This is a genomic window from Vibrio sp. Vb1166 (assembly GCF_033338695.1).
In the GTDB taxonomy this organism is placed as follows: Bacteria; Pseudomonadota; Gammaproteobacteria; order Enterobacterales; family Vibrionaceae; genus Vibrio; species Vibrio alginolyticus.
Window position 1 is genome coordinate 1 of the sequence record NZ_JAWOTE010000031.1, and the last position, 40697, is coordinate 40697.

The following is a 40697-nucleotide window of genomic DNA, read 5'->3' on the forward strand; positions in this document are numbered from 1 at the left end:
AAGAATTTGCTTGGCGACCATAGCGTTTTGGACCCACCTGATTTCCATGCCGAACTCAGAAGTGAAACGAAATAGCGTCGATGGTAGTGTGGGGCTTCCCCATGTGAGAGTAGAACATCGCCAGGCTTTAGTTTTATTTTCACTTTTTCGAAAAGTGAAGACAAAAGCGGACGCTTGCTTATCAAAGCGAGTGATGCCACTGCGGAGTGGTAGTTCAGTTGGTTAGAATACCGGCCTGTCACGCCGGGGGTCGCGGGTTCGAGTCCCGTCCACTCCGCCACTTATATTAAGCCTCAGTCGAAAGACTGAGGCTTTTTTCGTTTTGGTTAACCGACTTACCTTAAACCCACTTTCATATTGAAACCTTGCATCGAGAGGTAGGCTTCCCTCTGGTTATGCTTTCTAAGCCCTGTCATGAGTGAAGTGGAACGCAGTTTTGTGTGGTTCCTGCAGTCTCGAGCGCTAGTTTTGAGCCCCTGTGCTTAACTTACCAAAGCTTCCTTTATTATTACCTGGAAAATTTATTCAATAGGTTATGTTATTTTCGGGGGAGATTTCTCTGCTTTAGATGTTTTGATTTAGCCATAGGCGCTTATTAATATAAACTCAGCGCATTTAAAACTTTCCAAACATGGATTTTGTTTTGTCGACCTATTTAAGCCAGTGTCTTAAAGTATATTCGCTACTTCTTCCCTCTAACCCTCTCCAACCTTCAAAGCCACCACTACGTACGTATAACGTGAGCGGTATAGGTGCTTTCATAGCTGTGTTTGCTGAGTAAGCAGTTCACCTGGTACATTGACTGAGGAAAAGTCTTCTTTCTGTGGACCTTCGTGTAAGTCACGATAGTTTTAATAATTATCTGGTACTTTTTATTCTAAAGGTGTACGCTTCACATCGAATATTTTTTCAACAGTAAATCATGTTATATCTCTTGTTTAAAAGCTTTGTAAGAAGGCTGAACTCCATGCAAAAAACGCGATGAAGTGTTGCTCGGAGTCTTAAATTAATCTTCATCAGGTGTTTTATGTGTGGGTAGCTTCGCTGAAGTTATACGCAGGAGCTTGTACACCTGATAAAAGAGAAGAGATGGCCGGTGATATTTCATCATCGGCCTTTTTGTATCTGTTAAGCAGCTACAAAGCATTACCCAGTATTGAAATAAGGGCCGGTATTGATCACCGGCCCTTTTTTATTTGGTTGAAAACATGAGTATTTTACAAGTTAAAAATTTGTCTTATCAGATAGCTGATAAGACGTTATACAACAACGTGACCTTTCGTATTAACGTGGGAGAGAAAATAGGTATCACCGGAGCGAATGGTGTTGGAAAAAGCACCTTATTGAAACTGCTTTTCGGTGAATTATCTGCAGATAAGGGCTGCATTGAATGGTTACCAAACCTTGAGGTGGGGTATTTAGAACAACATTTTAAGATCGATAATGTGCTGACAGTTCATGAGTATTTAAAGGGCTCTTTTGAGAGTTTATACGCTGCAGAGCAAAAGCTTTGGACTTTGTATCATGCGATGACCGAGTCTCACTCTACATCTCTTTTAAGCCAAGTCGCTCGGCTACAGGCATATTTAGAAGATGAAGACTTCTATGCAATTAATACCAAAATTGAACGAGTTGCTGTAGGTCTTGGTATTTATCAATTTGGCTTAGATACACCGCTTGTCTCGCTAAGTGGCGGTCAAAGACACAAAGTCCTTTTAGGCAGGTTGTTACTTCGCAACCCCGATGTGTTAATTCTTGATGAGCCGACAAACTATCTTGATGCTCCGCACATTGAATGGCTAGTCGCGTTTCTCAATGATTACACTGGCACTGTTTTACTGGTTTCTCATGACATTGACTTCCTTAATCAAGTAGCGACCAGTATTTGTGATATTGATTATCAAACGGTCCGAAAATACAGCGGCACTTATGTCAAAGCAATGCAGCAAAAGCATCACGACGGTGCTTTGTTAGAAAAGCAATATAAGGCTCAGCAAAATGAAATTCGAAAGTTAGAGCAATTTATTGCCAAAAATGGCGCTGGAGTTAACGCGAGTCTTGCTAAAGGGCGTAAGAAAAAACTGGATAAAATCGAACGTATTCAACTGAATAATGTAGAGAAAGTATCGATGTTTGACTTTGCTTACCAGCCCATTGGGCAACCGAATGTGATTGACGCAAAAGCGTTGATGATCGGTTATCAGCAGCCTCTGCTTCCAGTATTTGATATCACGTTAGCGCGCGGGGAAAAGTTGGTTGTTGCTGGCTTTAACGGCGTAGGTAAGTCGACCTTACTTAAAACCCTGATGGGGGAGATCGAGCCACTCTCTGGTGAGGTGGTATTGGCAAAAGGTGCAATGATTGGTTATTTTTCTCAAGATTTGTCTTGGCGCCATCCTCAGAACACGCCTGAACAGGAGCTGTGCTCTTGTGCGCCAACAATCTCAAGCAAAGAGTCACGCAAGCTATTAGCTCGCTTTGGGATCACGGGGGATAAGACGCAGCGCCACTTAGATACATTGAGCGGTGGTGAGCAAACTCGGGTGAAACTGTGTTGTTTATCGGTTCAGAAATGCAATGTTTTGCTGTTGGACGAACCAACAACACATTTGGATAGCAGCAGCAAAAATGCGCTTAAAGAGGCTCTCCAGCGCTTTTCCGGTAGCGTGATTGTGGTATCTCATGAGAAGGCATTTTTGCAATCTTGGCCTGATAGAGTTTTAGATATTTCGTTGCTCACTTGTGCTGAATCGAAAACAGAACAGGAGGTGGAGCTATGATGCAGTCCATGATCCTATTTCTCGTTGCTTTTCTTGTTGGTGCTGATGAGTTGATGCTTGGATCTATTCTTGAACCTATCGGAAATGATTTAAGTGTTCAACCGAGTCAGGTGACCTTATTTATTACGGCATATAGTTTAGCCATAGCAATTTTCGCTCCTTACTTGGGCCGTTTATCAGACCGAGTTGGGCGTATTCGAATCATGGTGCCTGCTTGCTTTGTATTTGGGGTTGCGTCTATTACGACGGGCATAGTTCATGATTTTGAACTTGCTATTGCAACTCGAGTGATCACTGGTATTGCAAGTGCAGGCATGTTGCCAATTGCATTCGCGTTAGCGGGAGACGCGAAGGGTAATAGAGCGATGCGTCAAATTGTGATGGTTCAGGCGGGATTAACGCTAGGTATGATAACCAGCCCGGCGATCGGAGCATTGTTGACCCAGCTTTTATCATGGCGTGCCGCTTTTATTATTTTGGGCGTTGCGGCTCTTCTTGTCAGTGCCATGATCGTAGTGTTCATGAACAACAAGCATAATGAGTCCAAGAAGTCAGATACTCTGCCACCTATCGCAGACGTCATTCATCTTCCAGGCGCGTTGAGAGCGATTCTAGCGATGTGTTTAGGCCTAGGGGGAGGTATTGGTGTATTTAACCTGATAGGCCTTCATATTCGAGATACCAGCGATTTGGCGCTCGGTTGGGTGGGCGCTATTTATGCAGCTCTAGGGATCGTGAGTGTGGTTGGAAATATGTGCGTGGCGAGAGCTTATCGCTGGCTTGGTAGCTCTCGAGCCGTTATGCGAGTGGCCTTAATGGTGTGCATACCTTGCAGTGCATGGGTGTTCTCAAATGAGATGAGTACGGTGACCGCTTATCTTCCAGCTCTAGTGCTCTGGTCTCTCGCTGGAGGGGTTGGTTCTCCGGCATTACAAGCACATATCGCAAGCTTATCTGATGAATATCGAGGTGTGTTAATGTCTTTTGGAATGAGTATGATGCACTTTGGTGTCGCGATTTGGTCTGCCTTGGCGGGCTTCGCGTATTCTATAGGCAATGAATGGGTCGCTTTCGTGGCTTTGCTATTGTTTGGCTCAGCAGTAGTTATCTTAAAGCCAGTTGGTAATACTGAACAAAGTGAGCGTTATTCGTAGTGTTTTAGTAGATAAAGAAAAGCCGTTACCTAAAAAGGTAACGGCTTGTTCCAAATACTTTTTGAAAAACGGTCTTAGTTCATGCCGTATTTCTTAAGTTTCTTGCGAAGAGTACCGCGGTTGATACCCATCATAGTTGCTGCGCGAGTTTGGTTACCGCGAGTGTACTGCATGATAGTATCTAGTAGTGGCTGTTCAACTTCAGCTAGAACTAATTCGTATAGTTCTGTTACTTCCTGGCCGTTTAGTTGAGCAAGGTAGTTTTTAAGAGACGCTTTAACAGAGTCACGTAAAGGCTTCTGAGTAATCTGGTCTTGTGACGTTACTGTAGTTACTGTTAATGCTTCTGAAGTCAGATTTTGTTCGAACATATTCGGTCTAGCTCTTCTCTTAATTATGATGCAACGTTATCAAAATAACCTTCTAACGCCTCAATTTGCAGCGGAGCTGCGTCGATAGCGTTGAAGGTACGGCGAAACTCACTTGCCTGTTCATGCTCTTTCAGGTACCACCCAACGTGCTTGCGCGCGATACGTGGACCTAAGAACTCCCCATAAAACTCATGCAGAGCATTTACATGACCAAGCATAATGGTTTTCACTTCCTCAGTTGGAAGTTCCTCCATTGTGGTGCCGTTTTCCAAATAGTGATGGATTTCCTGGAAAATCCAAGGACGACCCTGGGCAGGGCGTCCAATCATTAAAGCGTCTGCACCGGTGTACTCCAGTACAAATTTGGCTTTCTCCGGGCTATCGATATCACCGTTCGCGATAACCGGAATTGAAATCGCCTCTTTTACCGCTTTAATGCTGTCATATTCGGCCTCACCTTTGTACATACATGCTTTCGTTCTGCCATGCAGAGCAAGAGCTTGTATGCCGCAGTTTTCGGCTAATTTAGCGATCTGGACACAGTTCTTGTTGTCTGTATCCCAGCCAGTTCGAGTCTTTAACGTTACAGGAACGTCCACTGCATTCACGACCGCTTTCAAAATCTCTTCGATAATGTTTGGGTATTGAAGCAGAGCAGAGCCCGCTAGCTTCTTATTCACTTTTTTTGCCGGGCAGCCCATGTTGATGTCGATGATTTGTGCACCGTTCTCAACACTGAATTGAGCTGCGTCCGCCATAAGCTGTGGATCGGAACCCGCAATCTGTACAGAGCGAATGCCCGATTCGCCCTCGTGTACCATGCGCTGTTTCGACTTTGACGTTCCCCATAGTTTTGGGTTAGCAGACATCATTTCACTGACGGCCATTCCCGCACCATAGCGAAGACACAACTCGCGAAACGGTCTATCCGTTACACCAGCCATAGGGGCTACGATTAGATTGTTCTTAAGTTGATAGTTTCCGATTTTCAAAACGTCATCACAGTTCTGTACCAGCAAGGGCGCGCATTTTACGCATTTTTTCACTGCGTGAAAAGACTAATATTTGAGCATTTACAAATTGTTTTTGTAAATTGTATGAATTTCAAACAATTAGCTCTGAAAACCTTGTCTAGCCTTGCTTACGACCAGAGATGCGACACCATTCACTTTGCTCAACAATCGGGTCAATGTGAAGCTCGTCACGGTAATAGTTCGCAACATCTTCAGCTTGAGTGTCTAATACGCCGGACATAGCGAGGTCGCCATTTGGCTTAACTAGTCCTTTGATGATAGGTGCAAGTTCACGTAAAGGTCCCGCAAGGATGTTGGCCACAACGACGTCAGCGACGAGACCTTCTGGTTGATTTTGCGGTAAGTAAACTTCTAGTTTGTCTGCAACGCCATTACGCTCAGCATTGTCTTTTGAAGCAAGCAGGGCTTGAGGATCAATGTCGATCCCTATCACTTTTTCAGCGCCCAGTTTGATCGCTGCGATCGCAAGAATACCTGAGCCACAACCGAAGTCGATAACGGTCTTACCGCTTAAGTCCATGCTTTCTAGCCACTCAAGACAAAGTGCTGTTGTAGGGTGAGTACCCGTACCGAATGCAAGGCCTGGATCCAACATAACATTAACAGCGTCAGGATCTGGAATGTCGCGCCAGCTTGGGCAAATCCATAGGCGTTCACCAAATTTCATTGGGTGGAAGTTTTCCATCCATTCGCGTTCCCAGTCTTTATCTTCAAGCTGTTCTACTTTGTAAGCAAAATTGTCAGCCAGCATATTGCTCGCTTTAATTTGGTCGATGATGAAGTTAGTGTCTGCTTCTGCATCATACAGTGCCAGAATATCAGTATCGCCCCATAAGCGAGTTTCGCCAGGTAGAGGTTCGAATACAGGTGTATCCTGCGCGTCTAAGAATGTAACAGACAGCGCGCCAGTCTCTTCCATTAGCATATCGCCGATTTGCTCAGCGTTTTCATTGGTCGCGTTGAGTTTGATTTGAATCCAAGGCATTGGTTTTTGCTCTTAAAGTGAATGAAGTGGCGCAGAGTTTACCAGAACTCTACGATTTGTTTGAGTATATACCCAAATAAGCCGATTTATATGTTGAGCCCTTTGCGTACATATAAAACAAAAATGCCCACGGGAGTGGGCATTTTTTAAGACGTTTGCTTAGGCTTATTGTAAGCCAAGCTTCTTCTCTAGGTAGTGGATGTTTGCACCACCGTGTTGGAAGTTTTCGTCATTCATAATGGAGAATTGCAGTGGCACGTTAGTTTTGATGCCTTCGATGATCATCTCACCCAGTGCGTTTTTCATACGTGCAATCGCTACATCACGGTTCTCACCGTAAGTGATCAGTTTACCAATCATTGAATCGTAATGAGGTGGTACTGTGTAGCCTGTGTAGATATGAGATTCCCAACGTACACCCATACCGCCAGGAGCGTGGAAACGCTCGATCTTACCCGGAGATGGTAGGAAGCGCTCAGGGTCTTCTGCGTTGATACGACACTCAATCGCATGGCCACGGATCTTAATATCATCTTGAGTGAATGACAGAGGCTGACCCGCTGCAACACGAAGCTGTTCTTTGATTAGGTCGATGCCAGTAACCATCTCTGTTACTGGGTGCTCTACTTGAATACGAGTGTTCATTTCGATGAAGTAGAACTCACCGTTCTCGTATAGGAATTCAAACGTACCTGCGCCGCGGTAACCGATCTCGATACATGCACGAGTACAGCGTTCACCGATGTACTTACGCATTTCTTCTGTGATACCAGGTGCTGGAGCTTCTTCCACTACTTTTTGGTGACGACGTTGCATTGAACAGTCACGCTCACCAAGGTGGATTGCGCCGCCTTGACCGTCAGCAATAACCTGAACTTCAACGTGACGAGGGTTTTCTAGGAATTTCTCCATGTAAACCATGTCATTGTTGAACGCCGCTTTTGCTTCAGCACGTGTCATTGCAATAGCTTGGATAAGGTCTTTCTCTGCGCGAACAACACGCATACCACGACCGCCGCCGCCGCCAGATGCTTTGATGATTACTGGGTAACCAATGCGCTTAGCAAATGCTTTGTTTTTCTCTTCGTCATTGTCTAGAGGGCCGTCAGAACCCGGTACACAAGGAACGCCTGCTTTCTTCATTGCATTGATAGCAGATACTTTATCGCCCATTAGGCGGATAGTGTCTGCCTTTGGACCAACGAAGATGAAACCACTGCGCTCAACTTGCTCTGCGAAGTCTGCGTTCTCAGACAGGAAGCCGTAACCTGGGTGGATAGCCACAGCACCAGTCACTTCTGCTGCAGAAATGATGCGTGGAATGTTTAGGTAGCTGTCGATACCACGAGCAGGGCCGATACATACGGTTTCGTCTGCGAGTAGTACGTGCTTAAGATCGCGGTCCGCTGTTGAGTGAACAGCGACGGTCTTAATACCTAATTCTTTACAAGCGCGAAGAATACGAAGTGCAATTTCACCTCGGTTCGCGATGACTACTTTGTCTAGCATAAGGCAAGCCCCGCTTATTCGATTACAACAAGAGGTTGGTCGAATTCAACTGGTTGGCCGTCTTCAGCTAGGATTGCTGTAACAACGCCAGATTTGTCCGCTTCGATTTGGTTCATCATTTTCATTGCTTCAACAATACATAGAGTATCGCCAGCATTTACTTTCTGACCCACTTCTACGAATGCTTTAGAGTCTGGGCTTGGAGAGCGGTAGAAAGTACCAACCATTGGAGAAAGAACTTGGTGACCTGCAGGTGTTGCTGCTGGAGCTTCTGCTGCTGGCGCTTCCGCTACTGGTGCCGCTGCTACTGGAGCAGGTGCCGCCGCTGGAGCTGCTGCGTAGTGAATTGGTGCTTGAGGGGCTGCAGTGCCATGACGGCTGATGCGCACTGACTCTTCACCTTCAGAGATCTCTAGCTCAGCAATGCCAGACTCTTCAACTAACTCAATTAGCTTCTTGATTTTACGAATATCCATCTTTTCTTTCTCTTTTATCTTGTGATTAAGACAACCCTCGTAGGGTTGCAGAGTGTTAGGGTTACTTTGCCTGTAGCTTATTGATCGCTGCAGACAGAGCAAATTCATAACCTTGTGCGCCTAAACCGCAAATCACACCCTCTGCTTTATCTGACAGGTAAGAGTGATGACGGAATGGTTCACGTGCGTGCACATTTGATAAGTGCACCTCAATAAATGGGATGGCGACGCCAAGTAATGCATCTCGCAGCGCCACACTAGTATGAGTGAAAGCCGCTGGATTGATGATGATGAAGTCAATCTTGCCATAGGCAGCGTGAATGGCTTCAATCAGTTCGTACTCACGATTTGATTGTAGGTGTTCCAGTTCTACCCCAGCGTTATGGGCTTGCTCTGTAAGAGTATCCACAACTTGAGCTAAGGTACTGTGACCATAGTGTGTCGGTTCGCGCAGACCCAATAGATTAAGATTTGGTCCGTTTAGAACAAGAATCCGTGACTTTGCAGACATTGTGTTGCTATCTTCCCTTATCGTGAGTGGAACGTTTATATTCCCAAATATACGATAGTTCAGCACGATTTTTTTGTTAAAACCGAGCAAATTTTAAAAAATCGACCAAGATTATAGCTAATTCATAGCAATTAGCAGCAATTTACTGGTCTAATCTCCTAATAGCCACTCTCGTTTCTGTAACCAAGTTAACAAAAACAACATAATTGCCATATTTTTTGTGTGGCCAATTTGTGCACTAAAGCAAAAAACCGCCATGAGTGATGGCGGTTTTTAAAGTGCTTTTAAAACAGTTGGTTGAATTTATGCCAATTCTGCTTTCTCTGCGATAAGTTTATCTACAACGCTCGGATCGGCAAGCGTTGATGTGTCTCCGAGGTTGCTAGTATCACCCGTTGCAATTTTACGCAGGATTCGACGCATGATCTTACCAGAACGAGTCTTCGGTAAGGAATCCGTCCAGTGCAGTACATCTGGTGTTGCAATTGGACCAATTTCTTTACGCACCCAATCTTTCACTTCTTTGTGTAGCTCTGCTGACGGGAATTCACCATCGTTCAAGGTAATGTAAGCGTAGATAGCTTGGCCTTTGATATCATGCGGAATGCCCACAATAGCGGCCTCAGCAATTTTATGATGTGCGACAAGAGCCGATTCTATTTCAGCGGTACCCATGCGGTGACCCGACACGTTTAGTACGTCATCAACACGGCCCGTGATCCAGTAGTAACCGTCTTCGTCACGACGAGCCCCATCACTAGTAAAGTACATTCCCTTAAAGGTTGAGAAGTAGGTCTGTTCAAAGCGCTCGTGGTCGCCATAAACAGTACGCATCTGACCTGGCCATGAATCAAGGATCACCAAGTTACCTTCTGCTGCGGTTTCTTCAATGATGTTGCCCATGTTATCAACCAGTGCAGGTTGGACTCCGAAGAATGGTCGAGTTGCTGAGCCTGGTTTTAAATCTGTTGCGCCTGGTAGTGGTGCAATTAAGATACCGCCGGTCTCTGTTTGCCACCAAGTATCAACGATAGGCGAGCTCTCGTTACCAATCGTTTTGTAGTACCACTCCCACGCTTCAGGGTTGATAGGCTCACCTACTGAACCCATCACACGTAAGCTTGAACGAGATGTCCCTGCTACCGCTTCGTTACCTTTTGCCATTAGTGCACGAATAGCGGTTGGCGCAGTGTAGAGAATGTTCACTTGGTGCTTATCAACCACTTCACTCATACGAGCCGTGCTTGGGTAGTTTGGAACACCTTCAAACAGAATGGTTTTGGCCCCGTTCGCTAGTGGACCATAAATTAGGTAAGTATGGCCTGTAATCCAGCCCACATCCGCGGTACACCAGAAGGTTTCTCCTGGTTGATAATCGAAGACATATTTAAAGGTCATTGCCGCGTAGACGAGGTAACCGCCTGTAGTATGTAGTACGCCTTTAGGTTTACCTGTCGAGCCAGATGTGTAGAGGATGAACAGCGGGTCTTCGGCTTTCATCTCTTCTGGTGGGCAAACGTCAGAAACGTTGGCTGTTGCTTCGTGCCACCAAACATCACGGTGTTCATGCCATTCAACATCACCACCTGTACGTTTAAGCACGACGACTTTATTGATGGTTTTTACGTCTGGGTTGGTTAGTGCTTCATCCACGTTCTTTTTCAGTGGAACAGCGCGTCCGCCACGTACGCCTTCGTCTGCGGTGATCACGACTTTAGCGTCAGAGTCGATGATACGGCCGGATAGCGCTTCTGGTGAGAAACCGCCAAATACTACGGTGTGAACCGCACCAATACGGGTACAAGCGAGCATAGCCACTGCAGCTTCTGGCACCATTGGCATGTATAGACACACCACGTCGCCCTTGCGTACGCCTTGCTCTTTCAATGCGTTGGAGAATTTACACACTTCTTTGTGCAGTTCGTTGAAAGTGAGTGTTTTGTCGTCGGCTGGATCATCGCCTTCCCAAATGATGGCGACGTCATCCCCGTGTTCTGCAAGATGACGGTCAATACAGTTAGCCGAGACGTTCAGTGTGCCATCTTCAAACCAGCGAATATCAACATGGCCAGTGTCGAAAGAAGTGCTTTTTACTTTGGTGAAAGGTTTGATCCAATCAACGATTTTGCCGTGTTCGTTCCAGAAGCCCTCTGGATCGGTTACCGACTGCTGATACATGGCTAAGTAAGTATCATTATCCGCGTGTGTATGAGTTTTAATATTTTCTTTTACCGGATAAACGTGGGCTTCGCTCATGGCTTCTCTCCTTGTGCCTTATTTCTCGGCCTTACACCAATCTAGATAAGATTTTGAATATATTTTTGTAGGGCTGTTTTTTGGTTCTAAATAACTTGGTCGTGGTAATGACGACGTTGTGCTTATAACTGTCAGTCACCGCGCGTATTTCCACAATTAGACTTTAGGATGAGAGTGATAGAAGCGCCGGGAAATCGCTGAAACAAAAGTATTTCTGGGAGCTAGGTCAACTGATTTTTATGTATACGGTGCGGTTAGGTTGGGTAAATCGCCTTTCGTTAAGCGGACAAAGACCAAAGCGGCAGAAATCGCGTCTTGCAAGGCGTCGTGTTTGTCTTGGATAGGAAGTTCGAGGTGTTTACAAATGGCATCCAGACTTAAGTCGAAATAGGCATTCGGCAAATGTCGTTCCAACTTATCGTGATAAATCTGACTGACCTCGATAAGTGGGTTAGGAAGTGGGAAGCCAAGTTGCCGCAGACAAGCAAGGTCTAAGATCTTTTTATCGTAACGAATGTGATAGCCCACAAGTGGTCGGTTGCCGATAAAGTCGAGCAGCTCGAGCAGAGCCTCTTTTTCACTGATGCCATCGACTAAGTCTTGGTGGCGAATTCGATGGATCTTGACCGAGCCTGAGTCGAGCGATTGCGGCGCGCGTAAGCGGACTTCAAATGGTTGACTGGTGATGATGCGGTTGTCGATGATCTTGGTGGCTGCAATAGTCACCAGCTCGGCGCGATTTGGGTCAAGGCTGGTGGTTTCGCAGTCAAGAGAGACGTATTCTGTTTTATCTGGCGTGCAAAACAGCGACTGATAAGGCGAACCTTTCAGTTTGTAGTGCCAGTATTTGCGTTGTAACCAGTTCATTGCCTACGCCTCTGTGATTTATGAAAATCAGGGTTAATCACGAATTTGATAATGGAAGCCTAAAAATTGCTTAAATTTCTTCACCACATGTAAGCTGTGGCGAAGCAAATCACGCTCAGTTCTATCCAGTTGTTTAATATCAATGTTATTCAACGCTTCTTGCTTTTTGAGTTGCTGATTAAGGCGAAGTTTAAAGAACAATTTCAGTGCTTCGTTGAGATTATCTGCCGTTTCGGATTCTAAGATGCGCTTATTTCTCAGAGCTTCAATGCGCTCAAACGTGTTCTTCTCTTCAATGGCATATTCCAAAGACAAGGTGCGAATGCCGTGTACAATTGGGAAAATACCGCCGCGTTTAATGTCCAATCCGTCTTTAGCACTTTTTACGTTGCCAAACAGAGTTAGGGGCACAGAAAACTGCAAGGCAGGGCGAGTAAAGTCAGACAATATCAACATGCGATCTTTCATTGTGTTACGAAGATGCGCCGCAATTGGAGCCAGCAGCTCGCAATTCCCAGCAACAGCATGGGCGTCACTGAAAATGGCTAAGTCCATGATTTGTTCTGGTTCGGCTTTAGCTATCCAGTGGTTTAGGGTGCTTATCCATTCTTGCTGTGTTTTGACCCATTTCGGGTTGTTAACCATCACTTTACCAGGGCAAAGTGGATAACCGAGCTGTTGTAGGGTGTGTGTGAAGGATCGCATCACTTGTTCGCAATGAGGCCATTCCAAACCATCTTGAATAATCAGGGCATTGTCTTGATCGGTTTTGAGAATTTGCTCTCCTCGGCCTTCAGAGCCGAGTACGATCAAGCAACAATGGTCGTGCAAGGCTGGTGGTATCACTAACTCGAACGCTTTCTCGATAATTTGTTCGTTTACGGCTGAGATCAGCTCCATGATGAAGCGAGTGCGGATGCCGTTTTTCAATAAGCTCTCGACCAATTGACGTTGGCGGTTTGAGGCCAAAGCGAGCTCTTCCACGCTGCTTGCTCGAGCAATACTGAGCGTTAACACGTGAGAGTGGGTTGAAAACGCGCTGAGAATTTGGGTCATATCCAGCATGCCGACGGCTCGGTTGCCTTCACATACCATGAGGCGTTTCATTCTATTTCTGGTCATTGTGATCATGGCGTTGAATAGAAAGTCACCATCATCAACGTGATAAACAGGAAAGCTCGCGATCTCACCCACTGGTGTGTCGAGCGCGCAACCATCTATCATCACAGAATGCAGCATATTAGTACGAGTCACTATTGCGTACGGGTGGGCTGATGGCCATTTTTCCAATCGTGGATCATCGCCATGGAGTTGAACCAATGCAGCGTCAATCCCATTTTCTTTTAAGGAACGTGTTACCTCGTTAATTGGTGTATTTGGTTCAAGGATCATCGGTGGGTGATAAATGCTGCGGTCAACTTTAGTGAGAATAAACTCCGCTAAGTTTTGCTGTTGATGGGCCGCTTCGATGAGCTCTTGCCGTTTCGATAAATTGTTATCGAAATAGGCTGCAAACTGGCCATTTTCGTTGTAAAGGGCAAGGAAAATTTCTTTCGGCAGTAGGTAAGAGAGCGTGTCCTCAAGCGCGATGTAGTGATGACGTACCTTGTCTTCAAGTAACGAGCGTACATCGAACATATCGTCGTTGGCATAATGTGCGAACACTTCCTGTTGATCGTTGGAGCGCTCTTCTACCGCGCCTTTGATCAGAATATGTAAGTGGGGGTTCTTCTGTCCGCAGGATAAAATAACATCTCGAGCTCGATAGTAGGCGACGTCCAGAGACGATCGCAGTCGCGTTTGTTGTGCTTCAGTTAAGCGATCGAACGGTGGAGATTGCATGTTAAATTTGTCAGGCATGAGAACACCCAATAATGATGGAAGGAACACTCTCTAAGTCTGACAAATTTCTTACCGGAAGCCAGACGACTTTGGTCTAAATTACGATGTTTTCGCTTGAAGATGCCAAATGTCGCAAAGTTAGTATTCCATCGAGGAAACGATAAGTTTCTTATTCTTCCCTTTTTATAATACGCATGGCGATCCATAATTCCCGGCTCGAACGTTGGTGTTCCCGTTTTAGGATATTAGTAATGTTGAAACCTTCTCCGTATGGCTGGATTTCCCAGTACTTTCTCGGATTCTTCTTTGCGTATGGCGTGTATCTGCCATTTTGGTCACTTTGGTTTAAGGATCAGGGCGTATCTTCGACAGATATCGGTTTGCTGGTCGGGTTAGGCCTTGCGACACGTTGTGTTGCCAATATCGTGATCACCCCACGAGTACACAAAGTCGAACATCTTATGCCTGCTTTACGTTGGTTGAGTTTCGCTGCCCTCCTTTTTGTTGGATTTCACTTTTTTACGGGTGGTAGCTTTTGGTTAATGGCACTAGCGACAGTGTTGTTCAATCTTTGTTGTGGACCGATTATTCCGTTGTCGGACGCGATGGCAAATTACTACGCTCGTCTGAAAATGCTCGATTATGGCCGCACGCGGCTATGGGGTTCGATCGCCTTTATCGCAGGCTCGACGGCAGTGGGCTACCTGGTGGCTGAATTTGGCTCCGATATGATCTTGTACACTGCGATGTTCGGCGTGTTTATCTCGTTGCTGTTTGCTATGCGACCGACTAACCCAATGCCTGTAACGCACGGTGGGCAAAGCGCAGAACGTCCAAAGCTGACCGCTCTTTTGACCGACAAGCCGATACTAAAATTCTTAGTGTTGGTGTCACTAATTCAGGGCAGTCATGCGGCTTACTACGGCTTTAGTGCGATTCACTGGAAGGCCGCTGGTCACTCGGAAGATGTCATTGGCTACTTGTGGAGCTTAGGAGTGGCCGCAGAAGTGGCAGTGTTTGCATTGAGTAAGCGCTTATTCGTAGGTTGGTCAATACGCGCGCTGTTTATTGCTGCTGCCGTTGGTGTAATGATGCGTTGGGGTATTACGGCGTCGACAACATCAATTATTGCTTTGGTGATTGTTCAACTATTGCATGGTGTGACTTTCGCTACCGCACACATTGCCGCGATCCAATATATCCAAAACTCCAAAGAAAATAAGATCGTAGCGTTGCAAGCGTTGTATAACGCGATTCCGTTGGGCGCATTTATCGCGTTAATGACCGTATTGAGTGGCTGGGGTTATGAGCACTGGGGACCGCTTGTGTTCTGGGGCATGGCCGCGATGGGGTTATTGGCTCTGTTCATCAAGCTTGATTCGCAAGACCCACATCAGGTGGTTGATGTATCAGACAAGCCACTTGAAACACAGAATTAGACTTATGTAACAAAGGTTAAAAACTAAGCTTTGTCTCCGTTATCAAAGCAGTGTTAAATGAAACCTCTCCCTCATGGAGAGGTTTTTTTATTCTCTTGCTTTAAAAGTAGCAAGAAAGGCAAGAAAGGATATCGGATGCAAGGATGGCTGGTGGTTCCCGTTTCTTTAGCGTATTTGGGAGCTTTATTTATCATCGCGTGGTACGGCGACATTCAGAAAAGGTGGCTAGCGCGCTGGCGGCCTTGGATTTATAGCCTTTCCATTGCGGTGTACTGTACATCGTGGACCTTCTACGGCACGGTCGGGCAAGCCAGCAGTAATCCTTGGTCTTTCTTGCCCATCTATATCGCCCCCATTTTAGTGTTTACCATCGGATGGCGCGTTTTAGCTCGGCTTATTTTGATTGCTAAACGGGAACACATCACGTCGATTGCTGACTTTATCGGAGCACGCTACGGTAAATCCCAAGGTTTGGCCGTGGTTGTTACGCTCATAGCGGTTGCGGGAATTTTGCCGTACATCGCTTTACAGCTGCGTGGTATCACTATGGGGCTTGAAATCATTGCACCAGAGCTGGCTACTGATTTTGGTTATCAAAACGATAGCGTGTCGTGGTTTGTTGTGGTCGCATTGGCGATTTTTACGATGCTATTCGGTACCCGCCACATTGATAACACGGAACACCATCGTGGGATGATGATGGCAATTGCCTTCGAATCCATTATCAAACTGCTGGCTTTTTTAGTGGTTGGTGTCTTCATTGTTTGGTTGGCGATGAACACCGAGAGTTTGAGCTTAATAGATGTTGCCGCACAGACGTATCAGTCACCAAATATCCCGACTATATTGATTCATACTGTACTCACGATGCTGGCGATCGTTTGCCTTCCGCGACAATTCCATACGATGGTGGTGGAAAATGAACGTGCTCAAGATTTGCACGTGGCGCGTTGGTTGTTCCCCATTTATCTGATCTTAATGGGGATTTTTGTCTTACCTATTGCATGGGTAGGGCAAGGTCTCTTGAGTGGCGCTTCGCCTGATACTTATGTCATCAGTGTGCCGATGTCGGTAGGGGCGAGTGAAATCGCCTTGCTTGCGTTTCTAGGCGGTACTTCAGCGGCAAGTGGCATGGTTATCGTATCGACGATTGCCTTAGCGATCATGGTCTCGAATGACTTGGTTATGCCATTGCTATTGCGTCGCATGCGACTGACGCAGCGTAACCATCACCATTTTTCTGAATTATTACTGCGGATCCGCCGTGGTTTGATTTTAGTTTTGTTGATTGGCGCGTGGTGTTTCTATCAAGCGTTGGACACCATTCATTCACTTTCTGCTATCGGCTTTCTATCGTTCGCGGCTATCACGCAATTCGCTCCTGCGCTGGTTGGCGGTATGTATTGGCGTCAAGGGAATAAGAAAGGTGTGTATGTTGGCCTCGCGGTGGGTTTTGCTACCTGGTTGATTACGTTAATGAGCCAAACAGACATGCTTGCCGGAGACGCCAGTAATAACTTCCTGATCTGGTTGATTACGCCACCAGAGGTATTGGCTAGCTTTGATATCGCGATTTCAGATTGGGGGATGATCCTCAGCGTGGTCGCTAATGCAGTGTGTTTTGTTGTGGTTTCTATGGCTACCCGACCAAGCCTAAGTGAGCGCTTACAATCGGCATCATTCGTTGGTACACCGTTGCCTGAAAGCGAAAATATGAGTCTGTACCAGAGCCGCGTTACGGTTGCAGAACTGGAAATGCTAGCATCCAGATTTGTAGGACGAACGCGAGTTAAAGCGGCGTTTCAAGCCTACTGGAGCCAACAACGAGAAGAGTTAATGCCGAATCAGCAAGCGCCATCTTCTCTGATTCGGCATACGGAGCGTGTGCTGGCAGGGGTATTTGGTGCATCTTCTGCTAAGTTAGTGCTTACTTCCGCTCTGCAAGGAAGAAACATGCAGCTTGAAGAGGTGGCGACTATCGTCGATGAAGCCTCTGAACTGTACGATTTTAGTCGGGGTTTACTCCAAGGCGCGATTGAGCATATTGGACAAGGTATTGCGGTCGTCGATAAGCAACTACGCTTGGTAGCGTGGAACCAACGCTATTTAGAACTCTTTGAATTTCCGCCAGGCCTGATTCAAGTAGGTCGACCGATTGCGGATGTGATTCGGCACAATGCAGAGCAGGGGTTGTGTGGCCCTGGTGACCCTGATGACCACGTCCGTCGCCGTGTTTATCACCTTGAGCAAGGGACTCGGCACACCTCTTCTCGGGTTCGTCCCGATGGTCGCGTGATAGAGGTGCAAGGTAACCCAATGCCAGGTGGTGGCTTTGTGATGAGCTTTACCGACATCACCGTATTCCGTGATGCAGAGCAAGCACTGAAAGACGCCAACGAGACATTGGAAGAAAGGGTACGTCTGCGGACTCGAGAATTAGAACAACTTAACAAGCAACTGGTGGAAGCGACGCAGCGCTCGGATTTGGAATCGAAGTCCAAATCACGGTTCTTGGCGGCAGTAAGCCATGACTTGATGCAACCGCTCAACGCGGCGCGTCTATTCGCTTCTTCACTATCGGAAGTCGCCAAAGACAGCGAAGCCAAAAAGCTGTCAGCACACATTGAAAGTGCTTTAGAGGCTGCCGAAGACTTAATTGGAGATTTGCTGGATATCTCGCGTTTGGAATCGGGCAAGTTGGAAGTCAACGTGCATGGCTTTGCGTTAAATGATGTGTTATCGAATTTGAATGCTGAGTTTAGTGCGTTAGCCAAACAGCAAGGTATAGAGTTCACGATGATTCCGTCCTCACTCATGGTTAAGTCGGATCCCAAACTGCTGCGCCGTGTGGTGCAAAACTTCCTGACCAATGCGTTTCGTTATAACCCGAATGGCAAAGTCGCACTCGGTGTTCGCCGCGTGAAAGGGCGAGTGCGTATTGATGTATGGGATAATGGAGTGGGGATTGAAGAAGAGAAGCAGCAAGAGATTTTTGAAGAGTTTAATCGCGGAACTCAAGTTCGTTCCGACCAAGGCCTCGGACTTGGTTTGGCGATTTCGAAAGGAATTGCTCAGGTACTTGGGCATGAAATTTCGATGCGCTCTTGGGTTGGAAAAGGCAGTGTTTTTTCCATCACCCTAGATAAAGCTGATCATGTTCAGCCTCATCCAGTTCACGTGGCGATGAATAAGCAATCTGAACTCGGTCATCTGAGAATCCTTTGTGTCGATAATGAGCCTGACATTCTAGTCGGCATGGAAAACTTACTTTCCCGATGGGGTTGCGATACACGAGTTGCGATTGATTTAGTTGAAAGTCTACAAGCGCTTGAGGATGGTTGGATTCCGGATGTAATTTTCTCCGATTACCGACTTGATGATGGTCGTACTGGTTTAGAAGTGTTACAGCAATGCCGCCTGAGATTAGGCCACAGCTTTGAAGGCGTCATCATCAGTGCAGATCGTACCGATGATATGCTTGATGGCATCAAAGCAAATGGGTTCAGCTTTATTGCTAAGCCAGTTAAGCCGCTTAAGCTGCGTTCGGTGCTCAATCGAGTCGCTTAGGATTGGAGTGTTTGAAAAATCGCTATAAAAGAGACCTCCGAATGGAGGTCTCGATGTTTGTAATCTTAGTTGATAGGCTGAGTTTGCCGTTTATTCTGCGACGCCGCCTTGGGTCAGTTTGGCTGGATTAAGCAATCGCTCTAGTGTGGCTCTATCCAAATCAGTTTCTTCTTCCGCGACATCAATAATCGCGCGTCCCTGTTTGTAGGCTTTTTTCGCGACTTCTGCCGCTTTTAGGTAACCAATGACCGGGTTGAGAGCCGTGACCAAAATTGGGTTTTTGGCGAGTGCTACATCCAAGTTATCTTGGCGAACTTCAAACGTCGCAATGGCTTTGTCAGCTAAAGCGGTTGCGCTGTTAGAGAGTAACTCGATGCTCTCCAATACGTTATGAGCAATAACTGGCAGCATGACGTTAAGCTGGAAGTTGCCCGCTTGGCCTGCGACGGTTATGGTGGTGTCATTACCAATGACTTGCGCTGATGCCATAGCTGCTGCTTCTGGGATCACAGGATTTACTTTGCCAGGCATGATGGAAGAACCCGGCTGCAAGCCTTGTAATTCAATTTCACCTAAACCAGCCAATGGGCCTGAATTCATCCAACGAAGATCATTTGCGATCTTCATGATCGCAACTGCTGCTGTTTTGAGCTGTCCCGACAGAGCGACGATCGCATCTTGACTGCTTAAATTGAAAAAGAAGTTATCACTGGCCGTGAACTGAATGCGAGTTGATTGGGTTAGGTTGCTAGCGAATAAGTCTGCAAAGCGTGGATCGGCATTGATCCCCGTTCCAACCGCCGTACCACCTTGGGCTAAGGCTTTTACAGCAGGAAGTGTTTGTTCAATCGCTTGTTTTGCATGCTCGATTTGGAACTGCCAACCGCCAAGTTCTTGAGCAAAGGTAATTGGCATCGCGTCCATTAAGTGGGTGCGACCGGTTTTTACAACATCTTTCAATGCTTGCTGTTTAGACTCTAGTGTTTGGCTGAGGTGTGACAGGGCCGGGAAGAGCTGTTTTTCGATGGCTAATGCTGCGCTAACTTGAATGGCCGTCGGTACCACATCGTTGCTGCTTTGCCCCATGTTGACGTGATCATTAGGGCTAACAGTGCCGCCTAGATGCTGGGAGGCCAGTGTTGCAATTACTTCATTCGCATTCATATTTGAGCTAGTGCCTGATCCTGTTTGGAACACGTCAATTGGGAATTGCTCAATATGATTGCCTTCGATAATTGCTTGAGCTGCGTCAGCAATCGCGTTGGCAATATCTCCTTCAAGCAGCCCTAGCTGTGCGTTGGTGAGTGCCGCAGTCTGCTTGATGTGTGCTAACGCTTTGATAAAACCAGATGGCATTTTATGTTGACTGAATGAGAAGTTATCGACGGCGCGTTGAGTTTGGGCTTGGTAGAGAGCATCTGCAGGGACCGTTACTTCGCCCATACTGTCAGTTTCTATGCGGAATTCGGTGCTCATGGTAGGGATCCTTTTGGTTAATCGAGTGAGATTTGAATCAGGCGTAATTGTTGTTGTAGTGCGAGAAATTTCACGTCGCCTTGTTCAAACTGGTAGTAATAGCGTTTGAGGCAGAATAATGGCGTATGGATAGAATCGAGACAGACACGACGGAAGATACGGCTGCGAGTTGAGTCTTGAATTGCGTCTAGTAAATGGAAATAAACCTGACGTAAAAACAGCTCACACAACAATAGATTTTCTTCATCGGCATCGTGTTCATAACAAGAAGACAACACCATTCCCCAATGAATATAGTCATGAATCACGTCTGGCTCAAAGCCATGTGGTGCGGCGAGAAGGAATCTATCTTGGGCTTTAAAAAATGCGTTAAAGATGTCCCGTTTGTTGTCCATAACCACCTCTCATTAAATGTAATGATAATTATTATCAATTAAGTTGTGGGTTGGCAACCCTTTTTAGAGTAAGAGGTTGTTGAAGAAAGACTTACGGAAACAAAAGCCGAAGCAAAGGCGTCGGCTGAGTAGGAATTCATTTATGCTGAGTGAAACTAAGTCACTGTCGTTTGAATACCGGTGAATTAGCTTGTCGCCGTTATTCAGTAAATAAGGTTTCGTACTTCACAAATGCGGTTTGTGTTTCACCATAATACAGTGTGCCGCCTGATTGAATGACGACTCTTAACCAGCTTTCTGCAGATGCAGGCTTTGGTAAGGTGATGTACCAGCTTTGGCCTGCTTGATCGGCGGGCTTCATATCAATCGGTTGAGCGTTTTTCTCTTTGTCACTCACAATAGAAACTTTAACCCCTTCGAGTGGGTAAGCGGCGTTGAGTGACAATTCTAAGTTATTTTTAGTGAGTTTTTCAGAGCGAAATTTCACTTTAAAATCGCCATTTTCCATATCACACAGACCACTGGTGTAACGACAATTAGACTTACTCGCGAGTTTGTAAGTTTCCCCTTCTTGCGCCGCGTGGGGTTTCTCGCTGAGGGCCATATCGGTACCGAAGTAAGCGATCAAAGAGAGAACTGGCGCAATCAGTAGAGCGAGAATAAAGTGCTTGTTTTTGAACATCTTGGCTTCCTTGCAACGACATACTGCGAATATGGTAACTGAAAAGTGAGAATAAAAAAGCCCCGGACGGCTGGTTCCAAACGGGGCTTTTGTGGTTTTGATTAGTTTTTAGTGATCCACTGCACTACCAGCACCTACTGGTACGCGAACGTGTTCGACTAGGTCTTTTACTTCTTGTGGCGTTTCTGCAGTTACTTTGGATACAGCGAATGCAACAATGAAGTTAAATAGTGCGCCGATAGCACCAAACGCGTTTGGCTCAATACCCAGGAACCAGTTTGTTCCCCAGCTTTCTAGATATTTCCAATCAGCGACGAAAAGAATGCCTTTGTGTTGGAATACGTAGAACAGCGTAATACTGATACCTGCAATCATACCGGCGATTGCGCCTTCTTTGTTGATGCTCTTGCTGAAGATGCCCATCATCAATGCAGGGAAGATGGATGAAGCGGCAAGACCAAAGGCGAGTGCTACCGTACCTGCGGCAAATCCAGGCGGATTTAAACCGAGATAGCCTGCGGCTGCTATCGCTACTGCCATTGATATTCGACTAGCAAGTAGCTCTTTTTTCTCGGATATGTTCGGATTGATAACCCCTTTGATTAAGTCATGGGAAATAGCTGAAGAAATGGCGAGTAGTAAACCTGCTGCGGTAGATAGTGCAGCTGCAAGACCACCTGCTGCCACAAGTGCAATCACCCAGTTTGGTAGTTTAGCGATCTCTGGGTTAGCCAATACCATGATGTCGTTATCAACGCGCAGTTCGTTGGTGGACGCATCTGAAGTGTATTGGATATTGCCATCGCCATTTTTATCGTCAAAACCGAGTAGTCCAGTTGTTTCCCAGTTTTTGAACCACGCAGGACGCTCGTCATACGCTAGGTGCTGACCCGGAGCTGGATTTACCGTATTCATTAGGTTGAGGCGAGCCATCGCTGATACCGCTGGTGCAGTAGTGTAAAGGATTGCGATGAAGATCAGAGCCCAGCCTGCTGATGTACGTGCGTCGCGAACCTTCGGCACGGTAAAGAAACGGATAATTACGTGTGGTAGACCGGCAGTACCAATCATCAGTGACATGGTGTAGACAAACATATTAAGTGTGTCGCCACGTACTTGGGTCGTGTATTCACTGAATCCGAGTTCGGTCACCACTTGGTCAAGCCGATCGAGTAGATAGACATCGGTACCAGCCATGGTACTCCCCAGACCAATTTGTGGGATTGGGTTACCAGTGAGTTGCAGAGAGATAAAGATTGCAGGGATAGTGTAAGCAAGAATGAGTACGCAATATTGAGCAATCTGCGTGTAAGTGATGCCTTTCATGCCGCCAAGAACCGCGTACATGAAAACGATACACATACCAATTAATAGGCCGGTGGAGTAATCCACTTCTAAGAAGCGACCAAACGCAACGCCCACGCCTTTCATCTGACCGATAACATAAGTCACTGATGCGATGATAAGACAAACAACCGCTACGATACGTGCTGTGTTGGAGTAAAAGCGTTCACCAACAAACTCTGGCACCGTAAACTTACCAAATTTGCGTAGGTAAGGTGCTAGCAACAGCGCAAGCAGAACGTAGCCACCAGTCCAACCCATTAGAAATACTGAGCCGCCATAGCCCATGAAGGCAATTAAGCCTGCCATTGAGATAAACGACGCTGCGGACATCCAATCGGCTGCGGTTGCCATACCGTTTGCAATCGGGTTTACACCGCCACCAGCAACATAAAACTCTTTGGTTGATCCGGCGCGAGCCCAAATAGCAATCCCGATGTACAGGATGAACGTGGCGCCAACGACCAGGTAGGTAATAGTTTTCAAATCCATCTGAGTGACTCCTTATTCGTCCACGCCGAATTCACGGTCAATTTGGCGCATCTTCCATGCGTAATAGAAAATAATTCCTAGGAAGGCATAGATGGAGCCTTGTTGAGCAAACCAGAAACCGAGTTTGTAACCGCCTAGTTGAAATTGATTTAGTACGTCGACAAATAAAATGCCGCAGCCGAAAGACACGACGAACCAGATGACCATTAGGCCGATCATGAGCTTCACGTTTTTGTCCCAATAGGCTTTGGCTCTTTCTTCGCTTTCAAATGCCATTGCCGTCTCCTTACGATTGGTATTGTTGTTAATGAAATGTTTCAATATGTACATTAGCAAGGTGTTGGCAATAACTCTTTTCAACTTTAGTCGGGGTGTTAAAAATGAAGAACCCCCATATTATGGGCTTTTGCAGCGAACAAAGGGGTAAAACGTTATGTTAATAAACTGTTAAGTTAGCCAAAGGTCTAAAGGTTGATTGGATAAACAGGCATGATTAAGACGGGCCATTAATCTTTTCTTCATTGAACTTGGAGATGCTGTGTAAGTATTGGTGGTGATCTTGTGGCTCTTAAAGAGAGAAGGCGTAGATAAGAAAGCTCACAAGTAATTTATTTACATAAAGTTTTCGCATCAAATCACCGTTTTAACGCACAATAAAGTAATATAACTGAGTCATTCTCGTACAACCTCGCATTTTGAGACGGTGTAAAGGGGAGGCAGATTAGGGCATTACCTCATTAACGAAGTAGCCTGCTCATCACAATTATTATCGTTTTTCATTAAGGGAGGGTGAGAATGGACGCAGACACCATTAACAGTTTTTTTCTAATAGGTGCGTTGTTAATCGCACTTAGCGTTCTTTTAAGCCCAGTGTCTTCTAAGTTGGGAATCCCAATTCTTTTGGTATTTTTAGCCGTTGGAATGCTAGCGGGGGAAGACGGCTTAGGCGGCATTTTATTCGATAACTTTTCGATCGCTTATTTGGTTAGTAACCTCGCATTAGCCATCATTTTGCTTGATGGTGGGATGAGAACGCGGGTCGCCAGCTTTAGGGTTGCGTTATGGCCCTCGGTCTCTTTGGCGACATTTGGCGTTGCGATCACCACCATTTTAACCGGGCTGATGGCAACGTGGTTATTCGACTTAGATTTATTGCAAGGCATATTGGTTGGTGCGATTGTTGGTTCCACCGATGCTGCCGCGGTCTTCTCTCTACTCAAAGGTCGTAGCCTGAACGAACGTGTTGGTTCAACGCTGGAAATTGAATCCGGCACCAATGACCCAATGGCGGTGTTTCTGACCGTAACTCTGATTGCTATTTTAGCGAACCCTGGCGCAGATTTAAGTGCGGGCTTTTTGGCGTTCAGTTTTCTTAAGCAGTTTGGTATTGGCGCGTTACTTGGCTTCGCTGGTGGCTGGCTCTTATGGAAAGTTATCAATCGCAATCAATTACCAGATGGGCTGTATTCTATTTTAACGGTCAGTGGTGGCTTGCTTATTTTCGCTTTATCTAACACTTTGGGTGGCAGTGGTATTTTGTCGATTTACCTTGTTGGTCTTTTATTAGGTAACCGTCCAACACGCAGCCGCCACTCTATTCTTCATGTTTTAGATGGTATGACGTGGCTAGCTCAAATTGGTATGTTCTTGGTGCTTGGTTTGTTGGTTACGCCATCCAATTTACTCTCTATTGCGTTGCCAGGTCTTGCGCTTGCTTTCGGGATGATTTTGTTTGCCCGACCAATCTCAGTTTGGATTGGTTTACTGCCATTCAAGAGTTTCACGCCACGTGAAAAGTGGTTTGTCTCTTGGGTAGGATTGCGTGGCGCTGTACCTATCATCCTCGCGGTATTTCCGATGATGGCAGGGTTGCCAGATGCTCAACTGTACTTCAATTTGGCATTCTTTGTAGTAATGGTGTCTTTGATAGTACAAGGGGGCACGTTGACTAAGGCGATGTCTCTTGCAAAGGTCGAGCTACCTTCTAAGCCTGAGCCAATTTCGCGTACGGGTGTAGAGATTTACCCGACCAGTGAGTGGGAGCTGTTTATCTATAGACTTAAAGCAGATAAATGGTGCATTGGTGAGCCATTACGTAGTCTTTCGATGCCGGAAGGAACGCGTATCGCCGCTGTATTTCGCAGTAAAGAGCTATTGCACCCATCCGGCAGTACGCGTCTTGAGGAAGATGATACCTTGTGTGTATTAGCACAAGAAAAGGATTTAGATGCACTGAGCTTACTGTTTAGTGAAGCCCCAGAGAAAGCGTCGCTAGCGCGATTCTTCGGTGACTTCTTCCTCGATATTGAAGTGAAGCTTGCCGATATTGCCGTGATGTATGGTTTGAATCTGGGGGATGAACCGCTGGATAAAAGTTTGAGAAACCTTGTCGAAGAGCAATTAGGTAGCACGCCAGTATTGGGAGACCATTTCGAGTGGCAAGGTTTGCATTGGATCGTCGCTGATGTTGTTGATCAGCAGGTCACTAAAGTCGGTATCCGATTGCCAAACGAAAAAAGTAAGTCTGACGATAAGACGTCAATCTAGTCGCTCATTTCCGTCAGCATAATCACGGCTTGCGTGCGGTTCTTTACACCGAGCTTACGGAAAATCGCTGTCATGTGCGCTTTTATGGTGGCTTCTGAAACATTCAATTCGTAAGCGATTTGCTTGTTCAGCAAGCCATCGGACAACATTCCCAACACTTTATATTGCTGCGGTGTTAGCGCAGCAATCTTTTCCGCTAAGTCATTACATGCCGCGTTATTGGTGATCAACCCTTCAGGGAAGTATGGGTCGCCATTCAGCACTTGATTGAGCGCGTTCACTAATTCGCGCATGTCGCTGGACTTGGGAATAAAACCAAATGCACCATGGCTTTTCACTTGCGTCACGATCGCCGGCTCTTCACTCGCTGAAACGACGACGATAGGTAAATCTGGATGCTCTGCTCGCAAATGAATCAAGCCAGACATACCATTTGCTCCTGGCATTTTGAGATCCAATAGCACTAAATCTGGCTCTTCCTCTCGCTCCAACAAAGCCAGAAGTGCGTCGAGTGAGTCCGCTTCCAGCAAATTTGCACCACTAATAGCCATGTGGATAGATTGAAACAAGGCATTCCGGAAGAGTGGGTGATCATCTGCAATAATGATGGTGTAGGTCGAATCCATGACGTTAAACACTTTTGACTATTTCGTTAAATTTATTATTGTCCAGCTTTGAGAGAGTGGACAATATTTATTCGCTAAAAGTCTGAACCAAATCGACTTTTATTAGGAAAATTGCATATAAACGCAATGTTCTTATTCAAATCTGAGCAACAAAAAAAGCCAGTGGACATCACTGGCGTTTGAATATCTGGTTATCAGAACTGCTTGATATGCTCTAAGAAAGGCTCGGCTTGCATAAAGCCCGTCAAACGAGCGTTTGAAACGTGTTCACCACTGGCATCCCAAAACTCAATTGTTGGTAAACCAAGCACACTCATGTGCTTCAGTAGTTCGATGTCTTGCACTTGGTTTTTGGTCACGTCTGCTTGCAGAAGAACGAAGTCTTGCAGTTTGGCTTCGACGCTTGGGTCATGGAAGGTGTACTTTTCAAACTCTTTACATGCTACACACCAATCGGCGTAGAAATCGAGCATGACGGGTTTACCTGCCGCTTTCGCAAGTGCCAGTTGTTCTTCAAGCTCCGCCACGTTAGCAATGCGAGTAAAGCTAACAGTGGCTTGCTGAGTTTGTGTTTTGCTGTTGCCAAACCAGTAATTTAAGATAGGTTGTGCTGAGGCTAGCAAACCTAAGACGGCGATTATGCCCACGGCACTTTGTTTCCAGCCACCAAACTCTAGACTGTTTTTGATGTGGTATAGCCAACCAAAAGCAGCAATACCCAGTGCTGACCACAGAATCGTTGACCACATTTCTGGCATGATGCGTTCTAGTAAGAAGATAGGCGCGGCAAGCAGAATAAAGCCGAAGAGTGTTTTCACACGGTCCATCCAACCACCTGCTTTTGGTAGCAACTTGTTGCCAAATACCGCTACAAGGATCAACGGAATACCCATGCCCATCGCTAGCGCGTAAAGGGCGACCCCACCGGTGAGTAAGTCGCCACTTTGTGCGACGTAAAGCAGCGCACCAGAGAGTGGGGCGGTAGTACACGGAGAACAAACCAAGCCAGATATTGCCCCCATTGCAAACACGCCAGCACTGCTACCACCTTGCTGCTTGTTACTTAAGTTATTCAGCCACGTTTGCACGCTGCTTGGTAGCTGTAATGAGTACAGACCAAACATAGAAAAAGCGAGTGCGATGAACAGTACGCTCAAACCAATCAGCACATAAGGGTGTTGCATTGCCGCTTGGAACTGCATGCCAGCAGACGCGACCACAAGGCCGAGTAGGGTGTAAGTCAGCGCCATGCCTTGCACGTAGACGAATGACAAGCCTAGCGCGCGGCGTTGGCTTAGTTTGCCACTGCCAAGCACTATGCTGGTCAGAATTGGGTACATCGGTAGCACACAAGGTGTAAATGCCAAGCCCACACCAAGCGCCAAGAACAGAAGTGGTGTCCACCAGTTATCAGCAAGGTTGGCTGCAAGGCTATCTTGCTGTGTTACTGGCGCCGATGATGTGTCACCAGACGTAGATGATTGCGCCGCTGGTGGCGTTGCTGTTGGTGCCTGTTCTGCTTTTGATGCAGTTGTCGCCGTTGTTGAATCTGAGTTCGACGAAGTAAACGCGCTGATAGGAATCACGCGAGTTTCTGGCGGGTAACAGAAGCCTGCTTTCGCACAACCTTGGTATTGCACGACTACGCGAGCACCGTCTTGCCAATCATGCATTGGTACATTAACGAAGAGAGGTTGAGTATAGATATGCACGTCACCAAAGAATTCATCTTTATGCGGTGTGCCGTCTTCCATTTGCAGTTCGCCTAGCGATACTTTCTCACCAGCTACAGACAAGCGCTCTTGATATAGGTAGTACCCGTCACGTACCTGCCAATCGAGCATCAATTTGTCATCTTGCTGGTAGAAGTTAAATGGAAACGCCTGATCAACCGGAACAAAGCTGTCGCTGCTGCTACCAAAACTGTTGTTCTGGCTACTGTTAAACTGGTCTTTGCCAAATAAAGCTAAAGACGGAGTGGAAAAGGTAATGAGCCCTAAGAGTAAAACGGAAAGTAATGCGCGCATAAAAGAGTCAATTCATCTTAGATAATTGCCGTTAGTGTAACTCAATCAGACCCGGAGGCGAGTCAATAAGTTTCATGAAAATGAAGATTTATTGAGCATAAATCAAGACAACAGGGAATAAAAAAGGGAGCCGAAGCTCCCCGAGTAAGACTCTGTTTCTACTAGATCAGTAGACCACCGAATGCGAAGCCAAGTGCTACCGCAGAAGCGATGGTTACCACACCAGGTACAAAGAATGGGTGGTTGAATACGTACTTACCGATACGAGTTGAACCCGTGTCGTCCATCTCAACCGCTGCTAGAAGCGTTGGGTAAGTTGGCAGCACGAATAGCGCACTTACTGCTGCGAAAGATGCAACTGCGGTAAGTGGTGCCACACCGATTGCTAGTGCTGCTGGCATCAGCGCAACAGTAGTTGCACCTTGCGAGTAAAGCAGCATTGAAGCGAAGAATAGAACAAGTGCTAGCATCCATGGGTAGTCTGCTAGTAGCGCACCAGCCACTTCTTTGATGCCGTCAACGTGCGCGTTAACGAACGTAGAACCTAGCCATGCCACACCAAGAACACACACACACGCTGTCATACCAGAGCGGAATGTTGCTGCGGCTGGGATTTTGCCAGCATCGATTTTACAGCTCATTACGATAGCTGCCGCAGCTGCTAGCATTACCGTCATGATAGCTTCGTTACGACCTAGAGCAGGGTTCTCGATAAGGCCAACAGAGCCAGAAATTGCTGCTGCGTAACACACGACAAATGCGATTGCGCCTAGGAAGATGAAGGTTGCTTTCTTCGCTGTTGGTAGGATTTCGCGTTTTGCTTCTGTATTTAGCTTGATTAAGCCTTTTTCTAGACGCTCTTGGTATTCAGCATCGTCTTTTAGCTCACAGCCCATGAAGTTCGCCACGAACGCACCGATCATGCACGCGATGAACGTCGTTGGGATACAGATTGCTAGTAGTGTTAGGTAGTCAACGCCAAATGGGTGCAGCATTGCCGCGAACGCTACAACAGCCGCTGAGATTGGTGATGCGGTGATAGCGATTTGCGATGCCACGACCGCGATAGACAGTGGACGAGAAGGGCGCACGCCTTGGCCTTTCGCTACTTCTGCAATCACTGGCAAAGTAGAGAATGCCGTGTGGCCAGTACCCGCCATTAATGTCATTAGGTAAGTTACGATAGGCGCATAAAAGGTGATGCGCTCAGGATGCTTGCGCAAAAAGTTTTCAGCAACTTGCACCATCCAGTCTAAACCACCAGCTACTTGCATTGCTGCGATAGCGGTGATTACAGACATGATGATCAAAATTACGTCAACGGGAATGTAAGCTTGGCTTGTTGGTACGCCCAAGATCAAAGACAACGCAATGACCCCAGCACCACCGGCAAAACCAATGCCGATACCACCGATTCTTGCCCCCAAATAGATGAAGAGCAGAACCACGAAGAGTTCGACCATGACCATATTGATACCTCTTTAGTTTTTTATTTGATTCTGATTTTTTGAACACTCAGGAACAGGAGTAAATGCTCAGAGAATGAGAACCTAGTGGTTTAGCGGCAATAAAAGCATATAAAAAATGTGGTTAACCGTATGAGAGCCTAAAAAAGGGGCCTGAGTGGCCCCCTTCGGATTCGTTATTACTCGTAACGTTTTGCTTTGTAAGTAGGATGCATGAAGTTTTCTACTGACAAGATTTCATCAAGCTCCTCTGCTGTAAGCAGACCGCGCTCTAGCACGACTTCACGAACACTTTTACCAGTTTCCGCACAAATCTTACCTACGATGTCACCTTCGTGGTGGCCGATGTATGGGTTTAGGTAAGTGACGATACCGATAGAGTTGTAAACGTAGTTTTCGCAAACTTCTTTGTTCACAGTGATGCCGTCGATACATTTATCACGTAGGTTCACACACGCGTTGTGTAGTAGAGAGATAGACTCAAACACACTTTGTGCGATCACAGGTTCCATTACGTTTAGCTGTAGCTGACCGCCTTCTGCTGCGAAAGAAACCGTGTTGTCGTTACCGAGAACTTTGAAGCAAACTTGGTTTACTACTTCTGGGATAACTGGGTTTACTTTAGCTGGCATGATTGAAGAGCCTGCTTGCATTTCAGGTAGGTTCAATTCATTTAGACCCGCACGAGGACCAGAAGAAAGTAGACGAAGGTCGTTACAGATCTTCGATAGTTTCACTGCTAGGCGTTTTAGCGCGCCGTGAGTCATTACGTATGCGCCACAGTCAGACGTTGCTTCGATCAGGTCTTCTGCTGCAACAACATCAAGGCCTGTTACTTCCGCTAGGTGTTTTACTGCAAGCGCTTGGTAGCCAGTTGGTGTATTTAGACCAGTACCGATTGCGGTTGCGCCTAGGTTGATTTCTAGGAGGAGTTTAGATGTGTAATCTAGAGCACGAATCTCTTCGTTTAGTGTTACCGCCCACGCATGGAACTCTTGACCAACTGTCATTGGTACCGCGTCTTGAAGCTGAGTACGGCCCATTTTCAGTACATCTTTAAACTCAACGGCTTTAAGTTCGAATGCGCCTTTTAGGTACTCAATTGCTTCCATTAGCTTGTGTACGCTGTTGTATACCGCAATACGGAAACCTGTTGGGTACGCACAGTTGGTTGATTGGCTCTTGTTTACATGGTCATTTGGGTTAACAAATTCGTATTGGCCTTTCTCTTTACCCATCAACTCAAGCGCAACGTTTGCGATCACTTCGTTCGTGTTCATGTTAACTGAAGTGCCTGCACCGCCTTGGAATACGTCTGATGGGAACTGATCCATACACTTGCCAGTTTCTAGGATCAAATCACACGCTTCGATGATGTAGTTTGCAACGTCTTTTGGAATAGCGCCAAGTTCTTTGTTTGCTAACGCTGCTGCTTTTTTGGTCATTACCATGCCGCGTACAAATTCTGGTACGTCAGAGATGGTCATATTAGAGATGTTGAAGTTCTCGATCGCACGTAGCGTATGAATACCGTAGTACGCATCTGCAGGGACATGACGTTGACCTAATAGATCTTCTTCAATACGAGTGGCTGGGTTTGCTGTTTTTGGAGCATCAGATAGGGTAGCCATAGCAGGATCCTTAGATGATAATTCTGATAATAAAGTTATTTATTAGCCATTTCTGCAATCTAGAATCCATTCATCAGAATTTTTGGCTGGAAAATCCGTCCTGACTTATGTGGCACATGATACTGCACCTAGCGCATAAAAATAGTAACTAGATCACCTTTTTCGTTTTTCATGAGTCAATAATTTGCAAAGTATGAACGGGTTATTAATAACCCTTTATAGGTACTCGATTTTCCTCGACAAACATGAGTTTTTAGAGTTCGAAATTAGCACTTTAAAAGCACGAAAAAATCGGTATGCAATTGAATGAAACGCGTTCCCGCTACTTTGTCTAAAAGAGAAGGAGACCAGTATGAACACGCTTTTTTACAACGATTCGTTTGAGCTTAGTCTGCTTTTACCATTACACTGAATTAAACAAAGGAGGGCGTGTGTTTCCTATCTTATTATTAGCGTTTATTTTTGTTCCGATCATTGAAATCGGCTTATTTATTCAGGTGGGCGGCTTTTTAGGTTTATGGCCGACCATTGCACTAGTCTTAATCACTGCATTTGTTGGTGCGTCGTTGGTTCGTAGCCAAGGTATACAAACACTGATGTCAGTACAGGGGCGTCTTGAACAAGGTGAAATTCCAGCCCAGCAAATTTTTGAAGGCGTAATGCTAGCGGTGGCTGGCGTGCTACTGTTAACCCCGGGCTTTATGACCGATGCCCTTGGTATGTTGGTGTTGCTTCCTGCGCCACGCGCCGCGATAGCTAAATACTTGATGAGCAAAATGGTGGTGAAAACCATGCATGGTGGTGGCTTCCAAGGTGGTTTCTCTAACCAGGGGCCATTTGAGCAAGACCCGTTCCGTCGTGACCCTTTTGATTCCCAGTCAGATAATGGCAAGACCTTCGAAGGGGAATACGAGCGTAAAGACGATGATGATCGCAACAAGCTCAACTGATTGAGTTAGACAGTAAAGAAAACAAAAGGGCGCACCAAGCGCCCTTTTCTGTATTTGGAATTCGTGCTGCTTACAATGCGCCTTCAAAGCCCATTTGACGCCATGCTTCAAAAGCAATGATCGCAACGGCATTCGAAAGGTTTAGGCTGCGCGCATCTGGCATCATTGGAATGCGAATACGCTGCTCCATTGGCAAGCTATCGATGATTTCAGCAGGCAAGCCACGAGTTTCTGGACCAAACATCAAAACATCACCCGCTTGGTATTGTGCATCAACGTGGTGACCTGTGGTTTTGGTGGTGCAGGCAAACAATCGATAGTTACCTTGCTTCTCTTTCTCTAAATACTCTAAGAACGCTTGATAGTTTTTATGGCGTGTTACGCGAGCTAAATCATGGTAATCCAAACCAGCACGGCGGACTTTTTTCTCTTCAAGATCGAAACCCAGAGGTTCAATTAAGTGAAGGTTTGCACCGCAGTTGGCGCATAGTCGAATGATGTTGCCGGTGTTCGGCGCGATTTCTGGTTCGTATAAAGCGATATCAAACATGGTATTGAAATAGAGTTGGTCAAAGAGAGGGGCAGTATATACCCAAGTCACCGAGATATGCGAGATTCAGCAAGATTGACCTGGGTATGAAAGCAGGCATTAGCGCGGATGTTAATACCGTGAGTAGTGATGCTCTTTATAAGAGAGCGTGAGCATAGTTTTCTTCAACTGCTCGCCAGTTGACGACGTTCCACCACGCATCAATATATTCTGGGCGACGGTTTTGGTAGCTGATGTAATACGCGTGCTCCCACACGTCTAATGCGAGGATTGGTTCACCGCGCACATCCACTACGTCCATCAGAGGGTTGTCTTGATTACTGGTGGACGTAATGTGAATCTCACCATCTTTTACGATCAGCCATGCAAAGCCAGACCCAAAGGTATTGATGGCAGCTTGGGCAAACGCCTCTTTAAATTGCGCAAAGCTACCAAATTTATCGTTAATTGCTTGAGCAAGCGCGCCTTGAGGCTCTCCGCCACCGTTTGGTGACATGCAATTCCAATAAATGATGTGGTTGTAATAGCCGCCACCATTATTACGTACTGCTGGACTGAGCTTAGAGATATTGTCAAAGATCTCGTCTAATGACTGAGTTTCGAGCTCGCTCCCTTCAACGGCATTTACAAACTTATCAAAGTACGTCTTGTGGTGTTTGCTGTAATGCACTTCCATGGTTTTCGCGTCGATGTACGGCTCTAGTGAATCGTACGGGTAAGGCAGAGCGGGAAATGTATGTGACATAGTAAATCCTCCTTAATTGGAAAATTTACTTTAATGCTAACGATAATTATTATCAACTTTGATCTTTGTAAGGGTATTCTAAGAAGCCTCGCCAATTTCTAAAGTGAGGGTGGGGCTGTGAATCACTCACTCTAGAAATATGGTGCGAATTATTGTTAGTTCATCAAATTGAGACTAACAATTGATCGGTAAGGTGATACTCATGCGCAATCCGCCTAACGGACTTCGGCTGGCTGCGATCGTGCCACTGTGCTGGCGAATGGCACTTTCGGTAATGGTTAGGCCGAGACCTGTGCCGCCAGAGTGGCGATCGCGTGCCGTGGAAACGCGATAGAACGGGCGAAAAATCGCGGCCAGTTCCTCTTCTGGTACACCTTCTCCATTATCGTCAACCGTGATACGAAGCGTATCGTCATCGGCTTTGATGTCGATTTGTACCTCATCTTTTCCGTAGTAAATGGCGTTACGAACGATATTTTCCACCGCACTCATCAGCAGTTTAGGGTTACCGGAAATATTGCGCTTAGGTAATTCTGAATAGTGTAGCTGTTTGCCCATTTGCTCTGCTTCAAACTGCGCATCTTTAATGATTTCTTCCCATAAACTTTCTAGTGGCTGTGTTTCGCGAGTCATATGACTGTTCGCCTGCATGCGAGAAAGCTCTAATAGTTCACTGATCATCTGTTCCAAGCGCTGCGCTTCGGTATCGATACGAGTCAGTTCTGGGCTTTCGCCTTGTTTACGCGTCGCTAATGCGCTTGCCATGCGCAGACGAGTTAAAGGTGAGCGCAGCTCGTGAGAGATATCGGATAGCAAACGTTGTTGTCCTGAAATCATTTGATTAACCGCTTCGACCATCTGGTTGAAGCTGCTGCCTGCTTGACGAAATTCCGCCGTACCTTTTTCTAAATTTGGGTCTGTGACAAATTCACCTTTCGCCACACGTTGAGCAGCGGCTTCAAGACGACGTGCAGGCTGACTCAAAGCCCAAGCAAGCCATAACAGCAATGGTGTACTAACCAGCATGACTGCAAGCAAGAGCTGGAATGGGTGATCAAACAGACGCAGGAGTAGAGGTGGTGGCTCATTCCATTTGAAGCCCACGTACATCAAGATATCGGAACCTGCCAAAGTGATAGGAATTGGGCCCGCAATCATGTATCGACCATACAGCTTCTGCTTTGGATTATTGTAATCTTCGATACTGGTGACAAAGTTTTGCATGGCACGCAATTGAAAATTGCTGCGTTTTTCTGTCGTAAGAACATTACCGCTGTAGTCAGAAAAAAAGACTCGTGGGCGAGGGTCGTGCTTGCCGTGACGGTTGCCCTCGATACGAAAAAGTATGCGGCCTAAATCAGTTTGCTGGCTGTATTTTTGTTGGATTGAGTCACGCGTTTCTACCATACGTTTGTAGTGTTCTTCTGGAATATCGCGAGCTTTGCGTGGGTCCAAATGTGGCAGTGATAGCACGGCTATCAATACTAATAACATGGTGAACCAAAAAATGGCAAAGATGCGTCCATACAGGCTATTGATGTTTGGCAGTTTGATGCGTGATAGGCGCATTAATCCTCCTCAAGCAGCATGTAGCCACGACCACGCAGGGTTTTAATTCGCGGCTTGCCATTGCTTTGATCTGGTAATTTTTTACGTAAGTTCGAGACATGCATATCGATAGCGCGATCAAAAGCAGCGAGTCGTTTACCAAGCACATCTAAGCTCAGTGTCTCTTTGGTCAGCACTTGTCCTGGGTTTTGTACGAAGTGGGTGAGTAGCGCAAACTCGGTTGCTGTGAGATCGAGTAACTGTTGCTCACAATACGCTTCTTGCTTACCGGGATAGAGGCGGATTTCTTGATACTCAATGCAATCGCTGTTTTTGGTATTTTTTTGTGTGCTGCTAGTGCGGCGTAAAATCGCGCGGATTCGCGCTAACAGCTCTCGGTCACTAAAAGGTTTTGGTAAATAATCATCCGCGCCCAGTTCCAAGCCGATCACGCGATCAATTTCTTCCCCTTTAGCGGTCAGCATCAAGACGGGAGTTTCCCAATTTTCACGTAAGCGTTTCAGCGTTTCCATGCCATTGAGTTTTGGCATCATGACATCCAACAAAATCAAATCAATCTTATCATTGATCGCGGCTAAGCCGGCTTCACCGTCATTTGCTTCGCTGACGTCAAACCCTTCGAAACTGAGTACTTCTTTTAATAAGCTAGTTAGCTCGATATCGTCATCGATTAAAAGAATGTTTGCCATGGGGGCACCTATAGTAAGTTACCGATAGCCTAATATTACATTGGAATGATGCGCAACGAAGAGGAGAAAAATCACTCTTTACGATTCTTTACGCTCCCTATACGTCGCTTTACCTAGCGGGTCGTATTCTATACTCAAGCGCTGTGAGAACAGCTCAGAAGAACCACTCACCTGTGTAAGGAATCGTATTATGAAGTCTGCAAAAAAACTTGTGTTAGCTGCTGTTGTTCTACCTCTTACTCTTGGCGCCGCAAGCGCATTCGCTTACGGTGGTAAAAACCATCATAAAGGTCCTCGTGACGAATGCGGCATGGGTATGGACCGAGGTGTCATGCGTCAACTAGACCTGACTGATGCACAAAAAGATCAGCTAAAAGAAATGCGTGAAGCAAACAAAGCAGAAATGAAAGCAAAATTCGCTGATGGCAAAGAAGCACGTATGGCTGAGCGTCAAGCGCATCACGCAAAAGTGCAATCGCTTTTGCTGGCGGATAATTTTGATGAAGCTCAAGCTACCGAATTAGCAAAAGAGATGGTTGAGCGCCAAACGGAACGTCGCGTGCAAATGCTAGAAAGAAAGCACCAAATGCTTAGCGTATTAACACCTGAGCAGAAAGCGAAATTTGTTGAGCTACAAAATGAACGTATGCAAGAGTGTGGCGACAGAATGCACAAGCTCATGGAAAAGTCGCGCAATAATTAAGTCATGAATTGATGTTATATAAAGAGGCAGCCATTGGTTGCCTCTTTTTGATCTGGTTATTTCATGGTCATTCAATATACTCAACGTATGGTTTTAGTTAACTCTTTGATTATGAAACAGCAATACGCACGTTTAGTTACGACCGCCGCTTGGACTGCAACCATTGTGGCGACGCTTCTTCTGATAGTAAAAGTTATCACGTGGTGGGTAACCGGCTCAGTGAGCTTATTGGCGTCATTGATTGACTCCATGTTAGATATCGCGGCTTCGGTTGTGAATCTTGTGGTGGTTCGTTACGCCTTACAACCGGCAGACCGCGAACATACGTTTGGACATGGTAAAGCTGAGTCCTTAGCGGCCCTAGCCCAAGCAATGTTTATTTCGGGCTCGGCAGTATTTTTGATTCTTAACGGGATTGACCGATTTTTCCGCCCACATGCTTTACACGCACCGGAGTTAGGTGTGTATGTATCGCTGTTTGCGATTGTGGTCACACTTGGCTTGGTGATGTTCCAAAAACATGTGGTTCGCGTGACGGGGAGCCAAGCAATAGCGGCGGATTCTCTGCATTATCAGACTGACTTGTATATGAATGCTGCGATCATGGTTGCTCTGGGGCTCAGTTATTTTGGAGTGACTCAAGCGGATGCTGTGTTTGCGATTGGTATTGGTGTCTTCATTCTTTATAGCGCTTTCAAAATGGTCAGCGAAGCGATTCAAACCTTACTTGATAGAAAGTTGCCCGATGAAGAGCTTGAGCAAATTAACCAAGCTTGTTTGAGCGTAAAAGGGGTATTGGGCGTGCATCAGTTACGCACGCGAATGTCAGGACCGACGCGCTTTATACAGTTGCATTTAGAGCTAGACGATAACTTACGATTAATTGAGGCGCATTACATTGCTGATAAAGTGGAAGATAATTTATTGGCTCTGTTTCCTGATGCGGATGTATTGATCCATCAAGATCCATTGTCTGTCGTTTTCGGACCAGAGAAAGAGCAGAAAGCACAAGATTGGTAGGCTTGAAAAATCCATCAGTGCCCGACGACAAACAGGTACTTATTGACTATCTTTCCATCAATACTTATTAAGATTCGTGATCCTGATATGAATCAACAAAGTTTCATAGAGAAACTGTAATACTCTTACATAAGTAGAAAAGTTACATAAAAAAGTGCGTTTTCATTGGTAATCCTGTAGAGGAAATGTAACATAACGCACAGTTCTGGATTATGCAGGTTGCTTGGTAACAAGGGGCCTAAAAGAAAATTAAATAATTGATTGCCAAAGATCGAGGGTGAGCATGATTAAGAAGATCGGTGTTTTAACAAGTGGCGGTGACGCACCTGGTATGAACGCTGCGATACGCGGCGTAGTACGTACAGCACTATCCGAAGGATTGGAAGTATTCGGTGTGTACGACGGCTACCTAGGCCTATACGAAGGCCGCATCGAGAAGCTAGATCGTTCTAGCGTTTCAGATGTGATCAACAAAGGTGGTACGTTCCTAGGTTCTGCACGTTTCCCTGAATTTAAACAAGTGGAAGTTCGTGAAAAAGCGATTGAGAACCTGAAAAAACATGGTATCGATGCACTAGTGGTAATCGGTGGTGATGGTTCGTACATGGGTGCGAAGAAACTGACTGAAATGGGTTACCCATGTATCGGTCTTCCGGGCACAATCGACAACGATATCGCAGGTACGGATTACACTGTGGGCTACCTAAGTGCACTAAACACCGTTATCGATGCAATCGACCGTCTACGTGATACTTCTTCATCTCACCAACGCATTTCAATTGTAGAAATCATGGGCCGTCACTGTGGTGATTTGACTCTGATGTCTGCAATTGCGGGCGGTTGTGAATACATCATCACTCCGGAAACTGGTCTAGACAAAGACAAGCTGATCAGCAACATCCAAGATGGTATCGCTAAAGGTAAGAAACACGCGATCATCGCGCTTACTGAGCTAATGATGGATGCTAATGAACTAGCACGTGACATCGAAGCCGCGACAGGTCGTGAAACTCGTGCAACAGTACTTGGTCACATCCAACGTGGTGGTCGTCCAACTGCATTTGACCGCGTACTAGCATCTCGTATGGGTAACTACGCTGTTCACCTATTGATCGAAGGTCATGGTGGTCGTTGTGTAGGTATCGTGAAAGAGCAACTTGTTCACCACGATATCATCGACGCAATCGAAAACATGAAGCGTCCAGTACGCAACGATCTATACAAAGTTGCTGAAGAGTTGTTCTAAGCAAGCTTGAAATAGATAAACAAAACCGCGGCTTTCCGCGGTTTTTTTGTATTTGAGAATCAACAAAAAGAAACTAGTGATAGACGAGTGTTAAGACACGCTGCTCTGCTCTATGAGCGTTAATTTTCGCTCGCGCAGCGCAAACAAGTAGCCCAGTAGCCCACCCAACGTATTCCCAACCGCGATACCGATAAACAAGCCTTCAATGCTGTAGATTTGGCTCCCGATCCACGCCGATGGCAAGGTAAAAATGAACAGCCGCATAAAGCTCCACTGGAATGCACGCAATGGCTTGTGCATCGCATTCAAACCACTGACTAACATCATTACGATGCCTTGGAAGCCATAACTAAATGGCACCACCAGTAAATAATGCCAAAGCAGGTTTTTCACCGCATCTTCCTGAGAAAACAGCGCAGCCAGAGGAATGCTCAGTGGCACCATCATCAAGAAGATAAACCCTTGGAATACCGCTGCAAAACGCATGCTAATAAATAAACCGGAAAAGGCTCGTTGCGGTTGTTTGGCTCCTAAATTTTGTGCCATAAACGGTGTGAGGGCAGAGGTCAGCGACATCAATACTAAAATCAATATAGACTCAATACGCTGCGCTGCGCCGTAAGCAGCAACCGCCGCTGTACCGTGGTTGGATAACAGCATCATCAGAATGGCACCGGACAATGGATTCATCGCGTTTGATAGCGCTGCAGGGGTACCAATTTTTAGTGTCTGTTGCCAGTCTTGTTTCAGCAAAGCCCATTGGGGTTGAGCAAGCAATTTTTCCCGTTTAATTAGCACATAGAATGAGCCACACAAAGCACCTAACCAGCTAAAGGCACTTGCTATGGCTGCGCCTTGAATGCCAAGTTCCGGAAAAGGGCCATAACCGAAAATCAACAATGGATCGAGCATGCCATTAATCAAACCAGCCAACATCATGACTTTTGCTGGTGTTTTTGTGTCGCCAGTAGCTCGGATAGCACTGTTGCCCGCCATTGGGATCACTAGCAGAGGAATGGTGAGATACCAGACCTGCATATATTGCTCAATAAGAGGGATGAGATCATCAGACGCACCAAGAAAACGAAACAATGGCGCAATGGTGGTAAAGCCAATAGAAGACGCGATAGCCACAAGTAACACGGCTAACAACAAACCGTGGGTGGTGAACCGAGCAGCTTGTGGTGCATGACCTTGCCCAAGCAAGCGACCAATATTGGTCGATAGTCCCATCCCAATCCCCATCGTAATGCAGTTAACCGCAAAGGTTACAGGGAAGGTATAGCTGATAGCTGCTAGCGCTTGAGTGCCAAGCAACGAGATAAAAAACGTGTCCACCAAGTTAAACATCAAAATTGCGATCATGCCCATGGTCATGGGTACGGTCATTTTCCGCAGCGTTTCAGGAATGGGTGCGGTCAACAAACCATGCTTATCGGTCGCTTGGGGTTCCAGCTTGTTATTTTCCTGCATGTGTGACAACTATCTGGTGAGCAAACTGCAAGGATACAAGAAAGCGAGATGCCGAGCGAGTGAGCATTTCTAACGCAAACCGTTGCCTAGTTGTTCGTTATTTTAACTAAGTCACAAAAATTTTGTGCCACCCCCTTGGGATCGCTGCTTCGACCCCTTATATAGGGATCACGTGTCTGGGGCTACAGTCCCTAAGGACAATTATCAAATAAACATGGAAATTTTCAGGAGAGACGACCGATGAACATTCGTCCATTACATGACCGAGTTATCGT

Annotated in this window: 32 protein-coding genes, 1 tRNA gene and 1 rRNA gene; 11 read left to right on the top strand and 23 right to left on the bottom strand. The window is 46.2% G+C overall.

Going from position 1 to position 40697, the window contains the following annotated elements:
• Window positions 1–9: 9 nt before the first annotated feature.
• The 4 genes from rrf to R7E51_RS21050 all read left to right on the top strand — a co-directional run bounded on the left by rrf (window position 10) and on the right by R7E51_RS21050 (window position 3934).
• Window positions 10–126: ribosomal RNA gene (gene rrf, locus R7E51_RS21035) — 5S ribosomal RNA — on the top strand.
• Window positions 127–203: 77 nt separating this feature from the next.
• A tRNA-Asp gene (locus R7E51_RS21040) sits at window positions 204–280 on the top strand.
• A gap of 928 nt (window positions 281–1208) precedes the next feature.
• Window positions 1209–2780, top strand: coding sequence for an ABC-F family ATP-binding cassette domain-containing protein (locus R7E51_RS21045; protein ID WP_206958411.1), 1572 nt, complete (start codon window positions 1209–1211; stop codon window positions 2778–2780).
• Window positions 2777–3934, top strand: a complete 1158-nt coding sequence (locus R7E51_RS21050) for an MFS transporter (RefSeq protein ID WP_206958409.1) — start codon at window positions 2777–2779, stop codon at window positions 3932–3934. The genes R7E51_RS21045 and R7E51_RS21050 overlap by 4 nt, the downstream gene beginning before the upstream one ends.
• Before the next feature lie 74 nt (window positions 3935–4008).
• On the opposite strand, the gene fis is transcribed toward R7E51_RS21050, so the two are convergent.
• From fis to R7E51_RS21095, 9 genes are all read right to left on the bottom strand, one after another.
• A complete protein-coding gene (gene fis / locus R7E51_RS21055; RefSeq protein ID WP_000462885.1) occupies window positions 4009–4305 on the bottom strand; it encodes a DNA-binding transcriptional regulator Fis in 297 nt (98 codons plus the stop codon).
• A 23-nt stretch (window positions 4306–4328) separates the two neighbouring features.
• Window positions 4329–5297, bottom strand: a complete 969-nt coding sequence (gene dusB, locus R7E51_RS21060; RefSeq protein ID WP_005382505.1) for a tRNA dihydrouridine synthase DusB — start codon at window positions 5295–5297, stop codon at window positions 4329–4331.
• A 139-nt stretch (window positions 5298–5436) separates the two neighbouring features.
• Window positions 5437–6324: a 50S ribosomal protein L11 methyltransferase gene (gene prmA, locus R7E51_RS21065; protein ID WP_005382507.1), complete on the bottom strand. Its 888-nt coding sequence runs from the start codon at window positions 6322–6324 to the stop codon at window positions 5437–5439.
• A gap of 165 nt (window positions 6325–6489) precedes the next feature.
• Window positions 6490–7833, bottom strand: coding sequence for an acetyl-CoA carboxylase biotin carboxylase subunit (gene accC / locus R7E51_RS21070; RefSeq protein ID WP_005382509.1), 1344 nt, complete (start codon window positions 7831–7833; stop codon window positions 6490–6492).
• Window positions 7834–7847: 14 nt separating this feature from the next.
• The gene (gene accB / locus R7E51_RS21075; RefSeq protein ID WP_005386355.1) at window positions 7848–8309 is read right to left on the bottom strand and encodes an acetyl-CoA carboxylase biotin carboxyl carrier protein; all 462 of its coding nucleotides are present in this window, start codon (window positions 8307–8309) and stop codon (window positions 7848–7850) included.
• A 61-nt stretch (window positions 8310–8370) separates the two neighbouring features.
• Window positions 8371–8820, bottom strand: coding sequence for a type II 3-dehydroquinate dehydratase (gene aroQ / locus R7E51_RS21080; protein WP_005382360.1), 450 nt, complete (start codon window positions 8818–8820; stop codon window positions 8371–8373).
• Between the two features lie 303 nt (window positions 8821–9123).
• A complete protein-coding gene (gene acs, locus R7E51_RS21085; protein WP_005386359.1) occupies window positions 9124–11076 on the bottom strand; it encodes an acetate--CoA ligase in 1953 nt (650 codons plus the stop codon).
• 237 nt (window positions 11077–11313) lie between these two features.
• A complete protein-coding gene (locus tag R7E51_RS21090; RefSeq protein ID WP_005382363.1) occupies window positions 11314–11943 on the bottom strand; it encodes a 3'-5' exonuclease in 630 nt (209 codons plus the stop codon).
• 33 nt (window positions 11944–11976) lie between these two features.
• Window positions 11977–13803 (bottom strand): DUF294 nucleotidyltransferase-like domain-containing protein, encoded by a 1827-nt coding sequence (locus R7E51_RS21095; RefSeq protein WP_206958406.1) that lies wholly within the window; start codon window positions 13801–13803, stop codon window positions 11977–11979.
• A 233-nt stretch (window positions 13804–14036) separates the two neighbouring features.
• Between R7E51_RS21095 and R7E51_RS21100 the strand changes: the two genes are divergently transcribed.
• Both R7E51_RS21100 and R7E51_RS21105 read left to right on the top strand, forming a co-directional pair.
• On the top strand, window positions 14037–15224 hold the full coding sequence (locus R7E51_RS21100) for a 3-phenylpropionate MFS transporter (RefSeq protein ID WP_206958404.1): 1188 nt from the start codon (window positions 14037–14039) through the stop codon (window positions 15222–15224).
• A 135-nt stretch (window positions 15225–15359) separates the two neighbouring features.
• On the top strand, window positions 15360–18791 hold the full coding sequence (locus R7E51_RS21105) for a hybrid sensor histidine kinase/response regulator (RefSeq protein WP_154204972.1): 3432 nt from the start codon (window positions 15360–15362) through the stop codon (window positions 18789–18791).
• Between the two features lie 90 nt (window positions 18792–18881).
• Here R7E51_RS21105 and R7E51_RS21110 read toward each other — a convergent pair whose 3' ends face one another.
• The 5 genes from R7E51_RS21110 to R7E51_RS21130 form a co-directional block, all read right to left on the bottom strand.
• Complete coding sequence (locus R7E51_RS21110; RefSeq protein WP_005386369.1) at window positions 18882–20267, bottom strand: class II fumarate hydratase; 1386 nt, start codon at window positions 20265–20267, stop codon at window positions 18882–18884.
• Between the two features lie 17 nt (window positions 20268–20284).
• A complete protein-coding gene (locus R7E51_RS21115) occupies window positions 20285–20662 on the bottom strand; it encodes a hypothetical protein (protein ID WP_005382370.1) in 378 nt (125 codons plus the stop codon).
• Between the two features lie 199 nt (window positions 20663–20861).
• Entirely contained in the window at window positions 20862–21344 is a 483-nt protein-coding gene (locus R7E51_RS21120) for a hypothetical protein (RefSeq protein ID WP_005382371.1), read from the bottom strand.
• Window positions 21345–21452: 108 nt separating this feature from the next.
• Complete coding sequence (locus tag R7E51_RS21125) at window positions 21453–23180, bottom strand: sodium:solute symporter family protein (RefSeq protein ID WP_005382372.1); 1728 nt, start codon at window positions 23178–23180, stop codon at window positions 21453–21455.
• A gap of 12 nt (window positions 23181–23192) precedes the next feature.
• Entirely contained in the window at window positions 23193–23456 is a 264-nt protein-coding gene (locus tag R7E51_RS21130) for a DUF4212 domain-containing protein (RefSeq protein ID WP_005382373.1), read from the bottom strand.
• Between the two features lie 519 nt (window positions 23457–23975).
• On the opposite strand from R7E51_RS21130, the gene R7E51_RS21135 reads away from it, so the two are divergent.
• A complete protein-coding gene (locus tag R7E51_RS21135; RefSeq protein WP_017821771.1) occupies window positions 23976–25727 on the top strand; it encodes a potassium/proton antiporter in 1752 nt (583 codons plus the stop codon).
• Here the strand turns inward: R7E51_RS21135 and R7E51_RS21140 are convergent.
• From R7E51_RS21140 to aspA, 4 genes are all read right to left on the bottom strand, one after another.
• Window positions 25724–26353, bottom strand: a complete 630-nt coding sequence (locus tag R7E51_RS21140) for a response regulator (protein WP_005382375.1) — start codon at window positions 26351–26353, stop codon at window positions 25724–25726. The genes R7E51_RS21135 and R7E51_RS21140 overlap by 4 nt on opposite strands.
• Window positions 26354–26547: 194 nt before the next feature.
• Window positions 26548–28380, bottom strand: coding sequence for a protein-disulfide reductase DsbD (locus R7E51_RS21145; RefSeq protein ID WP_017821772.1), 1833 nt, complete (start codon window positions 28378–28380; stop codon window positions 26548–26550).
• Between the two features lie 161 nt (window positions 28381–28541).
• On the bottom strand, window positions 28542–29849 hold the full coding sequence (locus R7E51_RS21150; RefSeq protein ID WP_005382378.1) for an anaerobic C4-dicarboxylate transporter: 1308 nt from the start codon (window positions 29847–29849) through the stop codon (window positions 28542–28544).
• A 176-nt stretch (window positions 29850–30025) separates the two neighbouring features.
• Complete coding sequence (gene aspA / locus R7E51_RS21155; protein ID WP_005382379.1) at window positions 30026–31477, bottom strand: aspartate ammonia-lyase; 1452 nt, start codon at window positions 31475–31477, stop codon at window positions 30026–30028.
• A 431-nt stretch (window positions 31478–31908) separates the two neighbouring features.
• Between aspA and R7E51_RS21160 the strand changes: the two genes are divergently transcribed.
• Window positions 31909–32427, top strand: a complete 519-nt coding sequence (locus R7E51_RS21160) for an FxsA family protein (RefSeq protein WP_005386383.1) — start codon at window positions 31909–31911, stop codon at window positions 32425–32427.
• 70 nt (window positions 32428–32497) lie between these two features.
• Here R7E51_RS21160 and trmL read toward each other — a convergent pair whose 3' ends face one another.
• From trmL to R7E51_RS21180, 4 genes are all read right to left on the bottom strand, one after another.
• Window positions 32498–32977: a tRNA (uridine(34)/cytosine(34)/5-carboxymethylaminomethyluridine(34)-2'-O)-methyltransferase TrmL gene (gene trmL, locus R7E51_RS21165; RefSeq protein WP_005382381.1), complete on the bottom strand. Its 480-nt coding sequence runs from the start codon at window positions 32975–32977 to the stop codon at window positions 32498–32500.
• Between the two features lie 136 nt (window positions 32978–33113).
• Window positions 33114–33722, bottom strand: coding sequence for a superoxide dismutase (locus R7E51_RS21170; protein WP_005382382.1), 609 nt, complete (start codon window positions 33720–33722; stop codon window positions 33114–33116).
• 174 nt (window positions 33723–33896) lie between these two features.
• Entirely contained in the window at window positions 33897–35291 is a 1395-nt protein-coding gene (gene cpxA, locus R7E51_RS21175; protein WP_005382383.1) for an envelope stress sensor histidine kinase CpxA, read from the bottom strand.
• Window positions 35291–35980 (bottom strand): response regulator, encoded by a 690-nt coding sequence (locus tag R7E51_RS21180; RefSeq protein ID WP_005382384.1) that lies wholly within the window; start codon window positions 35978–35980, stop codon window positions 35291–35293. The genes cpxA and R7E51_RS21180 overlap by 1 nt, the downstream gene beginning before the upstream one ends.
• 190 nt (window positions 35981–36170) lie before the next feature.
• Between R7E51_RS21180 and R7E51_RS21185 the strand changes: the two genes are divergently transcribed.
• The 3 genes from R7E51_RS21185 to pfkA all read left to right on the top strand — a co-directional run bounded on the left by R7E51_RS21185 (window position 36171) and on the right by pfkA (window position 38949).
• A complete protein-coding gene (locus R7E51_RS21185; protein WP_017821773.1) occupies window positions 36171–36683 on the top strand; it encodes a CpxP family protein in 513 nt (170 codons plus the stop codon).
• Between the two features lie 111 nt (window positions 36684–36794).
• Window positions 36795–37703: a CDF family cation-efflux transporter FieF gene (fieF, locus tag R7E51_RS21190; protein WP_025768809.1), complete on the top strand. Its 909-nt coding sequence runs from the start codon at window positions 36795–36797 to the stop codon at window positions 37701–37703.
• Between the two features lie 283 nt (window positions 37704–37986).
• Window positions 37987–38949 carry a 6-phosphofructokinase gene (pfkA, locus tag R7E51_RS21195; protein ID WP_005381521.1) on the top strand — a complete coding sequence of 321 codons (963 nt, stop codon included), beginning with the start codon at window positions 37987–37989 and terminating at the stop codon, window positions 38947–38949.
• Between the two features lie 90 nt (window positions 38950–39039).
• On the opposite strand, the gene R7E51_RS21200 is transcribed toward pfkA, so the two are convergent.
• Entirely contained in the window at window positions 39040–40422 is a 1383-nt protein-coding gene (locus R7E51_RS21200) for an MATE family efflux transporter (protein ID WP_206958401.1), read from the bottom strand.
• Between the last annotated feature and the right edge of the window lie 275 nt (window positions 40423–40697).

Excerpts from the sequence above, each read along its gene's own strand:
- R7E51_RS21045 (WP_206958411.1), top strand. The coding sequence starts at position 1,209 with ATGAGTATTTTACAAGTTAAAAATTTGTCTTATCAGATAGCTGATAAG.
- R7E51_RS21050 (WP_206958409.1), top strand. The coding sequence starts at position 2,777 with ATGATGCAGTCCATGATCCTATTTCTCGTTGCTTTTCTTGTTGGTGCT.
- fis (WP_000462885.1), bottom strand. The coding sequence starts at position 4,305 with ATGTTCGAACAAAATCTGACTTCAGAAGCATTAACAGTAACTACAGTA.
- prmA (WP_005382507.1), bottom strand. The coding sequence starts at position 6,324 with ATGCCTTGGATTCAAATCAAACTCAACGCGACCAATGAAAACGCTGAG.
- accC (WP_005382509.1), bottom strand. The coding sequence starts at position 7,833 with ATGCTAGACAAAGTAGTCATCGCGAACCGAGGTGAAATTGCACTTCGT.
- accB (WP_005386355.1), bottom strand. The coding sequence starts at position 8,309 with ATGGATATTCGTAAAATCAAGAAGCTAATTGAGTTAGTTGAAGAGTCT.
- aroQ (WP_005382360.1), bottom strand. The coding sequence starts at position 8,820 with ATGTCTGCAAAGTCACGGATTCTTGTTCTAAACGGACCAAATCTTAAT.
- acs (WP_005386359.1), bottom strand. The coding sequence starts at position 11,076 with ATGAGCGAAGCCCACGTTTATCCGGTAAAAGAAAATATTAAAACTCAT.
- R7E51_RS21090 (WP_005382363.1), bottom strand. The coding sequence starts at position 11,943 with ATGAACTGGTTACAACGCAAATACTGGCACTACAAACTGAAAGGTTCG.
- R7E51_RS21095 (WP_206958406.1), bottom strand. The coding sequence starts at position 13,803 with ATGCCTGACAAATTTAACATGCAATCTCCACCGTTCGATCGCTTAACT.
- R7E51_RS21100 (WP_206958404.1), top strand. The coding sequence starts at position 14,037 with ATGTTGAAACCTTCTCCGTATGGCTGGATTTCCCAGTACTTTCTCGGA.
- R7E51_RS21105 (WP_154204972.1), top strand. The coding sequence starts at position 15,360 with ATGCAAGGATGGCTGGTGGTTCCCGTTTCTTTAGCGTATTTGGGAGCT.
- R7E51_RS21110 (WP_005386369.1), bottom strand. The coding sequence starts at position 20,267 with ATGAGCACCGAATTCCGCATAGAAACTGACAGTATGGGCGAAGTAACG.
- R7E51_RS21115 (WP_005382370.1), bottom strand. The coding sequence starts at position 20,662 with ATGGACAACAAACGGGACATCTTTAACGCATTTTTTAAAGCCCAAGAT.
- R7E51_RS21120 (WP_005382371.1), bottom strand. The coding sequence starts at position 21,344 with ATGTTCAAAAACAAGCACTTTATTCTCGCTCTACTGATTGCGCCAGTT.
- R7E51_RS21125 (WP_005382372.1), bottom strand. The coding sequence starts at position 23,180 with ATGGATTTGAAAACTATTACCTACCTGGTCGTTGGCGCCACGTTCATC.
- R7E51_RS21130 (WP_005382373.1), bottom strand. The coding sequence starts at position 23,456 with ATGGCATTTGAAAGCGAAGAAAGAGCCAAAGCCTATTGGGACAAAAAC.
- R7E51_RS21135 (WP_017821771.1), top strand. The coding sequence starts at position 23,976 with ATGGACGCAGACACCATTAACAGTTTTTTTCTAATAGGTGCGTTGTTA.
- R7E51_RS21140 (WP_005382375.1), bottom strand. The coding sequence starts at position 26,353 with ATGGATTCGACCTACACCATCATTATTGCAGATGATCACCCACTCTTC.
- R7E51_RS21145 (WP_017821772.1), bottom strand. The coding sequence starts at position 28,380 with ATGCGCGCATTACTTTCCGTTTTACTCTTAGGGCTCATTACCTTTTCC.
- R7E51_RS21150 (WP_005382378.1), bottom strand. The coding sequence starts at position 29,849 with ATGGTCATGGTCGAACTCTTCGTGGTTCTGCTCTTCATCTATTTGGGG.
- aspA (WP_005382379.1), bottom strand. The coding sequence starts at position 31,477 with ATGGCTACCCTATCTGATGCTCCAAAAACAGCAAACCCAGCCACTCGT.
- trmL (WP_005382381.1), bottom strand. The coding sequence starts at position 32,977 with ATGTTTGATATCGCTTTATACGAACCAGAAATCGCGCCGAACACCGGC.
- R7E51_RS21170 (WP_005382382.1), bottom strand. The coding sequence starts at position 33,722 with ATGTCACATACATTTCCCGCTCTGCCTTACCCGTACGATTCACTAGAG.
- cpxA (WP_005382383.1), bottom strand. The coding sequence starts at position 35,291 with ATGCGCCTATCACGCATCAAACTGCCAAACATCAATAGCCTGTATGGA.
- R7E51_RS21180 (WP_005382384.1), bottom strand. The coding sequence starts at position 35,980 with ATGGCAAACATTCTTTTAATCGATGACGATATCGAGCTAACTAGCTTA.
- R7E51_RS21185 (WP_017821773.1), top strand. The coding sequence starts at position 36,171 with ATGAAGTCTGCAAAAAAACTTGTGTTAGCTGCTGTTGTTCTACCTCTT.
- fieF (WP_025768809.1), top strand. The coding sequence starts at position 36,795 with ATGAAACAGCAATACGCACGTTTAGTTACGACCGCCGCTTGGACTGCA.
- pfkA (WP_005381521.1), top strand. The coding sequence starts at position 37,987 with ATGATTAAGAAGATCGGTGTTTTAACAAGTGGCGGTGACGCACCTGGT.
- R7E51_RS21200 (WP_206958401.1), bottom strand. The coding sequence starts at position 40,422 with ATGCAGGAAAATAACAAGCTGGAACCCCAAGCGACCGATAAGCATGGT.